This window comes from Streptomyces bungoensis, assembly GCF_001514215.1.
Classification (GTDB): domain Bacteria; phylum Actinomycetota; class Actinomycetes; order Streptomycetales; family Streptomycetaceae; genus Streptomyces; species Streptomyces bungoensis.
Map to the genome: position 1 here is coordinate 898,184 of NZ_KQ948851.1, position 55,279 is coordinate 953,462.

The 55,279-nt window shown below is 73.1% G+C and carries 56 protein-coding genes (1 of these 56 only partly in view); 36 read left to right on the plus strand and 20 right to left on the minus strand.

Annotation, left to right across the window (positions count from 1 at the left end; all coding sequences use genetic code 11):
• On the minus strand, nt 1-207 hold a 207-nt coding region (locus AQJ66_RS40580; RefSeq protein WP_208611269.1), incomplete at its 3' end, for a hypothetical protein.
• 116 nt (nt 208-323) lie between these two features.
• Here AQJ66_RS40580 and AQJ66_RS03715 point away from each other — a divergent pair.
• The 12 genes from AQJ66_RS03715 (at nt 324) to AQJ66_RS03770 (ending at nt 8,687) form a co-directional block, all read left to right on the plus strand.
• Nucleotides 324-2,171 carry a transketolase gene (locus AQJ66_RS03715; RefSeq protein WP_061916220.1) on the plus strand — a complete coding sequence of 616 codons (1,848 nt, stop codon included), beginning with the start codon at nt 324-326 and terminating at the stop codon, nt 2,169-2,171.
• Nucleotides 2,168-3,115 (plus strand): non-homologous end-joining DNA ligase, encoded by a 948-nt coding sequence (gene ligD, locus AQJ66_RS03720; RefSeq protein WP_061916223.1) that lies wholly within the window; start codon nt 2,168-2,170, stop codon nt 3,113-3,115. Before AQJ66_RS03715 ends, ligD begins: the two co-directional genes overlap by 4 nt.
• 108 nt (nt 3,116-3,223) lie before the next feature.
• Nucleotides 3,224-3,592: a gas vesicle protein GvpO gene (locus AQJ66_RS03725; RefSeq protein ID WP_079060044.1), complete on the plus strand. Its 369-nt coding sequence runs from the start codon at nt 3,224-3,226 to the stop codon at nt 3,590-3,592.
• 73 nt (nt 3,593-3,665) lie between these two features.
• Entirely contained in the window at nt 3,666-4,100 is a 435-nt protein-coding gene (locus AQJ66_RS03730; RefSeq protein WP_061916229.1) for a gas vesicle structural protein GvpA, read from the plus strand.
• Nucleotides 4,097-4,867: a GvpL/GvpF family gas vesicle protein gene (locus AQJ66_RS03735; RefSeq protein WP_061916232.1), complete on the plus strand. Its 771-nt coding sequence runs from the start codon at nt 4,097-4,099 to the stop codon at nt 4,865-4,867. Before AQJ66_RS03730 ends, AQJ66_RS03735 begins: the two co-directional genes overlap by 4 nt.
• 31 nt (nt 4,868-4,898) lie before the next feature.
• Entirely contained in the window at nt 4,899-5,162 is a 264-nt protein-coding gene (locus AQJ66_RS03740; RefSeq protein WP_061916235.1) for a gas vesicle protein GvpG, read from the plus strand.
• Nucleotides 5,159-5,788 (plus strand): hypothetical protein, encoded by a 630-nt coding sequence (locus tag AQJ66_RS03745; protein ID WP_061916238.1) that lies wholly within the window; start codon nt 5,159-5,161, stop codon nt 5,786-5,788. The genes AQJ66_RS03740 and AQJ66_RS03745 overlap by 4 nt, the downstream gene beginning before the upstream one ends.
• Complete coding sequence (locus AQJ66_RS03750) at nt 5,785-7,053, plus strand: SRPBCC family protein (RefSeq protein WP_061916241.1); 1,269 nt, start codon at nt 5,785-5,787, stop codon at nt 7,051-7,053. The genes AQJ66_RS03745 and AQJ66_RS03750 overlap by 4 nt, the downstream gene beginning before the upstream one ends.
• Nucleotides 7,050-7,409 (plus strand): gas vesicle protein, encoded by a 360-nt coding sequence (locus AQJ66_RS03755; RefSeq protein ID WP_061916244.1) that lies wholly within the window; start codon nt 7,050-7,052, stop codon nt 7,407-7,409. The genes AQJ66_RS03750 and AQJ66_RS03755 overlap by 4 nt, the downstream gene beginning before the upstream one ends.
• Nucleotides 7,406-8,194, plus strand: coding sequence for a GvpL/GvpF family gas vesicle protein (locus tag AQJ66_RS03760; RefSeq protein ID WP_061916247.1), 789 nt, complete (start codon nt 7,406-7,408; stop codon nt 8,192-8,194). Before AQJ66_RS03755 ends, AQJ66_RS03760 begins: the two co-directional genes overlap by 4 nt.
• A complete protein-coding gene (locus AQJ66_RS03765) occupies nt 8,191-8,409 on the plus strand; it encodes a gas vesicle protein (RefSeq protein ID WP_061916250.1) in 219 nt (72 codons plus the stop codon). The genes AQJ66_RS03760 and AQJ66_RS03765 overlap by 4 nt, the downstream gene beginning before the upstream one ends.
• Entirely contained in the window at nt 8,406-8,687 is a 282-nt protein-coding gene (locus AQJ66_RS03770) for a gas vesicle protein K (protein ID WP_061916253.1), read from the plus strand. The genes AQJ66_RS03765 and AQJ66_RS03770 overlap by 4 nt, the downstream gene beginning before the upstream one ends.
• Nucleotides 8,688-8,703: 16 nt before the next feature.
• Here AQJ66_RS03770 and AQJ66_RS03775 read toward each other — a convergent pair whose 3' ends face one another.
• Nucleotides 8,704-9,534, minus strand: coding sequence for a class I SAM-dependent methyltransferase (locus AQJ66_RS03775; RefSeq protein WP_061916256.1), 831 nt, complete (start codon nt 9,532-9,534; stop codon nt 8,704-8,706).
• A 134-nt stretch (nt 9,535-9,668) separates the two neighbouring features.
• A complete protein-coding gene (locus AQJ66_RS03780; RefSeq protein ID WP_061916259.1) occupies nt 9,669-11,165 on the minus strand; it encodes a bifunctional phosphatase PAP2/diacylglycerol kinase family protein in 1,497 nt (498 codons plus the stop codon).
• Nucleotides 11,166-11,316: 151 nt separating this feature from the next.
• Here AQJ66_RS03780 and AQJ66_RS03785 point away from each other — a divergent pair, with 151 nt between their 5' ends.
• Together AQJ66_RS03785 and AQJ66_RS03790 are read left to right on the plus strand one after the other, a co-directional pair.
• A complete protein-coding gene (locus tag AQJ66_RS03785; RefSeq protein ID WP_061916262.1) occupies nt 11,317-12,936 on the plus strand; it encodes an ABC-F family ATP-binding cassette domain-containing protein in 1,620 nt (539 codons plus the stop codon).
• Nucleotides 12,937-13,056: 120 nt separating this feature from the next.
• The gene (locus AQJ66_RS03790) at nt 13,057-13,344 is read left to right on the plus strand and encodes a DUF6158 family protein (RefSeq protein ID WP_061916267.1); all 288 of its coding nucleotides are present in this window, start codon (nt 13,057-13,059) and stop codon (nt 13,342-13,344) included.
• Between the two features lie 93 nt (nt 13,345-13,437).
• On the opposite strand, the gene AQJ66_RS03795 is transcribed toward AQJ66_RS03790, so the two are convergent.
• The 5 genes from AQJ66_RS03795 to paaI all read right to left on the minus strand — a co-directional run bounded on the left by AQJ66_RS03795 (nt 13,438) and on the right by paaI (nt 16,967).
• Nucleotides 13,438-13,983 (minus strand): type 1 glutamine amidotransferase domain-containing protein, encoded by a 546-nt coding sequence (locus tag AQJ66_RS03795; protein WP_061916270.1) that lies wholly within the window; start codon nt 13,981-13,983, stop codon nt 13,438-13,440.
• Nucleotides 13,932-14,543 (minus strand): hypothetical protein, encoded by a 612-nt coding sequence (locus AQJ66_RS03800; protein ID WP_063804001.1) that lies wholly within the window; start codon nt 14,541-14,543, stop codon nt 13,932-13,934. Before AQJ66_RS03800 ends, AQJ66_RS03795 begins: the two co-directional genes overlap by 52 nt.
• Entirely contained in the window at nt 14,540-14,917 is a 378-nt protein-coding gene (locus AQJ66_RS03805) for a DUF2795 domain-containing protein (RefSeq protein ID WP_061916273.1), read from the minus strand. Before AQJ66_RS03805 ends, AQJ66_RS03800 begins: the two co-directional genes overlap by 4 nt.
• A gap of 263 nt (nt 14,918-15,180) precedes the next feature.
• Nucleotides 15,181-16,527, minus strand: a complete 1,347-nt coding sequence (paaK, locus tag AQJ66_RS03810) for a phenylacetate--CoA ligase PaaK (protein ID WP_061916276.1) — start codon at nt 16,525-16,527, stop codon at nt 15,181-15,183.
• On the minus strand, nt 16,524-16,967 hold the full coding sequence (gene paaI / locus AQJ66_RS03815; RefSeq protein WP_061916279.1) for a hydroxyphenylacetyl-CoA thioesterase PaaI: 444 nt from the start codon (nt 16,965-16,967) through the stop codon (nt 16,524-16,526). The genes paaK and paaI overlap by 4 nt, the downstream gene beginning before the upstream one ends.
• 179 nt (nt 16,968-17,146) lie before the next feature.
• Here paaI and paaA point away from each other — a divergent pair, with 179 nt between their 5' ends.
• Genes paaA through paaE form a run of 5 tightly spaced genes read left to right on the plus strand, consistent with a single transcriptional unit; the run spans nt 17,147 to nt 20,884 of the window.
• The gene (gene paaA / locus AQJ66_RS03820; protein ID WP_061916282.1) at nt 17,147-18,127 is read left to right on the plus strand and encodes a 1,2-phenylacetyl-CoA epoxidase subunit PaaA; all 981 of its coding nucleotides are present in this window, start codon (nt 17,147-17,149) and stop codon (nt 18,125-18,127) included.
• A complete protein-coding gene (paaB, locus tag AQJ66_RS03825; protein ID WP_061916285.1) occupies nt 18,124-18,417 on the plus strand; it encodes a 1,2-phenylacetyl-CoA epoxidase subunit PaaB in 294 nt (97 codons plus the stop codon). Before paaA ends, paaB begins: the two co-directional genes overlap by 4 nt.
• 9 nt (nt 18,418-18,426) lie before the next feature.
• Nucleotides 18,427-19,257 carry a 1,2-phenylacetyl-CoA epoxidase subunit PaaC gene (gene paaC, locus AQJ66_RS03830; RefSeq protein WP_061916288.1) on the plus strand — a complete coding sequence of 277 codons (831 nt, stop codon included), beginning with the start codon at nt 18,427-18,429 and terminating at the stop codon, nt 19,255-19,257.
• The gene (paaD, locus tag AQJ66_RS03835; RefSeq protein ID WP_061916291.1) at nt 19,251-19,766 is read left to right on the plus strand and encodes a 1,2-phenylacetyl-CoA epoxidase subunit PaaD; all 516 of its coding nucleotides are present in this window, start codon (nt 19,251-19,253) and stop codon (nt 19,764-19,766) included. Before paaC ends, paaD begins: the two co-directional genes overlap by 7 nt.
• Nucleotides 19,766-20,884 (plus strand): 1,2-phenylacetyl-CoA epoxidase subunit PaaE, encoded by a 1,119-nt coding sequence (paaE, locus tag AQJ66_RS03840; RefSeq protein ID WP_208611270.1) that lies wholly within the window; start codon nt 19,766-19,768, stop codon nt 20,882-20,884. The genes paaD and paaE overlap by 1 nt, the downstream gene beginning before the upstream one ends.
• Before the next feature lie 17 nt (nt 20,885-20,901).
• Here the strand turns inward: paaE and AQJ66_RS03845 are convergent, their stop codons facing one another.
• Nucleotides 20,902-22,701: a thiamine pyrophosphate-requiring protein gene (locus AQJ66_RS03845; RefSeq protein ID WP_061916294.1), complete on the minus strand. Its 1,800-nt coding sequence runs from the start codon at nt 22,699-22,701 to the stop codon at nt 20,902-20,904.
• A 289-nt stretch (nt 22,702-22,990) separates the two neighbouring features.
• Nucleotides 22,991-23,860, minus strand: coding sequence for a hypothetical protein (locus AQJ66_RS38750; protein WP_159052529.1), 870 nt, complete (start codon nt 23,858-23,860; stop codon nt 22,991-22,993).
• Between the two features lie 235 nt (nt 23,861-24,095).
• On the opposite strand from AQJ66_RS38750, the gene AQJ66_RS03855 reads away from it, so the two are divergent.
• Together AQJ66_RS03855 and AQJ66_RS03860 are read left to right on the plus strand one after the other, a co-directional pair.
• Entirely contained in the window at nt 24,096-25,352 is a 1,257-nt protein-coding gene (locus AQJ66_RS03855; protein WP_061916300.1) for an aminotransferase class I/II-fold pyridoxal phosphate-dependent enzyme, read from the plus strand.
• Nucleotides 25,349-26,446, plus strand: a complete 1,098-nt coding sequence (locus AQJ66_RS03860) for an MBL fold metallo-hydrolase (protein ID WP_061916303.1) — start codon at nt 25,349-25,351, stop codon at nt 26,444-26,446. Before AQJ66_RS03855 ends, AQJ66_RS03860 begins: the two co-directional genes overlap by 4 nt.
• A gap of 28 nt (nt 26,447-26,474) precedes the next feature.
• Here the strand turns inward: AQJ66_RS03860 and AQJ66_RS03865 are convergent, their stop codons facing one another.
• Nucleotides 26,475-27,107: a DedA family protein gene (locus AQJ66_RS03865; protein ID WP_425264256.1), complete on the minus strand. Its 633-nt coding sequence runs from the start codon at nt 27,105-27,107 to the stop codon at nt 26,475-26,477.
• On the minus strand, nt 27,104-27,871 hold the full coding sequence (locus tag AQJ66_RS03870) for an MBL fold metallo-hydrolase (protein WP_061916306.1): 768 nt from the start codon (nt 27,869-27,871) through the stop codon (nt 27,104-27,106). Before AQJ66_RS03870 ends, AQJ66_RS03865 begins: the two co-directional genes overlap by 4 nt.
• A gap of 90 nt (nt 27,872-27,961) precedes the next feature.
• Here AQJ66_RS03870 and AQJ66_RS03875 point away from each other — a divergent pair, with 90 nt between their 5' ends.
• The 4 genes from AQJ66_RS03875 (at nt 27,962) to dnaK (ending at nt 33,364) form a co-directional block, all read left to right on the plus strand.
• Nucleotides 27,962-28,393, plus strand: coding sequence for a hypothetical protein (locus AQJ66_RS03875; RefSeq protein WP_061916309.1), 432 nt, complete (start codon nt 27,962-27,964; stop codon nt 28,391-28,393).
• Between the two features lie 267 nt (nt 28,394-28,660).
• A complete protein-coding gene (locus AQJ66_RS03880; RefSeq protein WP_061916312.1) occupies nt 28,661-30,790 on the plus strand; it encodes a phage holin family protein in 2,130 nt (709 codons plus the stop codon).
• A gap of 125 nt (nt 30,791-30,915) precedes the next feature.
• Complete coding sequence (locus AQJ66_RS03885; RefSeq protein ID WP_061916315.1) at nt 30,916-31,341, plus strand: OsmC family protein; 426 nt, start codon at nt 30,916-30,918, stop codon at nt 31,339-31,341.
• A 142-nt stretch (nt 31,342-31,483) separates the two neighbouring features.
• On the plus strand, nt 31,484-33,364 hold the full coding sequence (gene dnaK, locus AQJ66_RS03890) for a molecular chaperone DnaK (RefSeq protein ID WP_061916318.1): 1,881 nt from the start codon (nt 31,484-31,486) through the stop codon (nt 33,362-33,364).
• A gap of 18 nt (nt 33,365-33,382) precedes the next feature.
• Here the strand turns inward: dnaK and AQJ66_RS03895 are convergent, their stop codons facing one another.
• Nucleotides 33,383-34,246 carry a helix-turn-helix domain-containing protein gene (locus tag AQJ66_RS03895; RefSeq protein WP_061916321.1) on the minus strand — a complete coding sequence of 288 codons (864 nt, stop codon included), beginning with the start codon at nt 34,244-34,246 and terminating at the stop codon, nt 33,383-33,385.
• 67 nt (nt 34,247-34,313) lie between these two features.
• Here AQJ66_RS03895 and AQJ66_RS03900 point away from each other — a divergent pair, with 67 nt between their 5' ends.
• Together AQJ66_RS03900 and AQJ66_RS03905 are read left to right on the plus strand one after the other, a co-directional pair.
• On the plus strand, nt 34,314-34,994 hold the full coding sequence (locus tag AQJ66_RS03900) for an MFS transporter (protein WP_159052530.1): 681 nt from the start codon (nt 34,314-34,316) through the stop codon (nt 34,992-34,994).
• A gap of 12 nt (nt 34,995-35,006) precedes the next feature.
• The gene (locus tag AQJ66_RS03905; protein WP_061916327.1) at nt 35,007-35,402 is read left to right on the plus strand and encodes an MFS transporter; all 396 of its coding nucleotides are present in this window, start codon (nt 35,007-35,009) and stop codon (nt 35,400-35,402) included.
• A gap of 12 nt (nt 35,403-35,414) precedes the next feature.
• Here AQJ66_RS03905 and AQJ66_RS03910 read toward each other — a convergent pair whose 3' ends face one another.
• Nucleotides 35,415-36,251: a helix-turn-helix domain-containing protein gene (locus AQJ66_RS03910; RefSeq protein WP_061916330.1), complete on the minus strand. Its 837-nt coding sequence runs from the start codon at nt 36,249-36,251 to the stop codon at nt 35,415-35,417.
• Between the two features lie 117 nt (nt 36,252-36,368).
• Between AQJ66_RS03910 and AQJ66_RS03915 the strand changes: the two genes are divergently transcribed.
• The 5 genes from AQJ66_RS03915 (at nt 36,369) to AQJ66_RS03935 (ending at nt 40,226) form a co-directional block, all read left to right on the plus strand.
• The gene (locus AQJ66_RS03915; protein ID WP_061916333.1) at nt 36,369-36,674 is read left to right on the plus strand and encodes a 4a-hydroxytetrahydrobiopterin dehydratase; all 306 of its coding nucleotides are present in this window, start codon (nt 36,369-36,371) and stop codon (nt 36,672-36,674) included.
• Between the two features lie 4 nt (nt 36,675-36,678).
• Complete coding sequence (locus tag AQJ66_RS03920; RefSeq protein WP_061916337.1) at nt 36,679-37,431, plus strand: class I SAM-dependent methyltransferase; 753 nt, start codon at nt 36,679-36,681, stop codon at nt 37,429-37,431.
• Nucleotides 37,432-37,580: 149 nt separating this feature from the next.
• Complete coding sequence (locus tag AQJ66_RS03925) at nt 37,581-38,651, plus strand: zinc-dependent alcohol dehydrogenase family protein (protein WP_061916340.1); 1,071 nt, start codon at nt 37,581-37,583, stop codon at nt 38,649-38,651.
• 19 nt (nt 38,652-38,670) lie between these two features.
• Nucleotides 38,671-39,345, plus strand: a complete 675-nt coding sequence (locus AQJ66_RS03930) for a helix-turn-helix domain-containing protein (protein ID WP_107118839.1) — start codon at nt 38,671-38,673, stop codon at nt 39,343-39,345.
• Between the two features lie 167 nt (nt 39,346-39,512).
• On the plus strand, nt 39,513-40,226 hold the full coding sequence (locus AQJ66_RS03935) for a CBS domain-containing protein (protein WP_061916346.1): 714 nt from the start codon (nt 39,513-39,515) through the stop codon (nt 40,224-40,226).
• 41 nt (nt 40,227-40,267) lie between these two features.
• Here AQJ66_RS03935 and AQJ66_RS03940 read toward each other — a convergent pair whose 3' ends face one another.
• The 3 genes from AQJ66_RS03940 to AQJ66_RS03950 all read right to left on the minus strand — a co-directional run bounded on the left by AQJ66_RS03940 (nt 40,268) and on the right by AQJ66_RS03950 (nt 46,602).
• On the minus strand, nt 40,268-40,792 hold the full coding sequence (locus tag AQJ66_RS03940) for a DUF2231 domain-containing protein (RefSeq protein ID WP_061916348.1): 525 nt from the start codon (nt 40,790-40,792) through the stop codon (nt 40,268-40,270).
• Nucleotides 40,793-40,875: 83 nt separating this feature from the next.
• On the minus strand, nt 40,876-43,533 hold the full coding sequence (locus AQJ66_RS03945; protein WP_061916351.1) for a cellulose binding domain-containing protein: 2,658 nt from the start codon (nt 43,531-43,533) through the stop codon (nt 40,876-40,878).
• Between the two features lie 150 nt (nt 43,534-43,683).
• Nucleotides 43,684-46,602: a glycoside hydrolase family 48 protein gene (locus AQJ66_RS03950; protein WP_061916354.1), complete on the minus strand. Its 2,919-nt coding sequence runs from the start codon at nt 46,600-46,602 to the stop codon at nt 43,684-43,686.
• Between the two features lie 268 nt (nt 46,603-46,870).
• On the opposite strand from AQJ66_RS03950, the gene AQJ66_RS03955 reads away from it, so the two are divergent.
• The 4 genes from AQJ66_RS03955 to AQJ66_RS03970 all read left to right on the plus strand — a co-directional run bounded on the left by AQJ66_RS03955 (nt 46,871) and on the right by AQJ66_RS03970 (nt 52,011).
• Nucleotides 46,871-48,358 (plus strand): cellulase family glycosylhydrolase, encoded by a 1,488-nt coding sequence (locus AQJ66_RS03955; RefSeq protein WP_079060046.1) that lies wholly within the window; start codon nt 46,871-46,873, stop codon nt 48,356-48,358.
• A 33-nt stretch (nt 48,359-48,391) separates the two neighbouring features.
• Complete coding sequence (locus AQJ66_RS03960; protein ID WP_061916358.1) at nt 48,392-50,200, plus strand: glycoside hydrolase family 6 protein; 1,809 nt, start codon at nt 48,392-48,394, stop codon at nt 50,198-50,200.
• Between the two features lie 146 nt (nt 50,201-50,346).
• A complete protein-coding gene (locus AQJ66_RS03965; RefSeq protein ID WP_061916361.1) occupies nt 50,347-51,240 on the plus strand; it encodes a class I SAM-dependent methyltransferase in 894 nt (297 codons plus the stop codon).
• A gap of 69 nt (nt 51,241-51,309) precedes the next feature.
• Nucleotides 51,310-52,011 (plus strand): SDR family oxidoreductase, encoded by a 702-nt coding sequence (locus AQJ66_RS03970; RefSeq protein WP_061916761.1) that lies wholly within the window; start codon nt 51,310-51,312, stop codon nt 52,009-52,011.
• Nucleotides 52,012-52,024: 13 nt separating this feature from the next.
• Here the strand turns inward: AQJ66_RS03970 and AQJ66_RS03975 are convergent, their stop codons facing one another.
• From AQJ66_RS03975 to AQJ66_RS03985, 3 genes are all read right to left on the minus strand, one after another.
• Complete coding sequence (locus AQJ66_RS03975) at nt 52,025-52,723, minus strand: glycoside hydrolase family 75 protein (protein ID WP_061916364.1); 699 nt, start codon at nt 52,721-52,723, stop codon at nt 52,025-52,027.
• A 179-nt stretch (nt 52,724-52,902) separates the two neighbouring features.
• Nucleotides 52,903-53,739 carry an aldo/keto reductase gene (locus AQJ66_RS03980; protein ID WP_061916367.1) on the minus strand — a complete coding sequence of 279 codons (837 nt, stop codon included), beginning with the start codon at nt 53,737-53,739 and terminating at the stop codon, nt 52,903-52,905.
• 124 nt (nt 53,740-53,863) lie between these two features.
• On the minus strand, nt 53,864-55,279 hold the 3' portion of the coding sequence (locus tag AQJ66_RS03985) for an AMP-dependent synthetase/ligase (protein WP_061916370.1). Its footprint extends 411 nt past the window's final position; 1,416 of the gene's 1,827 nt are visible here — the last part of the coding sequence; the start codon falls outside the window, past its right edge; it ends in the stop codon at nt 53,864-53,866.

Here is a 55,279-nt window from a genome sequence, read left to right on the forward strand (position 1 = left end):
GGGGAGCCCGCGAGGAATCAGCCGGGTGGTGAGCCGGCCAGGAACCAGCCGGGCGGGGAGCCCGCGAGGAATCAGCCCGGTGGTGAGCCGGCCAGGAACCAGCCCGGCGGCGAACCCGCGAGGAACCAGCCCGGCGGCGAACCCGCCAAGAACCAGCCCGGCGGTGACGCCGTTGGCGAACCCGCCGGCGAGCCCTCCGAGGAGCATCCGCGACCACCGGCCCGCCCCCACCCCGACCACCCCTCCCCAGGCCCCGTCAGGCGCACGGATCCGCCCGGCCCCGCACAACGCCCGGACAGCCCGGGCCCAGCAGAAGGAGACTCATGAACACCGCCGAACTCACCGAGCTCGGGCAGCAGTTGCGTGTGGACAGTGTGCGGGCCGCGGCCGCGGCGGAGTCGGGGCATCCGACCTCCTCGATGTCCGCCGCCGACCTGCTGGGCGTACTGCTCGCGAACCACCTACGGTACGACTTCGAGCGCCCCGATCACCCCGCCAACGACCGCTTCGTGCTCTCCAAGGGCCACGCCTCCCCGCTGCTGTACGCCGCCTACAAGGCCGCCGGCGTCATCGAGGACGGCGAGCTGCTCACCTTCCGCAAGCTCGGCAGCCGTCTGGAGGGGCACCCCACGCCGCGCCGGCTGCCGTGGGTGGAGACGGCCACCGGCTCCCTCGGCCAGGGCCTGCCGGTCGGCGTCGGCATCGCTCTCGCGGGCAAGCGGCTGGACCGCGACGACTACCGGGTCTGGGTGCTGTGCGGCGACAGCGAACTCGCCGAGGGCTCCGTCTGGGAGGCCGCCGAGCACGCCGGGTACGAGCACCTGGACAACCTGGTCGTGATCGTGGACGTCAACCGCCTCGGCCAGCGCGGCCCGACCCGGCACGGCCACGACCTCGGCGCCTACGCCCGCCGCTTCCAGGCGTTCGACTGGCACACCATCGAGATCGACGGCCACGACGTCGACGCCGTCGACCGGGCCTACGGCGAGGCGCTGTCGACCACCGGCCAGCCCACGGTGATCCTCGCCCGCACCCTCAAGGGCAAGGGCGTCGCCGCCGTCGAGGACCGCGAGGGCCAGCACGGCAAGCCGCTGCCCGCGGCCGAGGACGCCATCGCGGAGCTGGGCGGCCCGCGCGACCTGCACGTGCGGGTCAGCGAGCCGCTCGCCGCCGCGACGCCCCGCTCGATCACCACCGGGTCCCTGGAGCTCCCGCGCTTCGACCAGGGCGACGAGGCCGCCACCCGGGACGCCTTCGGCAAGGCGCTCGCCGCGCTCGGCTCCGCCCGCGGCGACGTCGTGGCCCTCGACGGCGAGGTCGGCGACTCCACCCGTACCGAGGAGTTCGGCAAGGCGCACCCCGACCGGTTCTTCGAGTGCTACATCGCCGAGCAGCAGCTCGTCGCCACGGCCGTCGGCATGGCCACCCGCGGCTGGGTCCCGTACGCCTCCACGTTCGCCGCCTTCCTCACCCGCGCCCACGACTTCGTGCGCATGGCCTCGATCAGCGGCTCCGGGATCAACCTGGTCGGCTCGCACGCGGGCGTCGCCATCGGCCAGGACGGGCCCTCGCAGATGGGCCTGGAGGACCTGGCGATGTTCCGCTCCGTGTACGGCTCCACGGTGCTGTACCCGTGCGACGCCAACCAGACCGCCCGCCTGGTGGCGGCGATGGCGGGCCTGGACGGCATCCGTTACCTGCGCACCTCCCGCGGCAAGATGCCCGTGGTGTACGGGCCCGACGAGGAGTTCCCGGTCGGCGGCAGCAAGGTGCTGCGCTCCAGCGAGGAGGACCGGCTGACCGTCGTCGCCGCCGGGGTCACCGTGCACGAGGCGCTGGCCGCCGCCGACCGGCTCGCGCAGGACGGCATCCGCGTCCGGGTCGTGGACCTCTACTCGGTCAAGCCCGTCGACGTGGAGACGCTGCGCCGGGCCGCCGAGGAGACCGGCTGCCTGATCACCGTGGAGGACCACCACCCGGAGGGCGGCCTCGGCGACGCCGTCCTGGAGGCCTTCACCGACGGCCGCCCCGTGCCCCGCCTGGTGCGGCTCGCGGTGCGCACCATGCCGGGCTCGGCCGCGCCCGACGAGCAGCTGCACGCGGCCGGCATCGACGCCGTCAGCATCGCCGCCGCGGCGAAGCTGCTGGTCGAGGAGGCGGTCGTGCGATGAGCACCGGCCCGGACGACGGGACGCGGACGATACGCGCGGGCCACCGCACGGTGCGGATCCGGCGGCCCGGGAAGGTGCTCTTCCCGGGCACGGCGGACACCGAGGAGTACACCAAGGGCGACCTCGCCGACTACTACAGGCGCGTCGCCCCGTACCTGCTGCCGCACCTGCGGGGCCGGCCGCTGATGCTGGAGCGCCACCCGGACGGCCTGGACGGCCCCCGCTTCATGCAGAAGAACACCCCGGAGCACTACCCGGACTGGATCACCCGGGCCGAGGTCCCCAAGGAGGGCGGCACGGTGACGCACGTCGTCTGCGACGACACCGCCACCCTCCTCCACCTGGCCGACCAGGCCTGCCTCACCCTGCACCGCTGGCTCTCCCGCACCGACCGGGCCGGCGGCCTGCACCACCCCGACCGGCTCGTGTTCGACCTGGACCCGCCCGGCGACGACGACTTCGCCGCCGTCCGTGAGGCCGCCCGCAGGCTCCGCGAGCTGCTGGACGAGCTGGGCCTGCCCTGTGCGCCGATGACCACCGGCTCGCGCGGCCTCCACCTGGTCGTCCCGCTGAGCGGCCGGCAGAACTTCGACGAGGTGCGCCGGTTCGCCCACGAGGTCGCCGAGTTCGCCGAGGCCGCCCACCCGGACCGGCTCACCACCGCCGTCCGCAAGGCCGAGCGCGGCGACCGCCTCTACCTCGACGTGCAGCGCAACGCCTACGCCCAGACCGCCGTCGCCCCCTACACCGTCCGCGCCCTGCCCGGCGCCCCGGTCGCCACGCCCCTGAGCTGGGAGCAGCTGGACGACCCCGGCCTCGACGCCCGCCGCTGGAGCCTCGCCGACGCCGCCGACCAGGCCCGCACCGACCCGTGGGCGGCTCTGCCGGCCCGGGGCCGTCCGCTCGGTCCCGCCCGGCGCCGGCTCGCGGACCTGCGGGGCTGAACGGGCCGTTCTCCCTGGTCAGGCGCGCTCGATCCATGGATTCGATGACCCGTGCCCTCAGGAAGGTTTGGCCCAGGCACCAGCGGCCACCCGCAGGAAGAGGTGGCCATGTCGAACACAAGAAACACATCCCAGTCACAAGATTCACCGGACGACCAGGACCCGCAGGAGACGGACGACAGCACACGACAGGACGCGGCGGAGGAGCGCCGGCCGACCCCCATGGAGGTGCTGCGCCAGGCGCGCAGCCAGCTCGCCGAACTCACCGGCCTCAACCCGGAATCGGTGTCCTCCTTCGAGCAGACCGAGGACGGGTGGTCCCTCGAGATGGAGGTCCTCGAACTGCCGAGGGTGCCGGACACGATGAGTCTGATGGCCAGCTACCAGGTCGAACTCGACCGGCGGGGCGATCTCACCGGCTACCGCCGTGTGCGCCGTTACGAGCGCGGACGCTCCGACGCGCGCAGGTCCGGCTAGACAGCCCGGCCCGCGTACCGCGTCAGGGAACACACATCGCGCAACCAACCACTTACGAGGAGGAACGGCCGGCATGACCGTTGTACCGGCACAGCAGACCGGAGGCGGAGGCGGCAGCAGCGGCCTCTACGACGTACTCGAGCTGGTTCTCGACAGGGGGCTCGTCATCGATGCCTTCGTGCGTGTCTCTCTGGTGGGCATCGAGATCCTGAAGATCGACGTCCGGGTCGTGGTGGCCAGCGTCGACACCTACCTGCGCTTCGCCGAGGCCTGCAACCGCCTCGACCTGGAGGCGGGGCCGCGCAAGAGCCCGGGCCTGCCCGACCTGGTCGGCGAGATCACCGAGTCCGGTGCCCACGGCAAGTCCAAGGGCGCGCTGTCGGGCGCGGCGGAGACGATATCCGACGCGTTCAAGCAGGGCCGCGGTGAGTCCGAGGGCGAGGGCCAGTCCCGGCCGCGGGCCCGCAAGACCACCACGCGCACCCGCCGGAAGGAGGAGCAGGAGTGAGCACCTACGTCTACGGGATCACCGCCCGCTCGCACCCGGCCCTCCCGGAGGGCATGACGGGTGTCGGCGAGCCGCCGCTGCCCGTGCGCATCCTCACCGCCGGCGAGCTGGCCGCCGTGGTCAGCGACTCTCCCGAGGGGCTGCGGCCCAAGCGCCGCGACCTGCTCGCGCACCAGAACGTGCTCGCCGAGGCGGGTGCGGGAGGCTGCGTGCTGCCCATGCGGTTCGGCAGTGTCGCGGACGACGACGCCGCCGTCACGCAGGTGCTCACCGAGCGGGCGGAGCACTACCAGGAGCGGCTGCGCGAGCTCGACGGCAAGGTCGAGTACAACGTCAAGGCCACCCATGTCGAGGACGCCGTCCTGCACCAGGTGATGGCCGAGAACGCCGAGCTGCGCTCCCTCGCCGAGGCCAACCGGCGCTCTGGCGGCGGCAACTACGACGACAAGATCCGCCTGGGCGAGATGGTCGCGCACGCCGTCAAGAACAAGGAGGCCGAGGACGCCGCCGAGGTGCACGGCGCACTGGCGCCGGCCGCCGCCGCGGTGAGCGTGGGCCCGGAGTCCACCGGCTGGCTGGTCAACGTCTCGTTCCTGGTCGACCGGGACACGGCCGAGCACTTCCTGGCCGCCGTCGAGCAGGTACGCGCCGGCCACCCCCATCTCGACCTGCGCGTCAACGGCCCGCTGCCGCCGTACAGCTTCGTCGAGCCCGGCCCCGCCGAGCCCGCGGGCAGCACGGCCGGCGCCGGCACGGGCGCGCAGTAGCGGGTACGGCCCGGACGGCAAGGAGGACACCGTGGGACTGATCAGCGAAGTGCTGCTGCTGCCGTTCGCCCCGGTGCGGGCGAGCGGCTGGGCGGTCAGACAGGTGCTCCGCGAAGCGGAGCGGATCTACTACGACCCCGCCACCGTACGGGCCGAACTCGCCCGCCTCGAGGAGCAGTTGGAGGCGGGCGAGATCACCGAGGAGGAGTTCGACCGGCGCGAGGACGAACTGCTCGACCGGCTGGAGACCGCCCTCGGCTCCGGCACATCCACAGGCAACGGGACGGGATCATGAACCGAACGGCACTCGGCCTCGCAGTAGGGGCCGGATACCTGCTGGGACGCACCAAGAAGCTGAAAATGGCCGTCGCGGTCGGCTCCCTGGTGGCCGGCAAGAAGCTGAACCTCACGCCGAAGGCACTCGCGGGCATGGTGCAGCAGCAGCTGCGCGACAACCCGCAGTTCAAGGAGATCGGCGATCAGCTGCGCGGCGAGCTGCGGGGCGTCGGCAAGGCCGCCTCCGGGGCCATGGTCGAGCGGCAGATGTCCGCCCTCGCCGACCGGCTGCACAGCCGTACCAACCGGGTGCGCGACCAGCTGTCCGGCGACTCCGGGGAAGCCGAGGGCTCCGATGAGGAGTACGGCGACGAGGAGCCGCGCGACGAGGAGGAGCGGGAGGACGGTGACCGCGAGGACACCGGCCGGGAGGCCCGTGACGAGGAGCCGCCGCGCAAGAAGGCGGCCAAGAAGGCGGTGCCGAAGAAGGCTCCGGCCAAGAAGGCCGCGGCGAAGGCCCCGGCGAAGAAGGCCGCGGCCCGGAAGACCGGCGCGGCCGGCCGGCCGGCCGCGAAGAGGACCGGTGCGGCCGGCGGCACGCGCGGCGGCCGTTCCGGGCAGCCGAAGGGCGGCGATGACCGATGACCGAGACCCTCGGGTCCGCGACCTCCGCGGCCGGCCGGGCCACGGGCGCGGCGAAGCAGAACCCGCTGACCGACCTCGCCCACAGCGAGGCCGCCGACCGGCTGAAGGCGGAGGCCCAGGAGTACATGGCGGCGCAGGCCACGCGCCTGCTGTCCGGGCTCGGCCGCAAGCTCGGCCAGACCACCGGCAAGCTCAACGACATAGCCGAGGGCAACAGCCCCGGCTTCGCGAAAATGGCCCTCGAAGGCGGCCGCAAGCTCGCCGAGGGCAAGGGGCCGATGCGCTCCGCGCTGGAAGTCGGCGCCTCCGGCCTCAAGGACAAAGTGATGGGCGCGGTGAAGGGCCTCGGGGGCGGCAAGAAGAAGGGGAAGGGCCGCGGCGGGAACAAGCCCACCGTGATCATGGAGTCCATCGACGTCGGGGTGCCGCTGCGCACCGCCTACGACCAGTGGACGCAGTACCAGGACTTCAGCACCTTCGCCAAGGGTGTCAAGAGCGCCAGCCGCGCCGACGACACCCACTCCGACTGGCAGGCGAAGATCTTCTGGTCCAGCCGCAGCTGGAAGGCGACCACCACCGAGCAGGTCCCCGACCAGCGCATCCAGTGGACGTCCGAGGGCGCCAAGGGCACCGTGAAGGGCGTCGTCACCTTCCACTCGCTGGGGGACAACCTCACCCGGGTCCTGCTCGTCCTGGAGTACTACCCGAGCGGCTTGTTCGAGAAGACCGGCAACATCTGGCGCGCCCAGGGCCGCCGGGTCCGGCTCGACCTGAAGCACTTCTCCCGCTTCATCACCTTCAAGGGGGAGGCGGAGGACGGCTGGCGCGGCGAGATCCGCGACAGCGAGGTCGTCAAGAGCCACGACGACGCGGTCGCCGAGGAGGAAGAGGCCAAGGAGCGCGAGGAGGGCGAGGAGCCCGAGGAGGGCGAAGAGGCCGAAGCTCGCGAGGGCGAGGAGGCCGAGGAAGGCGAAGAGGCCGAGGAGGGCGAAGAGGCCGAGGCACGCGAGGGGGAGCAGCCCGAGGAGGGCGAGGAACCCGAGGAGGGCGAAGAGGGTTCCGAGGAGTACGAGGCCGAGGAGGAGGGCCCCTACGACGAGGAGGAGTCCGAGGAGTCCGAGGAGCCCGAGGGCGAGTACGAGGAAGAGGGAGAAGAAGAGGAAGAGGAGCCGGAAGAGTACGCGGGAGAGGAAGAGCAGCCTGAGGAAGAGGAGTACGACGAGGAAGAGGAGCCCGAGCCCGCCGGGCGCGGGGGTCGTCGATGACGTCACCCGGTGGCTTCCCACAGCCCTCCGGCAGCCGCTTCCCCGAGCCCTACGGCCAGGGAAGCGGTGCCAACCTCGCCGACATCCTCGAGCGGGTACTCGACAAGGGCATCGTGATCGCGGGCGACATCCGGATCAACCTGCTCGACATCGAGCTCCTCACCATCAAGCTGCGGCTCATCGTCGCCTCGGTCGACAAGGCCAAGGAGATGGGCATTGACTGGTGGGAGACCGATCCCGCCCTCTCCTCCCGTGCCCGCCGTGACGAGCTGACGCGTGAGAACGCCGAGCTCCGCGAGCGGCTGGCCCGGCTGGAGGAGCTGGAAGGCGGCCGTGTGCCGAAGGAGGCCCCATGACCGGACTGCGCTACGTCTACGCCGTCTGCCGTCCCTTCCGTGCGCCCCTGCAGGTCCAGCTGACCGGCATCGGGGGCGCGCCGCCCGCTGTGCTCCAGCACCACGGGCTGGTGGCGGTCGTCAGCACGGTGCCCGAGGGCGAGTTCAGCGAGGACGCGCTCCGGGCGCGCCTGGAGGACATCGACTGGCTGGCCACGACCGCCCGGGCCCACCAGGGCGTGATCGACGCGCTCACCACCGTCACCACGCCCCTCCCGCTCCGGCTGGCCACGGTCTTCCGTGACGACAGCGGGGTGCGCTCCATGATCGAGGCCCGCGAGGACGACTTCCGGCGCGCCCTGGACCGGCTGGAGGGCCGGGTCGAGTGGGGCGTCAAGGTGTACGTGGAGAGCGAGCCCGCCCGGCCCGCGGCCGCCGCCCCGGCCCGCGCCGCCAGCGGGCGGGACTACCTGCGCCGGCGGCGCGAGAGCACGCACGCGCAGGACGAGCTGTGGCAGCGGGCGGAGACCTTCGCGCAGAGCCTGCACGAGCGGCTCTCCGGGCGGGCCGAGGCGTGCCGGCTGCACCCGCCGCAGAACGCCGCGCTGTCCCGGGCGACGGGCCGGAACGTGCTCAACGCGGCCTACCTGGTGCGGCGGGCGGACTCCGAGGAGTTCGTGGAGACGGTGGACCGTACGAAGGACGAGGCGCCCGGGATACGGGTGGAACTGACCGGCCCCTGGGCCGCCTACTCGTTCACCCAGGAGTTCGCCGGGAACGCCACCGGTGCGGGGGAGGGGCTGTGACCGTCGTCGAACGCCGGGAGATCGCGCTGGTGGACCTGCTGGACCGGCTGCTGGCCGGCGGCGTGGTGATCACCGGCGACATCACGCTGCGGATCGCGGACGTCGACCTGGTCCGGATCGACCTCAACGCGCTGATCAGCTCGGTGAACGAACAGGTCCCCTCGCCCTTCGAGCTGCTGCCCGCGGCCCGGGCACCCAGGGAGGAACCCGCATGAGCGCGCCCAAGCGGCTCGATCTCGAACCCGACACCGTCGAGCGCGACCTCGTCAAACTCGTGCTGACCGTGGTGGAGCTGCTGCGCCAGCTGATGGAACGGCAGGCGGTGCGCCGCTTCGACACCGGCGAGCTGACCGAGGAGCAGGAGGAGCGGATCGGGCTCACCCTGATGCTCCTGGAGGACCGGATGGCCGAGCTCAGGGACCGCTACGGCCTGCGGCCCGAGGACCTGAACCTGGACCTCGGGCCGCTGGGACCGCTGCTTCCCCGCGAGTGAGCGGGCGCCTCGGGGCTCAGGCCTCTTCCGGGGTCTTGCGGCACAGGATCTCCCCGTGCAGGACGGCGAACCAGCCGTCCGGCTGCCGGCCCCACTCCCGCCACGCCTCCGAGACGGCCCGCAGCCGCTCGGGCGTCGCGTGCCCGCCCTCGGTGGCCCGCGCGGCGTAGGCGGAGGCGAGGGTGCGGTCCGCCCACAGGCCGCTCCACCAGGCCCGTTCCTCCGCCGTGGCGAAGGTCCAGGTGCTCGAGGTGGCCGTCACCTCGGTCAGCCCGGCGGCCAGCGCCCAGGACCTCAGCCGGCGCCCGGCGTCGGGCTCGCCGCCGTTGCCGCGGGCGACGCTCTCGTACAGGTCCAGCCAGTCGTCCAGGCCCGGCGACGCCGGGTACCAGGTCATCGCCGCGTAGTCCGCGTCGCGCACCGCGACGAACCCGCCCGGCCTGGTCACCCGGCGCATCTCGCGCAGGGCCTGCACCGGGTCGCCGACGTGCTGCAGCACCTGGTGGGCGTGCACCACGCAGAACGTGTCGTCCGGGTAGTCCAGGGCGTGGACGTCGGCGACCGCGAAGTCGACGTTGCCCAGGCCCCGTTCCGCGGCCGTCCGCCGGGCCTGCTCCAGGATCCCCGGGGCGTGGTCGACGCCGGTGACCCGGCCGTCCGGGACCCGTTCCGCCAGGTCGGCGGTGATGGTGCCCGGACCGCAGCCGATGTCCAGGATCCGCATGTGGGGCTTCAGCGAACCGAGCAGGTACGCCGCGGAGTTGGCGGCGGTCCGCCAGGTGTGCGACCGCAGCACCGACTCGTGGTGCCCGTGCGTGTAGACGGCGGTCTCCTGCGCTTTCGGCATGGCTGTGCCCCTTCTCGTCGTACCGGCTCGCGGAGCCCTGCGGCTCCTTCCGCGGTACGCCGAACGGTACGCCCGTACGCCGAATGATGAGATCGCCGTATTGCTATGCGGACTGACGAGGCGTCAGCCCACGGTCAGAAGGGCTTGCGCACCGGGCGGTAGACCGTCAGGGCCGCCGGCAGCTTCTCCACCGTCACGTCGCCCGAGACCGGCACGACCTCGCCGTCGTACGCCAGCGGCGTGCCCGGCTCCACACCGGTCAGCCGCAGCCGTGTCAGCTGCACCGCGGCGTGCGCCGGCGAGCGGGTCAGCGGGCCGGCCACGGCGGCGGCGAGCAGCCGCAGCGCCGGCCGGCGGCTGCCGTGCACCACCCGCACGTCCAGCAGACCGTCCGCCAGGTCCTTGCGGCGGCCCGGCGCCAGCCCCATCCGGTGGTAGATCCCGTTGCCGACGAACAGCAGCCACAGCGGCCGCTGCTCGCCCCCCACCTGCACCTCCAGCGGATGCCGGTCCGCGCGCAGCACGCGCAGCGCGCCGAGCACCCCGGCCGGCCAGCCGCCGATCCGGTGCGACCAGTGCTCCCGCTCGCGCACCAGCTCCGGGTACACGCCGAGGCTGAAGGTGTTGAGGAACAGCCCCTCCGCACCGCCCGCCCGGAACCGGCCCACGTCCACCCGGACCGCCTCCCCGTGCCGCACGGCCCACGCCAGATCGCGGTCGTCCTCGATCCCGAGGTCGAGGGCGAAGTGGTTCAGCGTGCCGCCGGGCAGCACCGCGAGCGGCAGGTCGTGCCGCAGGGCGAGCGCCGCCGCCGCGTTCACCGTCCCGTCGCCCCCGCACACGCCGAGCACCCGGGCCCGGGCCGCCGCCTTGGCCAGCTCGTCGGCGACGTCCTGCGGCTCGCACTCGACGATGTCCGCGTGCGGCAGCGCCGTCCGCAGCGCGCCGACCCGGTCCGACGTCCCCGACGCCCGGTTCGCCACCACCACCAGGCCTTCGCCCTGCTCCAGCGCCGGCGCCTCGACCCGCGGCCGGGCAGGCGGCAGCGCCCCCGCCCGGGTCGGCACCAGCCGCCGTACCAGGAAGGCGGCCCCCGCGCCCAGCGCCGCGCCCGCCAGCACGTCGCTCGGGAAGTGCACCCCCGTGTACACCCGGGACGCCGCCACCGAGAACGCCACCGGCGCCACCGCCGCTCCCCAGGCGGGGGACTCCAGCGCCACACCCGTCGCGAAGGCGGCGGCCGAAGCGGCGTGCCCGGACGGGAACGAGGTGGTGATCGGCTGCCGCTTGAGCTGCCGCACCAGCGGCACCGGGTCCAGCACGGGCCGCGCCCGGCGCACCGACCACTTGCCGAGCGTGTTGATGGTCAGCGAGGCCAGGCCCAGGGAGGCGACACCGCGCAGGGCCGCCCGGCGGGAGCGCGGGGTCCTGGCCACCGCCATCGCGCCGGCCGCGGCGAACCACAGCATCCCGTGGTTCGCGCTGCGGCTCAGCCCCGGCAGCACCCGCTCGGCGCCGGGCCAGTGCCGGGTGGCGGCCGCCTCGAACAGCCGGGTGTCGGCGGCGAGCAGCCGCCGCAGGGCGCGCCGGCCGGTCTTCGGGACGGCGGTCAGGTCGACGTCAGCGTTCATGAGGTGCGGTTACCCGCAAGCCGCCGTTTGTTGTGCCCCCCCGTGGGCCGACCGACCGAACCGCCGCGGCAGGATCCCCCGGATGTGCCCGCCCGGGCCCCGCGGATATGCGTTTGCCCCGGCCGCCGGGTGGCCCACAGAATGCCTCCCCATGGGACATCTGGAAGCCGCGCACCTCGAGTACCACCTACCGGACGGCAGGACGCTGCTCGGCGATGTCTCCTTCCGGGTCGGCGAGGGCGCCACCGTCGCCCTGGTCGGACCCAACGGCGCCGGCAAGACCACCCTGCTCCGGCTGATCTCCGGCGAGCTGAAACCGCACGGCGGCACGGTCACCGTCAGCGGCGGCCTCGGCGTGATGCGCCAGTTCGTGGGCTCCGTACGGGACGAGTCGACCGTACGCGACCTGCTCGTGTCCGTCGCCCCGCCCCGCATCCGCGCGGCCGCCGAGGCGGTCGACCGGGCCGAGCACGCCATCATGACCGTCGACGACGAGAAGGCCCAGCTCGCCTATGCCCAGGCCCTGGCCGACTGGGCCGAGGCGCGCGGCTACGAGGCCGAGACCCTGTGGGACATGTGCACCACCGCCGCGCTGGGCGTCCCCTACGAGCGGGCCCAGTGGCGGCAGGTGCGCACCTTGTCCGGGGGCGAGCAGAAGCGCCTCGTCCTGGAGGCGCTGCTGCGCGGCACCGACGAGGTGCTGCTGCTCGACGAGCCGGACAACTACCTGGACGTCCCCGGCAAGCGCTGGCTGGAGCAGCAGCTGAAGGAGACCCGCAAGACGGTCCTGTTCGTCTCCCACGACCGCGAGCTCCTCGCCCGCGCCGCCGAGAAGATCGTCTCCGTGGAGCCCGGCCCGGCGGGCGCGGACGCCTGGGTGCACGGCGGCGGCTTCGCGACCTACCACGAGGCGCGCCGCGAGCGCTTCGCCCGGTTCGAGGAGCTGCGCCGCCGCTGGGACGAGAAGCACGCCCAGCTCAGGAAGCTCGTGATCAACCTCCGCCAGGCCGCCGCCGTCAGCCACGAGATGGCCTCCCGCTACCAGGCCGCCCAGACCAGGCTGCGCAAGTTCGAGGAGGCCGGACCGCCGCCCGAGCCGCCGCGCGAGCAGGACATCACCATGCGCCTGAAGGGCGGCCGTACCGGGGTGCGCGCCATCACCTGCGCGGGTCTGGAGCTGACCGGCCTGATGAAACCGTTCGACCTGGAGGTCTTCTACGGCGAACGGGTCGCCGTGCTCGGCTCCAACGGCTCCGGCAAGTCGCACTTCCTGCGGCTGCTGGCCGGTGGGGAGGTGGCGCACACGGGGGAGTGGAAGCTCGGCGCGCGCGTCGTGCCCGGCCACTTCGCGCAGACCCACGCCCACCCCGAACTCGCCGGCCGCACCCTGCTGGACATCCTGTGGAAGGAGCACGCCCAGGACCGGGGCGCGGCCATGTCCCGGCTGCGCCGCTACGAGCTGACCGGCCAGGCGGAGCAGTCCTTCGACCGGCTCTCCGGCGGTCAGCAGGCCCGTTTCCAGATCCTGCTGCTGGAACTGGAGGGTGTCACCGCCCTGCTGCTGGACGAGCCCACCGACAACCTCGACCTGGAGTCCGCCGAGGCCCTCCAGGAGGGGCTGGAGGCGTTCGAGGGCACCGTGCTCGCGGTCACCCACGACCGCTGGTTCGCCCGCTCCTTCGACCGCTACCTGGTCTTCGGCAGCGACGGCCGCGTCCGCGAGACCCCGGAGCCCGTCTGGGACGAACGCCGGGTGGAACGGGCGCGGTAGCCGCACGCGGAGGCCCCGGGCCCCCGATGTTCGTACAGTGGACTCAAGGAACGCGAGCTCCATGGATTCCTCCCGGAAACCGCCCGGGGGCAGTGCGTGCCGGGCGGGTACCCGGACCCCATGAACGAACACGACGAGCGGGGCACCACCATGACCGGAGTCGACCCCAGCCGGCTGGACGACCAGCAGCTCATGAAGGAGCTGGAGACGATCCACCGCACGCGCCACGACACCCTGCTGTACGGCTCGAACGACGCGCTGCGGGCCCACAACGAGCGCATGGCGCAGCTGGAGGGCGAGTACCTGCGCCGCAACCCGCGCCGCCTGGTCAGCGCGGGCCGCACCCGCGAGGGGGCGCGCGAACGCAGGTGCGGCGAGGCGGCGGCCCCGGGCGTCTCCGGCTCGTGAACCGGCCGCACCGCCCTCCGGACGCTCCGGACGCGGACGGGGCCGGCCCTCACGGACCGGCCCCGCACTCCCCGCGAACGACCAGGAAGGGGATCAGGCGGCGGACTGCGCGGTGAACACGTGCAGGAACGTGTCGCAGAACGCCTTCAGATCGTCCGGCTTACGGCTGGTCACCAGCTGGTTGGAGCCGTGGTCGCAGATCTTCACCTGCTCGTCCACCCAGGTGCCGCCCGCGTTGGTGATGTCCGTCCGCAGGCTCGGCCAGGACGTCAGCACCCGGCCGCGTACGACGTCGGCCTCCACCAGGGTCCACGGCGCGTGGCAGATCGCGGCCACCGGCCGCCCCTCGTCGAAGAACGACTTCACGAACGCGACGGCCTTCTCGTCCATCCGCAGGAAGTCCGGGTTGGCCACGCCACCGGGCAGCACCAGGCCGCCGAACGACCCGGCCGACGCCTCGCCCACCACCTCGTCCACGGGGAACGTGTCCGCCTTGTCCAGATGGTTGAACGCCTGGATCTCCCCGGACTGCGTCGACACCAGCACCGGCTCGTGCCCGGCGTCGGAGGCCGCCTTCCACGGCTCGGTCAGCTCCACCTGCTCGACGCCCTCGGGGGCCACCAGAAACGCGATGCGCATGGTTCCTCACTCTCCTTCGGCAAGTTCCGCGAGTTCCGCGAGCTCTTCGGGTTCCGCGTGTCCGGGATGCGTATGCGTGCCGGCGCAACGTTGCGGCCGCGCGCCGGCAGCGCAGCAGCTCCTCGCCGTACGGCAGCAGCACGCACGCGCCGGTCCCGAGGCCGGTCCCCGCCAGGTAGCGGGCCGACAGCGGCCGCCGCCGGCGCACCAGGCGCCAGGCGCCAGGCGTCGGGATCGCCGCGCCCGCCGAACGACGGCGACTCCAGGAAACTGTGGATGTGCTGCTCCAGCGGCTTGACCTCCCGGTCGCTGTCCACGGCCGTCCGCACGTCCCACAGCGCGGTCGGCAGGCCGACCTCGGCCGTCATCAGCGCGTGGATCAGGGACTCCCTGGTCCCGGACGTCTCCTCGATCCGGGTGCTCCGGTGCATCACCCAGTCGGCCGGCCCCGGCAGGAACCAGCCCGGCAGCAGCCCGCACAGCAGGAACCGCGTGGTGGCGTCCCCGACGTCGACGGTGGCGCCACTCGCGGCGATCTCCGTGGCCCGGTCACGGCTCATGCGCCGCGCACCAGGTCCTCGGCCAGCTGCTGCAGGGTGTCGTAACGGTTCGCGTGCGGCAGGTCGCCCACCGCGTCGATCAGCGCCCCGGGCGCGTTGCTCCGCCGCAGGGCCCGGGCCAGCTCGCCGGCTTTCGCGGGGAAGCTGTTGCGGCTCAGGTGCCGGGCCACCTCCAGCCGCACCCGCTCCAGCGACGCCGGGGATCCCAGTCCGCCCACCGGCCCGGTCGAGACCTCGGGGTCGTCGTCGGCCGCCGGCTCAGGATCGTGCCACTCCTCCACGCGCGTCGGGTGCCCCGACCGGAGCAGGCCCTTCAGCTCGTGCTTCATCTCGTCGTCCCGGTGGACGTTCAGCCGGTCACTGCCTCGCTGCATGTCTCCCTCCAGAGGGTCGAAGGTCCGCACCGCGTACCCGGCGTGCCCAGGGCGACACCGGTATCCGTGAACCGGAAGCCGGTTCGCGCCGGGGCCGGGCACCGGCTGTCCGCGCCGGACGGCTCGAAGTGCGCAGCCGCGTACCCGGATGGGCCGTCGCGTAACAGCCGGCGCGCGCCCCGTACGCCGATCGGGCGCGAGCCTCCGGACGACGAGCCGGAGGTGAGGAGGGAGCCTGCCGGGACCGGCCGTCCCGCCGGCGATCAGGCCGTGCGGAGGTCCTTCACCCGACGGAGCTTGCCGAGCGAGCGCTCCAGCGTCTCCGGCTCGACGATCGACACCTCCACGGTGACGCCGACCCCGTCCTTGACGCCTCGGGCGATCAGCCGCGCCGCGTCCTCGCGCTGCTCCGGCCCGGCGTCGGGACGGGTCTCCACGCGCACCGTCATGTGGTCCATCCGGCCACGCCGGCTGAGCTCGATCTGGAAGTGCGGCGCGACCCCCGGTGTGCGCAGGACGACCTCCTCGATCTGGCTGGGGAAGACGTTCACCCCCCGCAGGATGATCATGTCGTCGCAGCGGCCGGTGATCTTCTCGATACGGCGGAACGCCGGGCGCGCGGTCCCCGGCAGCAGCCGGGTCAGGTCGCGCGTGCGGTACCGGATGACCGGCAGCGCCTCCTTCGTCAGCGAGGTGAGGACCAGCTCGCCCGCCTCGCCGTCGGCCAGCACCTCGTCCGTGATCGGGTCGACGACCTCCGGGCGGAAGTGGTCCTCCCACACGTGCAGGCCGTCCTTGGTCTCCACGCACTCCTGGGCCACGCCCGGACCCATCACCTCGGACAGGCCGTAGATGTCCACGGCGTGGATGTCCATGCGCTCCTCGATCTCACGGCGCATCTCCTCCGTCCAGGGCTCGGCGCCGAAGATGCCGATCCGCAGGGACGTGGAGCGCGGGTCCACCCCCTGACGCTCGAACTCGTCGAGCAGGGTGAGCATGTAGGACGGGGTGACCATGATGATCTCGGGCTGGAAGTCCTGGATGATCTGCACCTGGCGTGCGGTCATGCCGCCCGAGGCCGGGATCACGGTGCAGCCGGCGCGCTCCGCGCCGTAGTGCGCTCCCAGTCCTCCGGTGAACAGGCCGTACCCGTAACTGATGTGCACCTTGTGGCCCGGGCGGCCGCCGGCGGCGCGGATGGAGCGGGCGACGAGGTCGGCCCAGGTGGAGAGGTCGTTGTCCGTGTAGCCGACGACGGTGGGGCGGCCCGTCGTACCGCTGGAGGCGTGGACGCGGCGCACCTCGGACATGGGGACGGCGAACATGCCGAAGGGGTAGGTGTCGCGCAGGTCGGCCTTGGTGGTGAACGGGAAGAGGGCCAGATCCCCGAGCGAACGGCAGTCCTCGGGCTTCACACCGGCCGCGTCGAACTTCCTGCGGTACAGCTCCACATGGTCGTAGGCGTGCCGCAGGGTGGACCGCAGACGGCGCAGCTGCACATCGAGCAGTTCCTCGCGCGTCAGGATCTCCGCGGGGTCCAGCAGGTCCGCCGGACAGGGCTCTCCGCGGCGCTCCCCGGCGCCCGGCGTGGTCTTCAGCTCGATGCTCATCGCGACTCCTTGGATGTGCTGCCCCTGAGGACGCGGCTGCGGCCACGGAACTCCGCGACCACTTCGTCACCGCGCGACACCGTGATGTCGTAGATGCCGCCGCGGCCGAACCGGGTGCGCTCCCGGGCGGTCGCCACCAGGACGTCACCCTCGTACGCCGGGGTCACGAAGTCGATGTCCGCTCCGGCCGCCACCGTCACCGGGCCGTGGCTGTTGCAGGCGCAGGCGAAGGCGGTGTCCGCGAAGAGGAAGAGATAGCCGCCATGGGCGATCCTGTGGCCGTTGACCATGGCGGGAGTGACGGTCATCCGCAGCACGGCGCTTCCCGCACCGTGCTCCAGCAGTTCGATGCCCAGTCGCCGGGAGGCCTCGTCCGCGGTGAACATCGCCTCGACCGGACCCTCCGCGCCGTCGGCGGCACATTTCGTTGTATCTACCATCTTGAATCCCGACCGACCATTCGGTTGCGTGCGGCACGGCCAAGTAATCCAGCAACGTGCAGGGCTGTCAATAGGTCCCTTCCGGGGGTGTCGGGCGGCCGGCCGCCCCCACTTCCGGAAAGCGGCATCCTCGTCCTATCATGTACCGAACGAACGGTCGGTAGGGATTGGTGGTAGGGATGACTCAGGCCGGGCCCCCGTCGGCGGACGATGCGCCGCCCGAACTCCAGAAGCACTTCGACGACACGATCGCGCGCGACCAGCGGATCGAGCCGCGCGACTGGATGCCGGACGGCTACCGCAGGACGCTGATCCGGCAGGTCGCCCAGCACGCGCACTCGGAGATCATCGGCATGCAGCCGGAGGGCGAGTGGATCACCCGCGCGCCGTCGCTGCGTCGCAAGGCGATCCTGTTCGCCAAGGTCCAGGACGAGGCCGGGCACGGGCTCTACCTGTACTCGGCGGCCGAGACCCTGGGCGCCGAGCGCGCCGACCTCACCGAGCGGCTGATCGAGGGGCGCCAGAAGTACTCCTCGATCTTCAACTACCCGACCCTGTCCTTCGCGGACGTCGGCGTCATCGGCTGGTTCGTGGACGGCGCCGCCATCTGCAACCAGGTGCCGCTGTGCCGCAGCTCCTACGGGCCGTACGCGCGGGCCATGGTCCGCATCTGCAAGGAGGAGTCCTTCCACCAGCGGCAGGGCTACGAGCTGCTGATGACGATGATGCGCGGCACGGACGCCCAGCGGGAGATGGTCCAGGACGCGGTGAACCGCTGGTGGTGGCCCTCGCTGATGATGTTCGGCCCGCCCGACGACTCCTCGCCCAACTCGGCGCGGTCGATGGCCTGGAAGATCAAGCGGCACAGCAACGACGAACTGCGCCAGCGGTTCGTGGACATGACCGTGCCGCAGGCCGAGAAGCTCGGCGTCACCCTGCCCGACCCCGAACTGCGCTGGAACGAGGAGCGCGGGCGCCACGACTTCGGTACGCCCGACTGGGACGAGCTGATGCGGGTCATCAAGGGCGACGGGCCCTGCAACACCGAGCGGATCGAGCGGCGCCGGGCCGCTCACGAGGAAGGCGCCTGGGTGCGCGAGGCGGCCACCGCCCACGCCGCCAAGCAGGCGGCCCGCGCGAAGAAGGGAGCGGCGGCATGACCTCCGACAAGCACGGCTGGCCCCTGTACGAGGTGTTCGTGCGCGGCAAGCGCGGACTCAACCACGTCCACGTCGGATCGCTGCACGCCGCCGACGACACGATGGCCCTGACCCACGCGCGCGACCTGTACACCCGGCGCAACGAGGGCGTGAGCATCTGGGTGGTGCGCTCCGAGCACATCGCCGCCTCCACCCGCGACGAGAAGGACCCCTTCTTCGCGCCCAGCGCCGACAAGGTGTACCGGCACCCGACCTTCTACGACATCCCCGACGACGTCCCGCACATCTAGGAGCAGGGCATGAGTGACGACCACGTCTACATGTCCCTCGCCGAGGGACACGAGGACAACGCCCGGTGGGCCTACGGCACCGGCTTCGAGGACCCTCTGCACGGCGTCAGCACGGCTGTGCCGGATGGCGTGGACCGCGCCGAACTGGCCGAACTGTGCCTGGCGCTGGCCGACGACGCCCTGGTCAGCGCCCAGCGCCTGGGCGAGTGGACCACCCGCGCACCAGAGCTGGAGGAGGAGGTGGCGCTGGCCAACATCGGGCTCGACCTGCTCGGCCAGGCCCGCCTGCTGTACGCCCGCTGCGGCCAGGTCGACGGCACCGGACGCGGCGAGGACGCCTACGCCTACTTCCGCGACGCGGACGACTTCCGCAACGTGACCCTGGCCGAACTGCCCAACGGCGACTTCGCGTTCTCCATGGCGCGGCTGCTGGTCCTCGCCAGCTGGCGACTGGCCCACTTCGAGCTGCTCGCCGGCTCCGCCGACCCGGTGCTCGCCGCCATCGCCGCCAAGGGCGTGAAGGAACTCACCTACCACCGGCAGTACGCGGCCGAGTGGGTCGTCCGGCTCGGCGACGGCACCGAGGAGTCCCACCGGCGCATGCAGGCCGGCCTCGACCAAGTGGTCCCCTGCCTAGCCGAGTTGTCCGCGGCGCACGACGCCGGGGAGGCGGTCCTCGCCGTCCTCGCGCAGGTCACCGAGGCCGCGGGCCTGTCCCTGGCGGACGTACCCGCTGCGGCGGCCGGCGCCGGCCGCCGGGGCGAGCACACCGAGCACCTCGCCCCGCTGCTGGCGGAGCTGCAGAGCGTGGCCCGCGCCCACCCGGAGGCGACATGGTGACCGTCCTCACCGACGCCCGGCGCGCCCGGCACATCGCCGAGCAGGTGCCCGACCCCGAGCTGCCCATGCTCACCCTCGCCGACCTCGGGGTGCTGCGGGACGTGACCGTGGCCGCCGACGGCACGGTCGTCGCCGACCTCACGCCCACCTACTCCGGCTGCCCGGCCATGTCCGAGATGCGGGCCGAGGTGTCGGCGCGCCTGAGGGACGCGGGCTTCGAGCGGGTCGAGGTGCGCACGGTCCTGAACCCGCCGTGGACCACCGACTGGATCAGCCCCGAGGGCCGCCGCAAGCTCTCCGAGCACGGCATCGCCCCGCCCGGACCGGCCCCGCGCCCGGCGCCGGGCCCGGTGCCGCTGGTCCTGTCGGCCACCCGCAGCGCGGTGCCGTGCCCGCGCTGCGGCGCCGCGGACACGGAGGAGACCTCCCGTTTCGGCGCCACCTCCTGCAAGGCGCTGTGGCGCTGCCGCGCCTGCCGCGAACCGTTCGAGTACGTCAAGGAGATCTGATGGAGGACCTGCTGGCCCCCGCCGACCCGGCCCCCGCCCCGGTGCGGCGCGCACGCCGCCGCCCGGCTTTCCACACCCTGCGGGTCGCGGCCGTCGAGCGGCTGTGCGAGGACGCGGTCGCCGTCGGTTTCGACGTACCCGACGAGCTGGCGCAGGAGTTCGCCTTCGAGCCCGGCCAGTCGCTGACCCTGCGCCGCCAGGTCGATGGACGCGACGAGCGGCGCTCGTACTCGATCTGCTCCCCGGCCGGTTCCCGGCCCCGGATCGGCGTCCGGGTGGTCCCCGGCGGTCTGTTCTCCTCCTGGCTCGTGAACGAGGTCCAGCCGGGCGACACCGTCGAGGTGATGGGCCCGGTGGGTGCCTTCACCCCCGACCTGTCCGTGCCCGCGCACCACGTGCTCGTCGCGGCCGGCTCCGGCATCACGCCCATGGTCTCCATCGCCGAGTCGGTCCTCGCCGCCCACGAGGACTCCCGGGTCACCCTCTTCTACGGCAACCGGCGCACCGACTCGGTGATGTTCGCCGACGAACTGGCCGACCTGAAGGACCTCCACCCGGCCCGGTTCCAGCTCGCGCACGTGCTGTCCCGCGAACCGCGGGAGGCCGAACTGCTGAGCGGCCGCCTGGACGCCGACCGGCTGGCCGCCCTCATCGACGGGCTGGTCGACGTCTCGGAGGCGGACCACTGGTGGCTGTGCGGCCCGCACGGCATGGTCCGCGACGCCCAGAAGGTGCTCGCCGGACTGGGTGTGCCGGACGACCGGGTCCACCAGGAGCTCTTCTTCGCCGGGGACGAGCCCGTCGCGACCGTGCGCCACGAGGAACCGCGCGCCGACGGGCCGGTCAGCCAGGTCACCGTCGTCCTGGACGGCCGTTCCACCACCTCCGCGCTCTCCCGCGAGGCCACCCTCCTCGACTCCGCGTCCCGGGTCCGCCCCGACCTGCCCTTCGCCTGCAAGGGCGGCGTCTGCGGCACCTGCCGCGCCCACATCACCGAGGGCGAGGCGGACATGCGCCGCAACTACGCCCTGGAACCGGCCGAGGTGGACGCCGGCTACGTGCTCACCTGCCAGAGCTACCCGGTGTCCGACACCCTGACGGTCGACTACGACAGCTGAGGAGCGTTCGGAACCCTTCACCGCTCCTTGTCGTGGCCGGGCAGGAACTCCTGCACCTTCGCCTTCAGCCCCTGCTTGATCATGGAGCCGCGGTCGGCGTCGCCCTTGAGGATCGACGCGGCCGTCGCCTCCATCTGCTCCCAGCTCGCGTGCGGCGGGATCGGCGGTACGGCGGCGTCGGTGAGGAACTCGACCAGGGCCGGCCCGTCGGACTCCAGGGCCGTCCGCCAGCCCGCCTCGACGTCCTCGGGCTTCTCCACCCGCACGCCGGTCAGGCCCAGGGAGCGGGCGAACGCCGCGTACTGCACGTCCGGCAGCTCCTGCGACGGCAGGAACGACGGGGAGCCCTGCATCGCGCGCATCTCCCAGGTCACCTGGTTCAGATCGCGGTTGTTCCACACGCCGACCACCAGCCGCGGATCGGACCAGCGGTCCCGGTACTTGGCAGCGGTGATCATCTCCGCCAGCCCGTTCATCTGCATCCCGCCGTCGCCGACGAGCGCGACCACCGGCCGGTCCGGATGCGCGAACTTGGCCCCGATCGCGTACGGCACGCCCGGGCCCATCGTCGCCAGCGTGCCCGACAGCGAGCCGCGCATGCCGGGCCGCATGGTGATGTGCCGGGCGTACCAGTTCGCCACGGAACCGGAGTCCGAGGTCAGGATCGCGTTGTCCGGCAGCAGCGGGTCCAGGGCCCGGGCGACGTACTCGGGGTTGATCGGGTCCGCCGACTGGGCGGCCCGCCGCTCCATCGTCTCGTGCCAGCGCCGCACGTTGGCGCACACGGTGTCGTACCACTCGCGCCCGCCCCGGTCGGACTCGAGCAGCGGGATCAGCCGCCGCAGGGCCGCCGCGGCGTCGCCGACGAGGTTCACCGCGTACGGGTAGCGCATGCCGACCATGTGCGGGTCGATGTCGATCTGCACCCCGCGCGCCTTGCCGAACTCCGGCATGAACTGCGTGTACGGGAAGGAGGAACCGATCGTCAGCAGCGTGTCGCAGTCCCGCATCAGCTCGTACGAGGGCCTGCTGCCCAGCAGCCCGATCGGCCCGGTGACGTACGGCAGCTCGTCGCTGAGCACGTCCTTGCCGAGCAGCGCCTTCGCGACACCCGCGCCGAGCAGCTCGGCGATCTCCCGCACCTCCGCGGCCGCGCCCGCGGCGCCCTGGCCGATCAGGATCGCCGGCTTGTCGCCCGCGTTCAGCACGTCCGCCGCCCGGCGCAGCGCCTCGTCCGACGGGATCGCGGTGCAGTCGCTCATCCCCAGGCTGGAGGGGACCATCTTGAAGTCGTGCGTCGGCGGCGAGTAGTCCAGCTCCTGCACGTCGGCGGGGATGATCAGCGCGGTGGGGGAGCGCCGGGCGTACGCGGTGCGGATCGCCCGGTCCAGCACGTTCGGCAGCTGCTCCGGCACCGTCACCGTCTCGACGAAGTCCGAGGCGACGTCCTTGTACAGCGTGTGGAGGTCGACCTCCTGCTGGTACGAGCCGCCCATCGCGGTGCGGTTGGTCTGGCCGACGATCGCCAGTACCGGCACATGGTCCAGCTTGGCGTCGTACAGGCCGTTGAGCAGGTGGATCGCGCCGGGTCCCGAGGTCGCCACGCACACGCCGAGCCTGCCGCTGAACTTGGCGTACCCGACCGCCTCGAACGCGGACATCTCCTCGTGCCGGGACTGGATGAAGCGCGGCCGGTCCTCGGCCCGGCCCCAGGCCGCGAGCAGCCCGTTGATGCCGTCACCGGGATAGCCGAAGACCTGCTCGACACCCCAGGCGCGCAGGCGCTCGAGAATCTGGTCGGCGACCTTGGTGCTCATGGAGAAAGACCTCCCCGGCGCGATACGAAGCGGATCCGGTCAGCTGTCTCCGAGTGACCTGCGCCGGGGACGGAAAACCTGCGCGGGCACGGCCACCGGGCCGCCGTCGCGTCTTTCGGCCGGTCGCGTCCTTCGGCCCGGTTCACCCGCCCGGCGGTGCGTGTCCCGCGAATGGGGCACGGCCGCGCGCGGTGCGGGGGCGGGCGGGCTGTGATGGCGGGGAGGACACGAGCCGTGTCCGCCGACCGGCGGTCGGCCCCGTCCCGCGGACCGCCTGCCGCCACCGCCGTCACGCCGAGGAGCCCGTCCCATGAGCCGCACCGCCCGCGCCCTGCCCGCAGCCGCCGTCCTGGCCGCGGCCGCGCTCGTCATATCCGGGCCCGTCGCGTTCGCCCACCCCGGTGCCGGGGCGGGCCGGAACACCGTCCGCCCCGGCGGCACGCTCGCCGTGCCCGTGCCCTGCGACGCCCTCACCGGGGCGCTGCCCGGGATCCCGGGCGCCGCCGACGGGCAGCCGTGCGGCGCCGGGCAGGAGCCGGGCCAGGGACCGCAACTGGCGCCGGAGCACGACCAGATGCTCGATCCGCCCGAGGCGGCGGGGGAGACGGGGCAGGCGCCGCAGTCGGCGCGGGAGCCGTCCGGGCAGGGGCAGCCGCCGGGCCCGTCGCAGCAGCCCGGCGCGGGGCAGCACACCGGCCAGGGGCAGGGGCAGGGGCAGGGACTCGGGCAGGGACAGCAGTCCGGCCAGGGCCAGGGCCAGGGCCAGGGGCAGGGTAAGGGCCAAGGCCAAGGCCAGGACGAGGGCGGCCGGCAGTGCGCCGAGGGCTCGCACGGCTGTTCCGGTGGGTCCGGCGGGACCGGGCAGTGCCATGACGGGCAGAAGTGCCCCGCAGGCGACGGGGACGACGACTCCGGGCAGTGCCGGGACGGCGGCGGCCGGTGTCACGGTTCCGGACAGGAGTGCGGGGCCGCGCAGGGCGCCTCTTGCCCCGGCGGTCACACCTGCCGCGGGTCCCGGGACGACGACTGCGGGCCGCCGGCCGTGCAGGGCGGCGTCCAGGCCGGGCAGGGCGGCACCTTCACCGACTCGGTCCCCGCGCTGGCCGCCGGCGGTGCGCTGATCGCCGCCGCCTGCGGAGGCGCCGGGTACCGACTCCACGGGCGCCGGCCCCGCAGGCGGGTGAGCGGCTGACGCGGCCCCGGACCGGCTGTGAACGGCACCACTCGGGCCACCGGCCATGGCGGGCCGTCCGGCGGGTACACACCACCCCGGGAGCCTCACGGGCGGGCACCGTGCGCGCCGACCGCGCGCCCGGCACCACCGGAGCGGCCGGCGAGGCGGGCACCGCCCGACGGGAACGGCACACGGCACCACGGACTGCGCGGAGGCGGACATGCGGCGGACGGACCCGGAAGGCCACGGCCCCGTCCGCTACGGGCCGCCGCTGCCCGGCGACGGCCTCCCCGTCCTCCCGGAACTCGCCGCCCACCTGGCCGCCGCCGCGAGCCGCGCCGAGCCCCAGCCCGTGGGCGGCACGCCGGCCCTGCTGGAGGCGGCCTGCGGCTACTGGACCCGGCGCGGACTGCCCTGCGTCCCCGACCGGGTGGCCGCGGGCCCCGGCGCCCCCGCCCTGCTGCTCGCCCTGACCGCCGCGCTCGCCACGGACGGCGGCGACGTGCTCGTACCCCGCCCGTGCGCCGTCTGGTGGGCGCCCTACGCCCGGCTGCTCGGCAGACCCGTCTACCACGTGCCGACGCAGGCCGAGAGCGGCGGCGTCCCCGACCCGTACGCCCTGCTGGAGACCGTGCGCCGGGTCCGGGCCGAAGGCGGTGATCCCCGGCTGCTGGTGCTGTCCGTCGCCGACGACCCCACCGCCACCGTCGCCCCGCCCGAACTGCTGCACGAGACCCTCGAGGCGGCCACCGCCGAGGGCCTCCACCTGGTCAGCGACGAGACCTGGCGCGACACCGTGCACGACCCGCACGGGACCGTGCTGCTCAGCCCGGCCGAGATGCTGCCCGACCGGGTCACCGTCGTCACCGACCTGGCGGGCGCCCTGCTGCCGGCCGGGTGGCCCGCCGCCGTCGCCCGTTTCCCGTCCGGCGGGACCGGGGAGCGGCTGCACGCGCGCGTGCTCGACATCCTGACCGCGCTCGACGCCCGCATCGCCGCCCCGGTCGCCGCCGCGGCCGGGTACGCGCTCGACGAACCCGAACCCGTCACCGAGCGCCGCGAGGCCGCCGTACGCCTGCACGCGCGCGTGGCCGCCGCCGTGCACGCCGCGGTCGTCGGCGCCGGCGCCCTCGCCCGGCCCCCGCAGGCCGGCCGCCACCTGTACGCCGACCTCGGCCCGCTGCGCGAAGCGCTCGCCGCACGGGGCGTCGGCGACGCCCAGGAACTGGAGGACCACCTCGGCGCCCGGCTCGGCATGCCCGCGCCCGGCGGCCACCGCTTCGGCGACGACCTCGCGGCGCTGCGCGTCCGGCTGTCCACGGGCGCCCTGCTGGGCGGCGCGGACGAGGAGCGCACGGAATCCCTCACGTCACCCTCGCCGTTGGAACTGCCGCACGTGCACCGCGCGTTGGTGTCCTTGAGGTCGGTCTTCGACGATCTCCGCGACGACGCTCAGCGATGGGAGTCTCCTCGATGACGCAGCAGACGCACGAGCCCGGATCCGCCGCCGCGCCCACCGCCCCGACCACCGCCGCGCTCACCGCCACGTCCGCCACCGCGGCCGGCGCCCCGGCCGCCCGGGACCCCCGTGCCGCCCCCAGCCCGCCGCTGGCCGAGCCCCGCCGGCTCGGCGAACACCGGGTGTGGCCGCGGACGTTCCACGACCGGCTCACCGCGCCCCTGCCCGGCTTCAAGGCGCTCGCCCGGTTCGCCCGCGAGGGCGCCGTGCGCCCCGGCCCGGAAGGCCTCGCCGACGTCTCCCGGCTGCCGTACGAGCCCGGACCGCTGCCCCGCGTCAATGCCCGCACCCTCGCCGTCACCTGGGCGGGGCACGCCAGTTGGGTGGTCCGGGCCGGCGGCCTGACCGTCCTGACCGACCCCGTCTGGTCCCGCCGCATCCTCGGCACCCCGGCCCGGATCACGCCCGTCGGCGTCGCCTGGGAGGACCTGCCGCGCGTCGACGCGGTCGTCATCAGCCACAACCACTACGACCACCTGGACGCGCCCACGCTGCGCCGACTCCCGCGCGACACACCGGTGTTCGTGCCCGCCGGGCTCGGCCGCTGGTTCCGGCGGCGCGAGTTCACCCGCATCACCGAGCTGGACTGGTGGGAGGGCGCCGAACTGTCCGGCGTGCGCTTCGACTTCGTGCCCGCCCACCACTGGTCCAAGCGCACCCTCACCGACACCTGCCACAGCCTCTGGGGCGGCTGGGTCCTCACCGCTCCCGACGGGCAGCGCCTCTACTTCGCCGGTGACACCGGCTACGGCCACTGGTTCTCCCGCATCGGCCGCCGCTACCCCGGCATCGACCTCGCCCTCATGCCCATCGGCGCCTACGACCCCCGCTGGTGGCTCAGCGACGTCCACTGCGACCCGGAGGAGGCCGTCCAGGCCACCCTGGACCTGGGCGCGCGCAGGATGGCGCCGATGCACTGGGGCACGTTCATCCTGTCGGCCGAGCCCGTCCTGGAACCGCTGACCCGGGTGCGGGCGGCCTGGGAGAAGGCGGGGCTGGACAGCGACGACCTGTGGGACCTCCCGGTGGGCGCGTCGAGGGTGCTGGACTGAACCGGGCGCCCCGCCCACGGGCGGGCCGTCACCGCATCCGCCGCACCAGACCCGGTACGACGCTGATCAGGACCGTCAGCCCCACCGCCACGAGCACGCCCTCCCACGGCTCCGGGAACAGGGAACCGCCCAGGATCCCGATCATCTGGTACGTCGCCGCCCACGCCAGGCACGCCGGGAAGTTGCCCCGGGAGAACCGCCGCAGCGGCCACTCGGCCAGCAGACAGGCCAGCATCACCGGTATCCGCCCCGCGGGCACCAGCCGGGACAGCACCAGCACGGCGACGTTGTGGTCCGCCAGCTTCCCCTGCGCCTGCTCCAGCCGCTCCTGAGGTGCCCGGGAGCGGATCGCCTCCAGCCAGCGCGAGCCGTTCTTCGACCGCAGCCCGCGCCGCCCCAGCCAGTACAGCGCCGCGTCCCCGAGGAAGGCCGCCGCGGACGCGGTCACGAACACCAGCGCCAGCGAGAACGGCGCCGTCTGATGGAACGCCACCACCGCCGCCGTACTCACCAGCGCCCCGGTCGGCACCACCGGCACCAGCGCCCCGATCAGCACCAGGAGGAAGAGCGAGGGACAGCCCAGCGCCTGCTGCGTGGACGCCGCCGGCAGGCTCCGCACCGACGCGGCGGCCAGCGCGGCCGCCTCCGGGAGCCATCTCACCGCGCGACCTCCGGCCGTATGCTCTCGCCGTGCCGCAGCCGGTGCACGGCCACCCGCGGCGCGGCCACCGCCGCCAGGCGGACGAACTCGTCGCCGGGCGCGTGGAACTCGTGGGGGCGGACGGCGTCCATGCCGATCGGCCAGTACGTCCCGTAGTGCACCGGCACCGCAGCGCGCGGCGCCAGCCGGGCCAGCGCCCGGGCCGCCCGCCCGGCGTCCAGATGGCCCTCCCCGAGGTACGGGCCCCAGCCGCCCACCGGCAGCAGCGCCACGTCCACCGGCCCGACCTGCTCGGCCATGCCGTCGAACAGGCCCGTGTCGCCCGCGAAGTAGGTGCGCGCCTCCCCCTCGACGACGTACCCGAGGGCGGGGGAGCGGTGCGGGCCGACCGGCAGCCGCCGCCCGTCGTGCAGCGCGGGCACCACCCGGACCGCGACGTCCCCGACCCGCACCCGGTCCCCGGGGGCCACCTCGGTGATCTCCAGGTGCCGCAGCCGGCGCAGCCCGGGTACCGCCCGGAGCGCGCCCCGGGGCACGACCAGGCGCGTGCCCGGCGCGAGGGCGCGCAGCGAGGGCAGGTGCAGGTGGTCGGCGTGCAGGTGCGAGACGAGCGCCAGGTCCGCGCGGTGGGCCTCGGCAGGGGGTGTCGCGCCCCGCCGCCGGCGCAGGTGCGCCAGCCTGCGGGCGAACAGCGGATCGGTCAGCACGCGTACGTTCGAGTCCTCCAGCGTGCAGGTGGCGTGACCCCACCAGGTGATCTCCACCGGTACTCCTTCGCCTCCTTCACGCGACTCCCCCGAAGCCTACGGGCAGGAGTAGGGTCTGCGACGAAACCCGGAGGTGAGGGGGACGCCATGGGACAGCTGCGGGGTGCCTCCGGCGGGCTCGCGCCGGTACGGGTGACCGCCATCGCGAGTCTGACACCTCTCGAGGAGCTGGAGGCCGAGCCCTTCCTGGTGGACTCCCGCAGCCAGCACGCCATGTGCGCGAAGTGGGCCGCCGAGCGCGGCTACGTCGTCGCGCGGGAACTCCTCGTCGGTGGCCTGCGGTTCGACCACTGCGCGCTGTGGGACGGGGTCCGGCCGGGCGTCGACGTGTTCGTGGCCCCGAGCCTGCGGGTGCTCGAACGCGCCCTGTCCTCGGTGGAGGAGTTCACCGCCGAGTGCGCGCGGCGCGGAGTCCGCGTGGAGACGGTGGGGCGCGCCGAGCCGTCGTACGACGCGCAGATGAAGGCCCGGGTCCACCGTCGGCTGTCCATGCCGACCGCCGGCTACGACGGCCGCTGACCGCCTCCGGCGGATCGGCGCCACGGAGCCGCGGTCCGGCGCCACCGGTACGCGCGGTCCGGCACCGCCGGTACGCGTCGCGGCGGTCGCCCGCCACCGCGACGGGCCGGGAGGAGCGGCCGGAGCAGCGGCCGGCAGGGCCGGGCGCATGGGGGCCGGCCGAGGCGTGAAGCGTCCGATGGCGAGTGGGCCGCGCGGCGCGTGGGGTGCGAGGGGGCGGGCAAGCCGACCGCGTCCGCCAGGCCGATCGGGCCGTATGACAAGGTGATGGGCGGCCCGCGACGCGAGCGGGTCGGGACGCGAGGTGTGCGGGGCGTGGTGGACGTGCGGTGGCGGCGGGTGGCCCTCCAGATCGGCCGGAGCGTCACGGTGTGGGCGGTCTCCACGGTCACCATGCTGCTGCTCGCCGGCCTCCTGCCCGACTTCCGGCTCCAGTCCCCGAACGGCGACAGCGCCACCCGCATAGCCGTCACCGCGGCCTGCGGCGCCGGGGCCTTCGGCGTGCTGTCGGCCGTGGTGTGGCCGGTCCTGGTCCGGCTGCTGCTGCTCGTCCCCGCCCTCGTGCTCGGCCTGCTGGTCTTCTTCCTCAACGGCTCCCTGCTGCTGCTCGCCCTGCGCGTCAACCCGTCCGGCCGGCCCGAAGCCGCCCCGGAGACCGCGGTCATCGTGGCCGCCGTGATGTCCGCCGTCGCCTCCGCCACCGGCGCCACCCTCGCCGTGCGCGACGACGACGCCTACCGCCGCCGCCTGCTCCGGCTCGCCGACCGCCGCCGAAGATCCGTACCGCCCTGTCCGGACACGCCCGGCCTGGTCTGCGTCCAGCTCGACGGCGTCGGCCACGACGTCCTCACCGCGGCCGTCCGCAAGGGCCTCATGCCGACCGTGGCCCGCTGGCTGGCGACGGCCGACGGCATGCGGCCGACCCACCGGCTCACCCCCTGGCGGACCGACTGGTCCAGCCAGACCGGCGCCAGCCAGCTCGGCATCCTGCACGGCAGCACCTTCGACGTGCCCGCCTTCCGCTGGTACGAGAAGGACCGCGGCGAGGTCATGGTGTGCAACCGGCCGACGAGCGCCGCCGAACTGCAGCGCCGCGCCACCGCCCGCACGGGCGACGGCGGACTGCTCGCCGTCGACGGCGCCAGCCGCGGCAACCTGTTCAGCGGCGGCGCCGGCGAACAGGCCCTCGTGCTGTCCATCGCCACCCGCCGCCGCGGCCGGGAGAACCGCTCCCGGGCCGGCTACTTCGCCTACTTCTCCGACCCCGCCAACGCGGTGCGCACCGCCCTGTCCTTCATGGCCGAGGTCGTCCGCGAGATCGTCCAGTCCGTCCGCGCCCGCCTGCGCGGGCAGCGGCCCCGCGTCGGCCGCGGCGGCCTCTACCCGCTTGTGCGCGCCTTCGCCACCGTCGTCGAACGGGACGTCGTCGTCACCGCCGTGATGGGCGACCTGCTCGCCGGCCGCGCCGCCGTCTACGCCGACCTCGTCGCCTACGACGAGGTCGCCCACCACTCCGGGCCGCACAGCCGGGACGCCGAGCAGGTCCTGCGGCGCCTCGACCGGTCGATCGCCCTCATCGAGAAGGCCGCCGAGCACGCCCCGCGCCCCTACCACCTGGTCGTCCTGTCCGACCACGGCCAGAGCCCCGGTGAGACCTTCCGCGCCCGTTACGGCCTCACCCTCGCCGACCTCGTCCGGGCCGGCTGCGGACTGCCCGTGCCGCGCCGGGCGGAGCGGACCCGCAGCGGCGCCGAGGCCCGCGCCGCGGTCCGGGCGGCTCTCGGCCGCCCCGTCGACGAGAGCCCGCCGCGCGACTCGGAGCCGATCGTGCTGGCCTCCGGCAACCTCGGCCTCATCTCCTTCCCGGACGTGCGCCACCGCATGACCAAGGAGGAGATCGACGCCCGCCACCCCGCCCTGCTCGGCACCCTCGCCAACCACCCCGGCATCGGTTTCCTGCTGGTGCGCAGCGAGCAGCACGACGGCGTGGTACTCGGCCCCCACGGCACCGAGATACCGCTGGCCCGGCTGGACGAGGAGCCCGGCCCGCTGGCCGCCTTCGGCCCCGGCGCCGCCGACGCGGTCCGCCGCACGCACGGCTTCCCGCACACCGCCGACATCATGGTCAACTCCTTCCACGACCCCGCCGACGGCGAAGTCCTCGCCTTCGAGGAGCAGATCGGCTCCCACGGCGGCCTCGGCGGCGCCCAGTCCCGCCCGTTCCTGCTCTCCCCGCTCACCCTGTCCCCGCCGGCCGGGGACGGCGCGGAGCCGGCCGGCGCCGAACACGTGCACCGCGTCCTGCGCGGCTGGCTCGACGAACTGCACGGACCGCAGGTGCCGCTCACCGCGGACGCGAGGGAGGAGGGCACGGAGGAGGGGGAGCGGGCCGCCTGACGGGAGGGCCGGGCGGTCGCCTCCCGTTCACCTCGCGTGGCCCGGTCTTCAGGGTGCGGCGCGCCCGGATGTGATCGGATGGGACGCGGAACCCGAACACTCGGACCCATGTGAAAGGAACAGCCGTGGCAACCACGCGCACCGCGCACACCGTCTGGGAAGGCAACCTGCTCGAGGGCAACGGCGTCGTCACCTTCGACTCCTCCGGCATCGGCCAGCAGCCGGTGTCGTGGCCGTCGCGCGCCGAGCAGGCGAACGGCAAGACCAGCCCGGAGGAGCTGATCGCCGCCGCCCACTCCAGCTGCTTCTCCATGGCCCTCTCGCACGGCCTGGCCGGCGCCGGCACCCCGCCCACCCGCCTGGAGACCAAGGCCGACGTCACCTTCCAGCCGGGTGAGGGCATCACCGGCATCCACCTCACCGTCCGCGGCGAGGTGCCCGGGCTGGACGCGGACACCTTCCGGTCCGCGGCCGAGGACGCGAAGAAGAACTGCCCGGTCAGCCAGGCCCTGACCGGCACCACCATCACCCTGACGGCCGAGCTGGCCTGACCCCGCCGCGCCGCACCGGTGCCGCGTTCCCGGCGAGGGGGCGCGGCACCGCCGTTTCCGGGGAACCCCTATAGGTGACAGCGCCGTACGCACGTTGTGTGCTGGGAGGGCGGCAGGCGCCCTGCGGGAAAGGGGACGGACCATGGCACGTGCGGTCGGGATCGATCTGGGAACGACAAACTCGGTGGTGGCCGTCCTGGAGGGCGGCGAGCCCACCGTCGTCGCCAACGCGGAGGGCGCGCGGACCACGCCCTCGGTGGTGGCGTTCGCGAAGAACGGCGACGTGCTGGTCGGCGAGGTCGCCAAGCGGCAGGCCGTGACGAACGTGGAGCGCACCGCGCGCTCGGTCAAGCGGCACATGGGCGACCCGGACTGGCGCTTCCCCGAGCACGGAACGGTCGACGGCACCCGTTTCCGGGCGCAGGAGCTGTCGGCCCGGGTGCTGCAGAAACTGAAGCGGGACGCGGAGGCCTACCTCGGCGAGGACGTCACGGACGCCGTGATCACCGTACCGGCGTACTTCGACGACACCCAGCGGCAGGCCACCAAGGAGGCCGGGGAGATCGCCGGCCTGAAGGTGCTGCGCATCATCAACGAGCCGACGGCCGCCGCCCTCGCCTACGGCCTGGACCGCGGCGAGGAGCAGACCGTGCTCGTCTTCGACCTCGGCGGCGGCACCTTCGACGTGTCCCTGCTGGAGATCGGCGACGGCGTCATCGAGGTGAAGGCCACCAACGGCGACACCCACCTCGGCGGCGACGACTGGGACCAGCGGATCGTGGACCACCTGGCCAAGCGGTTCAAGGGACAGCACGGCATCGACCTCAGCGGCGACAAGATGGCCGTGCAGCGGCTGAGGGAGGCCGCCGAGCGGGCCAAGATCGAACTGTCCTCGTCCTCGGAGACGTCGGTCAACCTGCCCTACATCACCGCCTCCGCCGAGGGCCCGCTGCACCTCGACGAGAAGCTGACCCGCGCCCAGTTCCAGGAGCTGACCGCCGACCTGCTCGACCGCTGCCGCACGCCCTTCCACCAGGCGGTGCGGGACGCCGGGGTGGAGCTGTCCGCGATCGACCACGTCATCCTGGTCGGCGGCTCCACCCGGATGCCCGCCGTCACCGACCTGGTCAAGGAGCTCACCGGCAAGGAGCCGCACAAGGGCGTCAACCCCGACGAGGTCGTCGCCGTCGGCGCGGCCCTGCAGGCCGGCGTCATCCGCGGCGACGTCAAGGACGTGCTGCTGCTGGACGTCACCCCGCTGTCCCTCGGCATCGAGACGAAGGGCGGCATCATGACCAAGCTGATCGAGCGCAACACCACGATCCCGACCCGCCGTTCGGAGATCTTCACCACCGCCACCGACAACCAGCCCTCGGTCGGCATCCAGGTCTACCAGGGCGAACGCGAGATCGCCGCCTACAACAAGAAGCTCGGCGTCTTCGACCTCACCGGCCTGCCGCCCGCCCCGCGCGGGGTCCCGCAGATCGAGGTGGCGTTCGACATCGACGCCAACGGGATCATGCACGTCTCCGCCAAGGACCTCGCCACGGGCCGGGAGCAGAAGATGACCGTCACCGGCGGCTCGGCCCTGCCCAAGGACGACATCGACCGCATGATGCGCGAGGCCGAGCAGTACGCCGAGGAGGACCGCAAGCGCCGCGAGGCCGCCGAGGCCCGCAACCAGGCCGAGCAGCTCGTCTACCAGACCGAGAGGTTCCTCCGCGACAACCGGGACCGCGTGCCCGCCGAGACCCGCACCGAGGTGGAGGCGGCGACCGCGGAGCTGAAGACGCTGCTGGAGCAGACCGATCCGGCGGCCGACCCGGCCGCCCTGCGCGGCGCCGCCGAGAAGCTCGCCACGGTCAGCCAGAAGATGGGCCAGGCCATGTACGCCCAGGCCCAGCCCTCGGCCTCCGGCGGGCCGGCCGGTGAGGAGAGCGGACCGGCCGGGCCGGAGGAGGAGGGCGTCGTGGACGCGGAGATCGTCGACGAGGACAGGGAGCAGAAGGGCGGCGCCGCCTGACGGGCGGCCTCCGCGCGGTCACAGGTTCTCGCGGTACTCCCGCAGGATCTTCTCGGTGCGCCGTGCCGAGGCCGACCGCGCCGTCATGTGGTCCAGCACCTCCAGGTGGGCGGCGACCTCCCGGCGCGAGTCCAGGTACAGCGCGCCGGTGAGGTACTCGGTGAACACCATGTCCGGCAGCTCCGGTTCGGCGAACCGGAACAGCGTGAACGGCGCGTACGTCCCCGGGTGCGGGCCCGCCGCGAACTCGGCGACCTGCAGCGTGACCCGGTCGCGAGCGGCGTACTCCAGCAGCTTGTCCAGCTGGTCGCGCATCACCTCGGGACGCTCGCTCACCGGACGCCTCAGCACCGTCTCGTCCATGATCACCCACAGGTGCGGCGGGTCGTCCCGCTCCAGCAGCCGCTGCCGCTCCATGCGCAGCGAGACATGCCGTTCGATCGCCTCCGGGCCGGCCTGCCCGATCGTCCCGGCCTCCATCACCGCGCGCGCGTACGCCTCGGTCTGCAGCAGGCCGGGCACGAAGTGCGGTTCGTAGGAGCGGAGGATCCGGGCGGCGCCCTCCAGGCTCACGTACAGGCTGAACCACTCGGGCAGCACGTCGTGGAACCGCTGCCACCAGCCCGGCTGGTTCGCCTCCTCGGCCAGCCGCACGAACGTGCCGGCCTCGTCCTCGGCCACCCCGTAGGTGGACAGCAGCACCTGCACGTAGGGGATCTTCAGCGCGACCTCGGCCATCTCCATCCGCCGCACGGTCGCCGACGCCACCCGCAGCACCCGGGCGGCCTCCTCCCGGCTCAGCCCCGCGGCCTCCCGCAGCTCCTGGAGCCGTTTGCCGAGCACCACCTGACCCACCGTGGGCGCAGCCCGCCGCTCACTCACGCCACGCCTCCCCTACGCACCGCCGATCTCTGCTGGCAGTGTGTCACGAGACCCGCCTGTCGCACACGTGGCCGGAAAGAACTGGGGCAACCAACGGATCGTCCCCACGCCGGCGGTCAGGACCGCGCGCCGCTCAGTGGTGCTGGCCGCGAGCGGCTACTACCTCGCCTACGGTCTGATGCAGCCCGTGTGGGGTGCGGCCAGCGACCGCTGGGGCCGGGTGCGGGTGATGAGGGTGTCCCTGACCGGCGCGGCGCTGGCGGCCCTGGCCTCGGCCCTCGCTCCCGACGCCCCCGCGCTGATCGGGGCCCGTGCCGTGGCCGGCGCGTTCTTCGCCGCTTCGATCGCCGCCTCCCTGACCCACGTGGGCGACACGGTGCCGGCCGCGACACGGCAACGCCCCCTCAGCGAGCTGATGACCGCCTTCGCGCTCGGCACCGCCGTGGCCACGGTCGTCGCCGGGGTGCCGGCGCACTACCTCAGCTGGCGCCTGGTGTTCGCCCGGCCCGGGGTCCTCGCCGCCTACCTGGCGGTGGCCCTGCGCCGCCTGCCCGAGCCCGACCGGGCCCGCTCCGGGTCGCTGCCGGCCCCCTTCCGCGTGGTCCCGTCCTCGCCGTGGCAGTGGTACGTCATGGCCGTGGCCCTGCTCGAAGGAGCCGTTCTGCTCGGATTCCTCACCTACCTGGCCCCGGCCCTCGAGGCGCACGGGATCCCCGCCACCCTGGCCGGCGCGGTCGCGGCCCTGTAAGGGGTCGGCTCCATGGCCGCGGCGCAGGTGGTCGAGCGGCTCGTCGGGCAGTGGTCCCCGGTGCGCCTGATCGTGACCGGCGGCGTCCAGATGGCCGCGGCCTCCCTGCTCGCCGGATACAGCCAGTTCACCGGGGCGCTCGTCGTCGTGGCACTGCTCCTCGGCGGCGGCTGGTCCTTCATGCACTCCACGATCCAGTCGTGGGCCACGGCGCTGTCCCCGACCGCCCGCGCCACGGGCGTGGCCCTGTTCGGCGTAGCGCTCTACGTGGGCAGCGCCCTCGCCGCCGCCACGGCCCAGGCGCACGCCTACCGGCCCCTGTTCTGGCTGGCGGCGCTGCTGACCGTGCCCCTGACCGTGGCCGCGGCCGTGGGACGGGCGCGCTGCCGTCCGGCGGACGCGGCGTAGCGGCGCCCTCGGTCAAGCCTCCATCGTCCGCAGGTACTTGACGGTCGCCGGGTCGGCGGGCAGGAACGTCTCGATGGCGAGTTCCGCGACGGTGACGTCCATCGGGGTGTTGAACGTGGAGATCGACGACACGAACGACAGGATCCGCCCCTCGTGCTCGATCCGCAGCGGCAGCGCGAAGTACGGCACGGGCGCGGCCGGTTCGCCGTCCGGCTCCTCCTCGGGCACCGGGTAGGCGGCCACCTCCTCGTACAGCGCGCGCAGCCGGTCCGAGCGGTACAGGGCCAGCTGCCGCTCCATCTGGGCCAGCAGGTGCCCCCGCCACTCGCGCAGGTTGCGGACGCGCGGCGCGAGACCCTCCGGATGCAGCGTCAGCCGCATCGCGTTCGGCGCCGGCGTCATCAGCTTCTCGGGGACCCCCTCCAGCAGCATGGCGACACCCCGGTTGGCGGCGACGACCGTGTATCCGGCGTCCACCACCAGCGCCGGGCACGGCTCGTAGCCCTGGATGAGCCGCTCCATGCCCTCGCGCAGCGCGTCCAGCGCCGGGTCGTCCAGCGGGGTCTCCGGATAGTGCGGGGCGTAACCGGCCGCCAGCAGCAGCGCGTTGCGCTCGCGCACCGGCACGTCCAGGTGCTCGGCCAGCCGCAGCACCATCTCCTCGCTGGGCCGGGACCGGCCGGTCTCGATGAAGCTGATGTGCCGCGCGGAGGAGTCGGCGCGCAGCGCGAGCTCCAGCTGCGAGACCCGCCGCCGCTCCCGCCAGGCGCGCAGCATCGGGCCGACGCCCCGGTCGGCGGGCACGGCGGCAGGGGCGGTGGCGGCGGTACCGGTCGCGACGATGGTCATGCCCACCACCGTAGTCAACGCCCCGTGGCGCGGGGCGGCGGCGTGCGCGGCGGCCCGGACGTGGGCAGGCTGAAGGGGTACCCGCGCCGTGCGCGTCGTGTGGAAGGGAGACCGGCCATGGCCGTCGAACCGCTGTCGCAGAAGGAGATCGAGGACCGGCTGGCCGAGCTGCCCGGCTGGTCGCTGGACGGGGACCGGCTCACCCGCTCCTACCGGCTCGGCTCGCACTTCGCCGCGACCGCGCTGGTCGTGCACATCGCGCGGATCCAGGACGAGCTGGACCACCACTCCGACCTCACCCTCGGCTACCACACCGTCTCCCTCGCCGTGCAGACCCACAGCGCGGGCGGCGCCGTCACCGAGAAGGACTTCGAACTCGCCCGCAGGGTGGAGGACATCGCCCCCGGCCACGGCACACACTGAGGGCGTGCTGGACTACGACAGGGAAGCCGACGCCTACGACAGCTCCCGCGGCGGCGAGCCCCGCGCCGAAGCGGCCGCCGCGGCCGTCCTCGGCCTGGTGCCCGACCGGCCGGGCCGGCTCCTCGACGTCGCCTGCGGCACCGGGATCGTCACCCGCCGCCTGGCCGCCGCCCGGCCCGGCCTGCGGGTCACCGGCGCCGACCTCTCCCCGGCGATGGCGCGCCGGGCCGCGGCCCGCCTGCCCGGCGCCGTCCTGCGCGCCGACTGCCGCCGCCTGCCCTGCGCGGACGCGGTCCTCGACGCGGTCACCAGCATCTGGCTGCTGCACCTGCTGACCGACCCCGCCGACGTCCGGGCCGTCGTCGCCGAGTGCGCCCGGGTCCTGCGGCCCGGCGGGGTGTACGTCACCACCGTCGACAAGGCCGCCGCGCACGACGTCGGCAGCGACATCGACGCCGTCCTCGCCCCGCGCCCGCGCCGCCCCGCCCGGGACGCCGCGGACGCCGTCACCGCCCATGCCGCGGGCCAGGGACTGGTCCCGGTCGGGCAGGCCTCCTTCCGCGGCCTCGGGCAGGGCCGCAGTCCCCGCGACACCGTCGCCGACCTGCGCCGCGGCTGGTTCACCATGCTGCCGCCCGGCGACCCGCGCACCGAGGAGCTCGCCGCCCGCCTGGCCCGCCTCCCCGACCAGGACCGGCGCCGCCCCGACCCGGTCTTCCGGCTCCGCGCCTACCGCAAGCCCGCGCCCGGCGCGTGACGCGGGCGCGGGCCGCCCCGTCCGGCCGCGCGTGAGGGCCGACCGGCCCAAGCGGGACCCCTCACCCACGGGCAAGCTGGAGGAGCGGAGTGGTACCGGCACCGCCCGGCAGCCACCGCGGCGGACCGACTGAAGAGGTGAGGAACGCCATGAAGGGCTTCGTCTTCCACGGTCCCGGACAAGCCGGCTGGCAGGACGTCCCGGACCCCGCCGTCAAGGAACCCACCGACGCGATCGTCAAGGTCGGCGCCGTCACCATCTGCGGCACCGACCTGCACATCCTCAAGGGCGACGTGCCCGAGGTGCGCCCCGGCACGGTGCTCGGCCACGAGGCGGTCGGCGAGGTCGTCGAGGTCGGCAGCGACGTCCGCACCGTCCGGCCCGGCGACCGGGTCCTGATCTCCTGCATCACCTCCTGCGGCCGCTGCCGCTTCTGCCGCGACGGCTCCTACGGCCAGTGCCGGGGCGGCGGAGGCTGGATCCTCGGCCACCTCGTCGACGGCACGCAGGCCGAGTACGTCCGCGTCCCCTACGCCGACCTGTCCGTGTACCCGCTGCCCGGCACCCTGCGCAGCGAGGACGCCGTCCTGCTCGCCGACATCTTCCCGACCGCCTACGAGGTGGGCGTGCTCAACGGGCACGTACGCCCCGGCGACACCGTCGCCGTCGTCGGCGCCGGCCCCATCGGCCTGGCGGCGATCGCCACCGCCCGGCTGTTCGCACCGGAGCGGATCATCGCCGTCGACCTGGCCCCGGCCCGGCTGGAGGCCGCCCGCCGGCTCGGCGCCGACGCCGTGGCCGACGTCCACGAGGCCCCCGGCCAGCTGGTCGCCGACCTGACCGACGGGCTCGGCGCGGACGTGGTCGTCGAGGCGGTCGGCGCGCCCGAGAGCTTCGAGCTGTGCACGCGCATGGTCCGCCCCGGCGGGCACGTCGCCAACGTCGGCGTGCACGGCAGGCCGGCCACCCTGCACCTCGAGGAACTGTGGATCAAAAACGTGACCATCACGACGGGCCTGGTGGACACCTACAGCACGCCCACCCTGCTCCGGATGGCCGCGGCGGACCGGCTGCCCACCCGGCAGCTGGTCACCCACACCTTCCCGCTGGACCACATGGAGGAGGCGTACGACGTCTTCACCAAGGCCGCCGAGACCGGCGCGCTGAAGGTGGTCCTCGGCGGGGAGCAGCACGCGGAAGTCGCCGTTCCCACGGCCTGAGCGAAGGAGCGTGACGGCCGTGACCGGACCGACCAAAGCGCACGCGGCGACCAAGCTGCCGCCGGGCGACCTGGGCCGCCGCCTGACCGCCCGGCGGGCGGAGCTCGGCCTGAGCCGGCGGGAGGTGGCCGCACGCGCCGACATGGCGACCAGCTACCTCGGCTACCTGGAGGAGCACCCCGGTGCCGGGCCCGGCATCGGGGCGCTGATCCGGCTGGCGGAGGCGCTGGAGACCACCGTCACCGAGCTGACCGGCGGCGTCGTCGACCTGCCGCCCGGCCGCCGGCGGGCCGCCCGCGCACCCGTCTTCACCGAACTGGCGCCGGACGAGTGCCGGACCCTGCTGGGGACGCACGGGGTGGGCCGGCTGGCCCTGTCCACCGCCACCGGCCCGGTGGTGGTGCCCGTCAACTACAGCGTCGTCGACGAGGCGATCGTCTTCAGGACCGCCCTCGGCACGACGCCCTCGCTCGCCTCCGGCCAGCCGGTGGCCTTCGAGGTCGACCGCATCGACGACGCCTTCAGCGAGGGCTGGAGCGTCCTGGTGCGGGGACACGCCCGCACGGTCACGGACCCGCGGGAGCGGCAGCGCTTCAGCGAGCGGGCGTACAGCGCCCCGTGGGCCGGCGGCACGCGGGACGTGTGGGTGCGGATCGAACCGCACAGCGTGACGGGGCGCCGGATCGCGGGCTGACCGCACCGGCGCCGGCCCGGCGGCCCGGACGCGACGGAGCGACACCGCGGGGGATCGGTGCCGCTCCTGATCCCACTGTCACCCCGCGCCGCCCGCCGCGCCAGTGCCGTCCGGCCCACCGCCCGGGGCCGGACGGCCCGGGGCACCCGAGCAAGGAGGAGGAGGCCATGACCGGCAGCGAGACCGGCAGTCCCGCCCTGGTGAAGGACGTGATGACCCACCGGGTCCTCGCCCTGCGCACGGGCGCGGCCTTCAAGGACATCGTCGAGGCCATGCGGGCCTGGCGGGTCAGCGCCCTGCCGGTGCTCGACGACGCCGGCCGTGTCGTCGGCGTCGTCTCCGAGGCCGACCTGCTGCGCAAGGAGGAGTACCGCGACGCGGACACCCGCCGCAGCCGCGAGGAGCGCCACGTCGCGGAGGCCCGCAAGGCGGCCGCGGCGACCGCGGCCGACCTGATGACCGCCCCGGCCGTCACCGTGGGACCCGGCACCGGCCTCGGCCAGGCCGCCCGCGTCATGGCGCGCAGCGGCGTGAAACGGCTGCCGGTGGTCGCCCCGGACGGCACCCTGGAGGGCATCGTCAGCCGCTCCGACCTGCTGACGGTGTTCCTGCGGGACGACGAGGACATCGCCGGGGACGTCCGGCGGGAGGCCGTCGAGCCGCTGCTCGCCGCCCAGGCGCCGGACGTCCGCGTCGAGGTGCGCGACGGGGTCGTCACGCTCGCCGGCCGGGTCCCCGACACCGCCCTCGTCCCGCTCGCGGCGCGCCTGGCACGGGGCGTGCCGGGCGTGGTGGACGTGCACAGCGCGCTGGCCGGCCCGCCCCGCCGCCCGAACCTCGACCCGGACCTGCCGGACACGGACCGGGCCGCCACCCCCTGACACGCAGGGGGTGGCGGCCCGGTCCGCGGGCGGACGGCGGATCAGTCGTCGCCGCCCTTGGTCGTGGCGGTCTTCGAGTAGGCGTCGTGCCACGCGGCCTTCGCCCCGGAGTCGCCGACGCGGTACACGTCGACCACCGCTCCCACGGCGACGGCCAGCGACAGCACGCCGACGACTATGCGGACCGGCAGGGCGGACCAGCGCAGGCCGCCGCCCCCGCCCTGCTGCGGCTCCGCCTCCGCCTGGCCGCGCCGCGCGGCGAACCACACGAGCGCCGCCAGCACGAACAGGCCGAGCGCCCAGGGCAGCAGCCCGTCACCCAGCTCGGTGTGCTTGCGTACCAGGGCGTCGCTCTCCACGTGGCTCTCCAGCCACTCGCCGGCCTGCGTGGTCAGCGGCACGCTGATCAGCGCGACGAGGGCCAGGCCGGGCAGCAGGATGCCCAGACGCCGGGCGGCACGCGGCCACAGCGCCGCGGCCACCAGGGCCAGTGCGGTCAGCGGGATCAGCACGACGACCACGTGGACCAGAAGCACGTGGGCGGGCAGACCGTTGATCAGACTCATCGAGACGCTCTCCTGAAGGGGGGTCGGGGCCGCGCCAGCCTGGCACAGCAAGCTCTCAGTTACCTCTCAGTGCCGGCCGCCTCTCACGTCACCGTGCACGACTGGTCACCGAGCTCGAACGACGCCGGTTTCGTGTTGCTCCCCGACCAGGTCCCGGTGAACCCGAACCCCACGGACGAACCGGCCGCGACGGTGCCGTTCCAGCCGACGTTCTTCGCCGTCACCGAGGCGCCCGACTGACTGTGGTCGGCGTTCCAGAGCTGCGTGATCCGCTGCCCGTCGGCGAAGGTCCAGCCCAGGGACCAGCCCGACCAGTCCGCCGCTCCCGTGTTGGTCAGCTGGACGTCGGCCTGGAAGCCGCCCGCCCACTGGTTGGTGATCTTGTAACTGACCGTGCAGGCACCGGAAGGAGCCGGATCGCCGCCGCCCCCGCCCCCGCCGCCACCGGTGTCCGACGTGTCGCCGTAGATCACGCCCCGGCCGTTGGTCGAGACGTACACGCGGCCGTACACCCGCGGGTCGCCGGTGATCGCCGCGCCCGTGAAGGCCCACTGGTGGGCGTCGTCGTTGATCCGGGTCCAGGTCGCGCCCTTGTCGGTGGAGCGGAAGATGCCGCGGACCCCGCCGATCCGCGCGCTGGTGTAGAGCGTCTGGTACGACGCCCCGCTCGCCGCCTTGCCGAAGCCGATGGTGTCGGCCTGCTCGACACCCGCGAGCTTGGTGAAGCTCGCCCCGCCGTCGGCCGAGTGCCACAGGCCGTACGCGCCGCCCGCCGCGCCGCCGGCCAGCCACACGTCGCCCTCGGCGCCCGGCAGCGCCTTGAAGCGCACGCTGTCGCCGCTCGGCAGGCCGGTCGCGGCCGAGGCGGTGAAGGTGGCGCCGCCGTCCGTGCTGACGTAGAACTTCCCGGACTTGAAGCCGTAGAAGGTCTTCGGGTCCACCCGGTCCGACTCCACGGTCGCGCCCGCCGGGATGCCGCCGGACGCCGACCAGGACGAGCCGAAGCCGGTCGTGTACTGCACGCCGGTGCCCTTCGGGCTCCACACGAACCGGCTGCCGTCCGCGGCCGCCGCGACGGTGCCGCCGCCCGAGACGCCCGAGGGGTCGGTGCCGCCGAACCAGTCGGCCCCGTTGTCGGTGGAGAAGGCGATGTGCGGGCCGGAGTCCAGGTCGCCGACGCGGACCACCGTGTCCGGGTCCTTCTCGGCGAAGTCCAGGCTGGTGGTCGTGGTGAAGGTGGGGGAGGTGTACATCATCGGCGGGACCTTGGCCAGGTCCGTGTGCCGGAAGCCGCCGATGTCGCCCAGGGCGCTGAGGAGCAGGGCGCCGCCGGAGGGTGGCGCGGCGAGGTCGTTGACCGCCGTCTCCTCCAGCCCCTGCACCATGGGCCTCACGGTGAACTTTCCGCCGCTGTCCCACCGGGTCAGGTTCTCGGTGCCGTAGAGCGTCGCGCCCGTCCCGTACATCATCCGGTCGGAGTCGAACGGGTCGATCTCCAGCGACTCGGTCATCCAGCCGAGTTTGGGCGTCTGCTCGGGCGGCTGCGGGTTCGCGCCGAAGGTCAGCCAGGGGGAGGAGGACACGTCGATCGTGTAGCGGTTCGCGCGGTTCGGGTACGACGTGTAGTCCCACGCCTTCGTCCAGGTGGCGCCGCTGTCGGTGGAGCGGAAGAGCTGCGTGTCCGGCCACCAGGAGCTGTACGCCGTCGCCATCACCGTGCCGGGGTGCTGCCGGTCCACGGTCAGCCCGCTGAACCCGTAGGAGGTGTCGGCCTCCGCCACCGGGCTGACGTCCGTCCAGGTGCCGGTCGCGGTCGCGTACCGCCACAGCCGGCCCTTGCCGCCGTCGTACGGGCCGCCCTTGTCGCTGTAGGCGACGTACAGGTAGCCGTTCCTCGCGTCCAGCACGCCCTTGTGGGGGAGGTGGCCGGTCGGCTGGCCGGGCAGCCGCTGCCAGGTCGCGCCCGCGTCCGTCGAGCGGTACACCGGGTTGTCCTTGTCGGCGACCCCGACGTAGATCGTCTTGGTGGCGCTGCCGGACGTGCCGGTCGACTCGTCGAAGGTGACCCAGGCGATGCCCTGGTCGTCGGACAGGTAGCCGCTCGTGTCCGAGGGGTCCTGCCGGTAGTTCCCGGGATTGGGGAAGGCGGTGACCTGCGACCAGGTGACCCCGGAGTCCGCCGACCGCCACAGCCCCTTGCCGCTGGGCGCGCCCAGGTACAGCACGCTGTCCTTGTTCGGGTCGATCGCGAGGCGTTCGCCCATGCCCCGGCCGGGCATGTTGCCGCCCAGCTTGAACGGCAGGTCCGTCTTCCGCCAGCTCGCGCCCCGGTCGGCGGAGCGCAGCACCGCGCCGTTGCCGGGGTCCCAGTCGTTGGTGTACGTCCCGACGGCCGCGTAGACCTTGTCGGGGTCCACGGAGTCCGAGGCGAGGGACACCACGCCGGTGTGCCCCCACTCGTCCCAGCCGACGGAGTCCAGCAGCGGGGTCCAGGTCTTCGTCGACTGCTGCCAGCGGTAGGCGCCGCCGATGTCGGTGCGGGCGTAGACCAGGTTCTTCTCGGAACGGTTGAAGACGATGCCGGGGACGAAGCCGCCGCCGTCGATCCGGGCGTTGTGCCAGGTGTAGGTGTCGGCGGCGACGGCCGCCTGCGGCGCGGCGGCGGCCAGTGCGGGCGGGGTGCCGGCGAGCAGTCCGGCGGCCAGCGCCAGGACGGCCGTGAGGATGCGGGTTCTGCGCACGCTGGGGGTTCCTCTCCGGTGAGTGGGGGTGGGGGAGAGTCGCGGGAGGGAAGGACGACGGCCGGGCGGCCCCCTGTGCGGTGGGGACCGCCCGGCCGGGTGACCCCGTCGCCCTGTGACGGGGTCGTGCACGCGGAGCGTCAGCGGGGACTATTCGAGCAGCTCCGCGTACGAGCCCATGGCCATGGCGATGTCCGCCTCGGCCCAGAACCGGTGGTAGGTGAAGACGGGCGCGGCGCCGCCCTTGAGGTAGGCCTCGATCTTCGACCAGGCCGGGTCGTTCTTGTAGAAGGAGCGGATGGAGCTGAACGTCGAGGACGAGTTGATCGCGTCACCGTTCGGCATCGTGCCGGTCCAGCCGCTCGGCACGTACACGCTGTCGTTGAAGCGGCTGTAGTCGCTGCGGGTCTCCGGGACGGCGATGCCGAGGCTGTCCTGGTAGTTGCCCCACATGCCGTCCAGCAGCGCCTTCGCCGTCGACTTCGCCGTCGCGTCACCGGACTTCGCGCCGTAGTAGGTGAGCGTCTTGGCGTACGCGGCCGCCACACCGACGTCGTTGGTGTAGTCGGCGACGGTGACGTGGAGCCCGCTGTTGGAGCCGGGGCTCGACGGGTTCCAGGTGTCGGGCTGGCCGGACCACTTGAGGGTGGAGGGGATCTGGTAGGTGCCGTCCGGGTTGATCGTGGTCTTGGACAGCGCCCACTTCACCCACTTGTCCAGGACCGCCTTCGCGGCCGCGTTCCCGGTCTGCTGGTAGTACTCGGCGACCCGCTCCATCGACCAGGCCTGGAACCCGAACCACTGGTTGGACGGCGGGTCGTGGTAGACGGGCGCCTCGTCGTAGTACATGCCGTAGAACGTCGAGGTGCCCGCCGGCGGGGTGGCGTACCGGCCCTGCCAGCTGTTGGTCGCGCCGCCCGCGATGGCGCCCTCGGACGACTGCAGCCACTGGTAGAACTCCAGTTGCCGCTGCAGCGACTTGCCCCAGTCGCTCGCGCCGGTCGCCGACTTCGGCTTCAGGTCGGCGTCGGAGCTGAGCGCGTAGGCCGCGAGGGGGTTCTGGTAGCCGCCGTGGACGTGGCTGGAGCCGATGCGCCAGGCCCAGCCCGCGCTGGTGTCGGTGGCACCGCCCCAGGCGTAGTACCAGGACAGCAGGTAGTGCGAGGCGTCCTTGCCGGTGCCGGCCGGGCAGGACGAGGCCCCCACACAGTTGCCGATCTTCTTGAAGTACTTGTCGTACATGGCGTACCGCAGGTAGTCGCCCATCTTCGCCGCCTTGGCGACCGTGGCCGACACGTCGCTGCTCTTGCCCTGCGCCTTCGCCCACACGTCCGCCCAGTACGCGGCCTGCACCGCCCGCGCGTCGGCGTCCGGCGCGTCCGTGTACTTCCACTGCTTGGCGTAGGAGCTGTCGCCGGTGAACAGGTCCAGGTAGCCGTTCTTGCCGCCGTACTTGAAGGCGTCGCAGGTCGGCTGCGGGACCGTCTCCCAGACCGACTCCTGCGGGCCGCGCTGGAAGGTGTTGAGGTACGACGGCCCGGTGGCCGTCGGCCCGGCCTCGCACTTGCCGCCGGGGGTGTCACCGTAGCCGTAGACGTTGTCGACGTCCTGGATCCAGTGCATGCCGTACACGTCGTCCGTACCGTACGCGGACTTCAGCTCGCCGGCGATCGGGTCGGTACCCACGGAGACGGAGGTGTCCAGCTTCGCCGGGTACTGGTCCGGGGTGTCCTCCTCCGGCGCGTACGTCGCCGGCTTGGAGGCGTTGTAGAAGGAGTTGGTCGGCTGGTCGGCGTGGGTGGGGATCATGTACTTCTCCATGACGTCCCACGCGCCGTTGAACTTCGACCAGTCACCGGTGACCTTGCCGTACATCGCCTGCAGCCAGATGAGGTAGCTGTAGGCCTCCGACGTGGTCTCGTGGCCGTAGTCCGGGGCCTCGACGATCAGCGTCTCCACCGAGTGGTACGGGATGCCCTCGGGGGAGAAGTAGCCGTTCGCCGGGTTGGTGATCTTGCCGTACAGGTCCAGGAACCGGGCGTCGTACGCCTTCTGCGCGGCCAGTTCCGTGACCGTGACGGTGGCCTTGGCGTGGCCGGCCGCGGACGCGGTGAAGGTGGCGCTGCCGGTGCCGGAGGAGTCGGCCGTGACGGTCACCGTCTGCGCGGTGTTCCAGTTCGACGGCGTGAAGGTCAGCGACGAGCCCCCGGTGACCGACAGGCCCGTGTTGCCGTCCGTGCGGGCCACGCCCACCGTCACGTTCGCGCTCGGCTGCGTGGACAGCTTCACGCCGAACGTGCCCGTCTTGCCCTGCTGGACGCCCAGCTGGGTGGGCGAGGCCACCACGGCCGGACCCGAGGCCACCGTGATGCCGACCGGGGCCGACTCGGCGGAGGCGCCCAGGCTGTCGTACGCCTTCGCCACCAGCGAATGACTGCCCACGGTCAAACTTGAGGCCGAGAGCGAGTACGGCGCACTCGTGTCCGTGCCGAGCAGAGTGGTGTCGTCGTAGAACTCCACCTTGCTGATCGTCGCGTTGTCGGCCGCCGCCGCGGTCGCCGCGAGCGGGACCGCGTCCCCTTGCGTGTAGACCGCGCCCGGGGCCGGGCTGGTCAGCACGGTGACCGGCGGCTGGTGGGCGCCGGCGCAGGTCGTCCCGTTGACCGCGAAGGACGTCGGGGCGGCGTTGGTGCCGCTGTAGGTGAACTGGGCGCCCGTGGAGACCGCGGCGCCCGCGGCGATCGAGCCGTTGTACGAGGCGTTCTTGACGGTGATCGTCTTGCCCGACTGGGACCAGGTGCCGTTCCAGCCGTTCGTCAGCTGCTGGTTGCCCGTGTAGCCGTAGGTCAGGGTCCAGCCGTCGATCGCGGCGCTGCCGCGGTTGGTGATCGTGAGGTCGGCGGTGAAGCCTGAACCCCAGTCGTTGGTCTTGTAGTCGACGCTGCACTGCACGGTTGCGGCCTGGGCGGTCGTCGCGCCGGCGGCGAGCATCGACAGGGGCAGCGCGAGCGCGGCCACCGCGGCGGTCCACACCCGCCGCACGGCTCTGTGTCTGCGTCCGGGATCCATCGTGCTGGTTCCTCCTTGCGGCTTGGGGGCGCGCGGCTCGGGAGAGGTCAAGGGTTGAACCAGTGGGAGCGCTCCCATAGTGGGGATGGCCCCCGGGGCGGTCAAGATGCTTGAAGAGTCGAAAAAGATTCGACGTTCCGGCTTGAAGAAATGTCGGCAACCCCCTGTGCAAGGGCGGCAGTTGGCGCTACCTTCCTTCGCACCAGTGGGAGCGATTCCATTCACTCGACGCGTCCGTCACGGCGCGCCAAGCTGCAAGGACTCGCTCATGCGACACCCCCCGCGTTCCGTACTCTTAGCTTTCGCCGGTGCCGTCGCGCTCGTCTCGGGCGCGGTGGTCCCGGTGGTCACGGCCCAGGGAGCCACGCAGGCCTGCACGGTGGAGTACACCGTCACCAGCCAGTGGGACAGCGGCTTCCAGGGTTCCGTGAAGATCACGAACAACCAGGCCGCGCTGAGCAGTTGGAAGCTCACCTTCGACTTCGCGGGCGGCCAGAAGGTCACCCAGGGCTGGAACGCCAAGTGGTCCCAGTCCGGCACCGCGGTGACCGCCGCCAACGAGAGCTACAACGGCTCCCTCGGCACCGGCGCGAGCGTCAGCGCGGGCTTCCTCGGCTCCTGGTCGGGGAGCAACCCCGTGCCGGCGGCGTTCAAGCTCAACGGCACGACCTGCAACGTCGACACCGAGCCCACACCACCCCCCACGTCACCCCCTCCGACCGACCCTCCGCCGTCGGGCGGTACCGCGCCCGCCCTGCACGTGTCGGGCACCAAGCTCGTGGACGCCGGCGGCAAGGCGCGCCGGCTGCTCGGCGTGAACCGCTCCGGCGGCGAGTTCATGTGCGTGCAGGGCTACGGCATCTGGGACGGACCCGTGGACGACGCGGCGATCCAGGCGATCGCCGACTGGAAGGCCAACGCGATCCGCATCCCGCTGAACGAGGAGTGCTGGCTGGGCCTCGCCAACGTCAAACCCGAGTACGCCGGGGCCCACTACATCGACGCGGTCAAGGAGCTGGTCGCCCGCGCCGAGGCGCACGGCCTGACCCCGATCGTCGAGATGCACTGGAACCAGGGCCAGTACACCGGCAACTCGGCCGGCTGCTCGGACGTGCACGCCACCTGCCAGAAGCCGATGCCCGACGCCCAGTACGCCCCGTCGTTCTGGTCCTCGGTCGCCGGCACCTTCAAGGACGACCAGGCCGTCGTGTTCGACCTGTTCAACGAGCCGTACCCGGACCGGGCGACCTCCAGCACCACGGACGCCTGGAAGTGCTGGCGGGACGGCGGCACCTGCCCCGGCATCTCCTACGAGGTCGCCGGCATGCAGGACCTCGTCGACGCCGTGCGCGGCGCCGGCGCGAAGAACGTCGTCATGGCCGGCGGGCTGGCCTACTCCAACGACCTCAGCCAGTGGCTGACGTACCGGCCCACCGACCCGGCGGGCAATCTCGCCGCCGCGTACCACGTGTACAACTTCAACACCTGCTCCAGCGAGAGCTGCTGGAACTCCACCCTCGCCCCGGTCGCCGCCCAGGTGCCGCTGGTGGCGGGCGAGATCGGTGAGAACACCTGCTCGCACGGTTTCGTCGACCAGGTCATGAAGTGGTTCGACGCCCACGACCTGTCCTACCTGGGCTGGACCTGGAACACCTGGGACTGCTCCTCCGGACCGTCCCTCATCTCCTCGTACGACGGCACCCCCACCGCTTACGGGGCCGGGCTGCGCGACCACCTGCGCGCCCTCAACCCGTAGATCCCGACGGACGACAGAAGGAAACCCGCACTCATGAGTCCTACCAGAACGTCGCTGCTCGCTGCCCTGGTGCTGGTCGCCGGGGCCTCCGGGACGGCGCTCGTCGCCGGGCCGGCCGGTGCCGCGGCCACCTCCGTCCCCTGCACCGTCGCCTACCAGATCCAGAACCAGTGGGACACCGGCTTCACCGCCAACGTCACCGTCACCAACAACGGTGCGAGCAGGTCGGGTTGGTCGGTGAAGTGGTCGTACGACGGCAACCAGAAGGTCACCAACGCGTGGAACGCGAAGGTCACCCAGAGCGGTGCCGCCGTCACCGCCGCCAACGAGAGCTACAACGGCTCCCTGGCCAACGGCGGTTCCGTCAGCTTCGGCTTCCAGGGCACCTACAGCGGCACCAACGCCGTGCCCGCCACCTTCACCCTCGACGGGACCACCTGCAACGTCGACGACGGCGGCAGCACCGGTGGCAGCACGGGCGGAACCACCGGTGGGAGCACCGGAGGCAGCACGGGTGGCACCACCGGCGGCAGCACCGGCGGAAGCACGGGCGGCAGCACCGGTGGCGACACCGGCGGCGGCACCGGCAGCCGCGTCGACAACCCCTACGCCGGGGCCAAGGTGTACGTGAACCCCGAGTGGTCGGCCCACGCCGCCGCCGAACCGGGCGGCAGCCGCATCTCCAACCAGCCCACCGCCGTCTGGCTCGACCGGATCGCCACCATCAACGGCGTCAACGGCGGCATGGGCCTGCGCGCCCACCTGGACGAGGCCCTGAAGCAGAAGGGCTCCGGCGACCTGGTCGTCCAGCTGGTCATCTACGACCTGCCCGGCCGTGACTGCTCCGCCCTCGCCTCCAACGGCGAACTCGGGCCGGACGACATCGACAAGTACAAGAGCCAGTACATCGACCCGATCGCCTCGATCCTCTCCGACGCGAAGTACGCGGGTCTGCGGATCGCCACGGTCATCGAGCCCGACTCGCTGCCGAACCTGGTCACCAACGCCGGGGGTACCGCGGGCAGCACCGACGCCTGCGCGACCATGAAGGCCAACGGCAACTACGAGAAGGGCGTCAGCTACGCCCTCGACAAGCTGGGCGCCATCCCGAACGTCTACAACTACATCGACGCCGGCCACCACGCCTGGCTCGGCTGGGACTCCAACCTCGGTCCCTCCGTCCAGGAGTTCTACAAGGTCGTCACCAGCAACGGCGCCAGTGTGAACGACGTGGCCGGGTTCATCGTCAACACCGCCAACTACAGCGCCACCAAGGAGCCGTACTTCAAGGTCACCGACAGCGTGAACGGCCAGACCGTGCGCCAGTCGAAGTGGGTCGACTGGAACCAGTACGTGGACGAGCAGTCGTTCGCGCAGGCGCTGCGGGACAAGCTGGTCGCGGCCGGGTTCAACTCGAGCCTCGGCATGCTGATCGACACCTCCCGCAACGGCTGGGGCGGCTCCGCCCGGCCCACCAAGTCGGGCCCGCTGACCTCCGTCGACGACTACGTGAACGGCAGCCGGATCGACCGGCGCATCCACGCCGGCAACTGGTGCAACCAGAGCGGCGCCGGACTCGGCGAACGGCCCACCGCGGCGCCCGCCGCCGGCATCGACGCCTACGTCTGGGTCAAGCCGCCGGGGGAGTCCGACGGTGCCAGCTCCGCCGTCGCGAACGACGAGGGCAAGGGCTTCGACCGCATGTGCGACCCGACGTACGGCGGCAACGCCCGCAACGGCAACAACCCCACCGGCGCCCTGCCGAACGCGCCGCTGGCCGGGCACTGGTTCTCCGCCCAGTTCCAGCAGCTGATGCAGAACGCCTACCCGCCGCTGTCCTGACCGGCTGAGCATCCGCCGGGGCCCGGCCCCTGCCGGCCGCGCCCCGGCGGATCCTTTTTGCGGCACCGGCAACAGAAGTGGTCCCGGCCCCGCGTTCGGGCGCAGGCTGTCCGCATCCGGACGACAGCGCCCAGGAGGCCGAACCCATGGCACACGCACACCACAGCCACCACCCGCACCAGGGCCATCACCACGGCGACGACGTCGACTGGGGTGCGATGGCCGCGATGCTGGAGACGGAGGCCGAGGTGTCCGCACCGGCGTACTCCCGGGCCCTGGCCTGGCTGGGCGAGGAAGTGACCGAGCCCGGCCTGGTCGTCGACGCGGGCAGCGGGCCCGGGGTGATCTCCGGCCTCTTCGCGCAGACCTTCCCCGGCGCCCGGGTGATCGCCGCCGACGGCTCCGAGCCGCTGCTGGAGCGCGCCCGGGCCCGCGCCGCCCGCCTCGGCTACGGCGACCGCTTCGGCACCCTCGCCGGTGAGCTGCCCGGCGCGCTGGGGGAGCTGGAGTACCCGGCGGACCTGCTGTGGGCGAGCCGCAGCGTGCACCACCTCGGCGACCAGCGGGCCGCGCTCACCGCGTTCGCCGAGCGGCTCGCGCCCGGCGGCACCCTGGCGATCCTGGAGGGCGGCCTCGCCCCCCGCTACCTGCCCCGCGACATCGGCTTCGGCCGCCCCGGCCTGCAGGCACGCCTCGACGCCGTGCAGGAGGACCGGTTCGCCCGGATGCGCGCCGAGCTGCCGGACACCGTCGCCGAGACCGAGGACTGGCCCGCGCTGCTCACGGCCGCCGGCCTGGAGCACACCGGCACCCGCAGCTTCCTGCTCGACCTGCCCGCCCCGGTCCCGGACCAGGTCCGCGCCCACGTCGCCGCCGTCCTGACCCGGACCAGGGACATCCACGCCGACGCCCTCGACGCCGACGACCGCGCCACCCTCGACCGCCTCCTCGACCCGGCCGACGACGGCAGCGTCCACCAGCGCCCGGACGTGTTCCTGCTGGCGGCCCACACGGTCCACCGGGCGGTCCGCCCCCGGTGACGGGGCTTGACCTGGAGAGCGCTCCAAGTGATGGACTCCCTCGCGTTCACCGACATCGAGGGGGAAACCATGCACGACTCTCCGGTAGCGCTCATCACCGGTGGCGGCAGCGGTATCGGCGCCGCCGTGGCCCGGCAGTTGCTGGCCGCCGGGCACCGGGTCACCGTCACCGGACGCGGCGAGCGGCGGCTGCGGGACTTCGCCGACGCCCTGGGGAACCCCGCCGGACTGCTGACGGTCGCCGGCGACGCCGCCTCCTACGACGACGTACGGGGCGCGGTCGAGCGCACGCTCGGGGAGTACGGACGGCTGGACACGGTCGTCTCCAACGCCGGCTTCGCCACCCACGACTCCGTCGCCGACGGCGACCCGGCCGGCTGGCCCGAGATGGTCCTCACCAACGTCCTCGGCCCCGCGTTCCTCGTCCGCGCCTCCGTCGACGCGCTGAAGGAGACCCGGGGCCGGATCGTGCTCGTGGGCAGCGTCGCCGGCTTCGTGCCGACGCCGGGCAATCTCTACGGCGCCACCAAGTGGGCGGTCACCGGACTCGCCGAGAACACCCGGCGCCAGGTCACCGAGTTCGGCGTCGGGGTTACCCTGGTCGCCCCCGGCCGGGTCGAGACGCCCTTCTGGCACGGCTACGGCAGCCTGCCCCCGGGACGTCTGCTGACCGCCGACCAGATCGCCGACTCCGTCGTCTGGGCGATCCGGCAGCCGGCCGGGGTCGACGTCAACACCGTCGTCGTACGTCCGTTGGGACAGCCCAACTGACGTTTGACGACGATCAGTTGTTCTGCAGGAACTGCCGGGCCAGCCGGTCCCCGAGGGAGACCGCCGCGCTGTGGCTCTCGATGGGGGAGACCTGGGAGTTCTTGAACAGGATGTAGGTCACGCCGGAGTCGGCCCCGCCGGTCGCCGGGTCGGGGTCTATGCCGAGCGCCTTGGCGGTGGCGTACGACGCCTCGCCGATGATCTTCGTGGGGCCGGTGTCGCCGACGACGGCGTACTCGACCTTGCCGTTGTAGACGACGGCGACCACGCCGCCGCCCTTGACGCCGGCGCTCGCGTAGTTCCAGATACTGCTGGAGCTCGGCACCACGACGTACGGCAGGGACTCGGCCTTCAGCGGCTTGCCGTCGGACTGGTGGAACGCGGTGTCGTCCTGGTACCAGGGGTCGCGGTCCTCGTTGCAGTTGGTGGTGCGCTGTCCGTCGCAGTCGATGTCCATGTCGGCCTTCCAGAACACCGCGCCGTTCTTGCCGCACACCGGGACCGTCGCCGAGGTCTCGTCGTCGGTCTTGTACTTGCCCTGCGATATCTGCGAGCAGGACGTCACCTTGGCGAGCAGGTCGGCCGCGCTGACGGTGCCCTCCTGGGTCGAGGCGGGGGCGGACGCGGTGCCGGACGCGTGGGCGGGAAGCACTCCGGCGGCGAGCAGGGCGGCCGCGGAGGCGGCGCCGAGGGTCAGTGAACGAAGACGCACTGTGGGGGACCCTTCTGTTAGGAAAGTTTCCTTACCGGGCTGGGTACAAGGTGGCCCATCTGCATGTCCCCGTCAACCCTGGGGGAGGAATCCCGCCGCCCGCGGGACAGCCGGCGCACGACGCGGCCGCCCGCCCCGCCATCGCGGCGGGACGGGCGGCCGTGGGTGCCGGGTGGGCGTCAGGCCAGGTCGAACGCCGCCGGGTCCGGGCCCAGGCGCCGGTCCTCGTTCAGGGCGCTGATCGCCGCGAGGTCCTCGTCGTCCAGGTGGAAGTCGAACACCGCGATGTTCTCCTTGATCCGCGACGGCGTCACGGACTTCGGGATCACGACGTTGCCGAGCTGGATGTGCCAGCGCAGCACGACCTGCGCCGGAGTGCGGCCGTGCTTGCGCGCGATGGCGACGATCGCCGGCACCTCCAGCAGGCCCTTGCCCTGGCCGAGCGGCGACCAGGCCTCCGTGGCGATGCCCTGCTCGGCGTGGAACTCCCGCGCCTCGCGCTGCTGCAGGTGCGGGTGCAGCTCGATCTGGTTGACCGCCGGGATCACCGACGTCTCCGCGATCAGCCGGCGCAGGTGCTCGGGCAGGAAGTTGGACACGCCGATGGCCTTCGCGCGGCCGTCGGCGTACAGCTTCTCGAACGCCCGGTAGGTGTCGAGGTACGTGTCCCGGGACGGCAGCGGCCAGTGGATCAGGTACAGATCCACGTAGTCCAGGCCCAGCTTCTCCAGCGACGCGTCGAACGCGCGCAGCGTGGAGTCGTACCCCTGGTCGCTGTTCCAGAGCTTGGTGGTGACGAAGATGTCCTCACGGGGCAGGCCGGAGGCGGCGAGGGCCTTGCCGGTGCCCTTCTCGTTGCCGTAGATCGCCGCTGTGTCGATGCTGCGGTACCCGGCCTCGAGCGCCGTGCCGACGGCCCGCTCGGCCTCGTCGTCCGGCACCTGCCAGACGCCGAAGCCCAGCTGGGGCATCTCGACGCCGTTGTTGAGGATGATCGGGGGGACCTTGCTGCTCACGAGCTCGTTGATCCTTCGGTTGTGGACAGGTCGTTTCCATCGTCAACGATCAGACGCCGCGATGCATTCCTGACCCACCGGCACCACCGAATCCGCACGGACCGTTGACCGCCCCGGAGCCGGTTCAGGCCCGGTACAGGGCCTCGACCTCCGTCTCGTACGCCTTCTCGATCGCCTTGCGCTTCAGCTTCAGCGAGGGCGTCAGCAGGCCGTGCTCCTCGGTGAACGGCTGCGCCAGGATCCGGAAGGTGCGGATCGACTCGGCCTGGGAGACCAGGGTGTTCGCGGCGACGACCGCCCGCCGCACCTCCGTCTCCAGGTCCGCGTCGCGCACCAGCTGCGCCGGGCTCAGCCGGGGCTTGCCGCGCATCTGCAGCCAGTGCTCCACGGCCTCCTGGTCGAGGGTGACCAGGGCGGCTATGTAGGGGCGGTCGTTGCCGACGACGATGCACTGGTTGACCAGCGGATGGTCGCGGACCCGCTCCTCCAGCACGCCCGGGGAGACGCTCTTGCCGCCGGAGGTCACCAGGATCTCCTTCTTGCGGCCGGTGATCGTCAGATAGCCGTCCTCGTCGAGGGAGCCGAGGTCGCCGGTGGCCAGCCAGCCGTCGTGCAGGCTCGCGTCGGTGGCCTTCTGGTTGTTCAGGTAGCCCTGGAAGACGTTCCCGCCGTGCAGCCAGACCTCCCCGTCGTCCGCGATGTGCACGGTGGTGCCGGGGATGGCCTGGCCGACGGTGCCGTAGCGGGTGCGCTCGGGCGGGTTGGCGGTCGCCGCGGCCGTCGACTCGGTCAGGCCGTAGCCCTCGTAGATCTGCACGCCCGCGCCCGCGAAGAACAGCCCCAGCCGGCGGTCCATCCCCGAGCCGCCGGACATCGCGTTGCGGATCCGGCCGCCCATCGCCGCGCGCACCTTGGAGTACACGAGCTTGTCGAACAGCTGGTGCTGCATGCGCAGCCCCGCCGACGGGCCGGGCCCGGTGCCCCAGGCCTTCGCCTCCACCGCCTCCGCGTACTTCACGGCGATGTCGACCGCCTTCTCGAACGGCCCCGACTTGCCCTCCTTCTCCGCCTTGCGCCGGGAGGCGTTGAACACCTTCTCGAAGATGTACGGCACGGCGAGGATGAAGGTCGGCTTGAACGCCTGCAGGTCGGGCAGCAGGGCGGCGGCGTTCAGCTGCGGCTGGTGGCCGAGGCGGACCCTGCCGCGGATCGTGGCGACCTCCACCATCCGCCCGAAGACGTGGGCGAGCGGCAGGAACAGCAGGGTGGACGCCTCGTCGCCCTTCTTGGAGTGGAACACCGGCTCCCAGCGCCCCACCACGCTGTCCGCCTCGACCATGAAGTTCGCGTGGGAGAGCACGCAGCCCTTGGGGCGGCCCGTGGTGCCCGAGGTGTAGATGATCGTGGCGACCGAGTCGGGCGTGACCGCCTGCCGGTGCCGGTGCACCACGTCGTCGTCCAGGTGCGCCCCCGCGTCGTAGAGCTCCTGCAGGCAGCCCTCGTCCAGCTGCCAGAGCCGGCGCAGCCGGGGCAGCCGGTC

Excerpts from the sequence above, each read along its gene's own strand:
- AQJ66_RS03715 (WP_061916220.1), top strand. The coding sequence starts at position 324 with ATGAACACCGCCGAACTCACCGAGCTCGGGCAGCAGTTGCGTGTGGAC.
- ligD (WP_061916223.1), top strand. The coding sequence starts at position 2,168 with ATGAGCACCGGCCCGGACGACGGGACGCGGACGATACGCGCGGGCCAC.
- AQJ66_RS03725 (WP_079060044.1), top strand. The coding sequence starts at position 3,224 with ATGTCGAACACAAGAAACACATCCCAGTCACAAGATTCACCGGACGAC.
- AQJ66_RS03730 (WP_061916229.1), top strand. The coding sequence starts at position 3,666 with ATGACCGTTGTACCGGCACAGCAGACCGGAGGCGGAGGCGGCAGCAGC.
- AQJ66_RS03745 (WP_061916238.1), top strand. The coding sequence starts at position 5,159 with ATGAACCGAACGGCACTCGGCCTCGCAGTAGGGGCCGGATACCTGCTG.
- AQJ66_RS03750 (WP_061916241.1), top strand. The coding sequence starts at position 5,785 with ATGACCGAGACCCTCGGGTCCGCGACCTCCGCGGCCGGCCGGGCCACG.
- AQJ66_RS03755 (WP_061916244.1), top strand. The coding sequence starts at position 7,050 with ATGACGTCACCCGGTGGCTTCCCACAGCCCTCCGGCAGCCGCTTCCCC.
- AQJ66_RS03760 (WP_061916247.1), top strand. The coding sequence starts at position 7,406 with ATGACCGGACTGCGCTACGTCTACGCCGTCTGCCGTCCCTTCCGTGCG.
- AQJ66_RS03770 (WP_061916253.1), top strand. The coding sequence starts at position 8,406 with ATGAGCGCGCCCAAGCGGCTCGATCTCGAACCCGACACCGTCGAGCGC.
- AQJ66_RS03775 (WP_061916256.1), bottom strand. The coding sequence starts at position 9,534 with ATGCCGAAAGCGCAGGAGACCGCCGTCTACACGCACGGGCACCACGAG.
- AQJ66_RS03780 (WP_061916259.1), bottom strand. The coding sequence starts at position 11,165 with ATGAACGCTGACGTCGACCTGACCGCCGTCCCGAAGACCGGCCGGCGC.
- AQJ66_RS03785 (WP_061916262.1), top strand. The coding sequence starts at position 11,317 with ATGGGACATCTGGAAGCCGCGCACCTCGAGTACCACCTACCGGACGGC.
- AQJ66_RS03790 (WP_061916267.1), top strand. The coding sequence starts at position 13,057 with ATGAACGAACACGACGAGCGGGGCACCACCATGACCGGAGTCGACCCC.
- AQJ66_RS03795 (WP_061916270.1), bottom strand. The coding sequence starts at position 13,983 with ATGCGCATCGCGTTTCTGGTGGCCCCCGAGGGCGTCGAGCAGGTGGAG.
- AQJ66_RS03800 (WP_063804001.1), bottom strand. The coding sequence starts at position 14,543 with ATGAGCCGTGACCGGGCCACGGAGATCGCCGCGAGTGGCGCCACCGTC.
- AQJ66_RS03805 (WP_061916273.1), bottom strand. The coding sequence starts at position 14,917 with ATGCAGCGAGGCAGTGACCGGCTGAACGTCCACCGGGACGACGAGATG.
- paaK (WP_061916276.1), bottom strand. The coding sequence starts at position 16,527 with ATGAGCATCGAGCTGAAGACCACGCCGGGCGCCGGGGAGCGCCGCGGA.
- paaI (WP_061916279.1), bottom strand. The coding sequence starts at position 16,967 with ATGGTAGATACAACGAAATGTGCCGCCGACGGCGCGGAGGGTCCGGTC.
- paaA (WP_061916282.1), top strand. The coding sequence starts at position 17,147 with ATGACTCAGGCCGGGCCCCCGTCGGCGGACGATGCGCCGCCCGAACTC.
- paaB (WP_061916285.1), top strand. The coding sequence starts at position 18,124 with ATGACCTCCGACAAGCACGGCTGGCCCCTGTACGAGGTGTTCGTGCGC.
- paaC (WP_061916288.1), top strand. The coding sequence starts at position 18,427 with ATGAGTGACGACCACGTCTACATGTCCCTCGCCGAGGGACACGAGGAC.
- paaD (WP_061916291.1), top strand. The coding sequence starts at position 19,251 with ATGGTGACCGTCCTCACCGACGCCCGGCGCGCCCGGCACATCGCCGAG.
- paaE (WP_208611270.1), top strand. The coding sequence starts at position 19,766 with ATGGAGGACCTGCTGGCCCCCGCCGACCCGGCCCCCGCCCCGGTGCGG.
- AQJ66_RS03845 (WP_061916294.1), bottom strand. The coding sequence starts at position 22,701 with ATGAGCACCAAGGTCGCCGACCAGATTCTCGAGCGCCTGCGCGCCTGG.
- AQJ66_RS03855 (WP_061916300.1), top strand. The coding sequence starts at position 24,096 with ATGCGGCGGACGGACCCGGAAGGCCACGGCCCCGTCCGCTACGGGCCG.
- AQJ66_RS03860 (WP_061916303.1), top strand. The coding sequence starts at position 25,349 with ATGACGCAGCAGACGCACGAGCCCGGATCCGCCGCCGCGCCCACCGCC.
- AQJ66_RS03875 (WP_061916309.1), top strand. The coding sequence starts at position 27,962 with ATGGGACAGCTGCGGGGTGCCTCCGGCGGGCTCGCGCCGGTACGGGTG.
- AQJ66_RS03880 (WP_061916312.1), top strand. The coding sequence starts at position 28,661 with ATGGGCGGCCCGCGACGCGAGCGGGTCGGGACGCGAGGTGTGCGGGGC.
- dnaK (WP_061916318.1), top strand. The coding sequence starts at position 31,484 with ATGGCACGTGCGGTCGGGATCGATCTGGGAACGACAAACTCGGTGGTG.
- AQJ66_RS03905 (WP_061916327.1), top strand. The coding sequence starts at position 35,007 with ATGGCCGCGGCGCAGGTGGTCGAGCGGCTCGTCGGGCAGTGGTCCCCG.
- AQJ66_RS03910 (WP_061916330.1), bottom strand. The coding sequence starts at position 36,251 with ATGACCATCGTCGCGACCGGTACCGCCGCCACCGCCCCTGCCGCCGTG.
- AQJ66_RS03915 (WP_061916333.1), top strand. The coding sequence starts at position 36,369 with ATGGCCGTCGAACCGCTGTCGCAGAAGGAGATCGAGGACCGGCTGGCC.
- AQJ66_RS03925 (WP_061916340.1), top strand. The coding sequence starts at position 37,581 with ATGAAGGGCTTCGTCTTCCACGGTCCCGGACAAGCCGGCTGGCAGGAC.
- AQJ66_RS03935 (WP_061916346.1), top strand. The coding sequence starts at position 39,513 with ATGACCGGCAGCGAGACCGGCAGTCCCGCCCTGGTGAAGGACGTGATG.
- AQJ66_RS03940 (WP_061916348.1), bottom strand. The coding sequence starts at position 40,792 with ATGAGTCTGATCAACGGTCTGCCCGCCCACGTGCTTCTGGTCCACGTG.
- AQJ66_RS03950 (WP_061916354.1), bottom strand. The coding sequence starts at position 46,602 with ATGGATCCCGGACGCAGACACAGAGCCGTGCGGCGGGTGTGGACCGCC.
- AQJ66_RS03955 (WP_079060046.1), top strand. The coding sequence starts at position 46,871 with ATGCGACACCCCCCGCGTTCCGTACTCTTAGCTTTCGCCGGTGCCGTC.
- AQJ66_RS03960 (WP_061916358.1), top strand. The coding sequence starts at position 48,392 with ATGAGTCCTACCAGAACGTCGCTGCTCGCTGCCCTGGTGCTGGTCGCC.
- AQJ66_RS03965 (WP_061916361.1), top strand. The coding sequence starts at position 50,347 with ATGGCACACGCACACCACAGCCACCACCCGCACCAGGGCCATCACCAC.
- AQJ66_RS03970 (WP_061916761.1), top strand. The coding sequence starts at position 51,310 with ATGCACGACTCTCCGGTAGCGCTCATCACCGGTGGCGGCAGCGGTATC.